The following is a 50376-nucleotide window of genomic DNA, read 5'->3' as shown; positions in this document are numbered from 1 at the left end:
ACCGGTGGACCACCTCGGTGGGGCAGAGCAGCCTTGCCGTGAGAGTGTGACCGAATACTCTTCAAACAACCGAGCGCATATTTCAAACAATGTCTGATCATTGCGCCTGCGCAGTTCATCAAGGATCAGCAACCGCGTATCGTCGCCCAAGGCGCGAAACACGCGGCTGAGTTGTGGATCAAATGGAATGCCCATCCTTTGTATATGCAACAACAATGTTGCATGTAAAGTGCGGCGACATCAATCTCTACTGCGCGTTTGAGTTTCGCTCAAGAACTGCGGGCCACCAGCGTCCGTTTAGGGCGTTTTATGGCGCTCGCCTATGTCAGCTTTGGGTCAACCGCTGCCATCAGCCCAGAGCCAAACGAAATAGCGTTTCTTGAGTCCGTCCGCCGGAGCGCTTGACCACCAATCGTAACGTCCAGACAGACGCCCCTGCGAACTCACCGGCATTTATGGTGGCCAGAACAGTCTTGCTCACCGTGGTGCGACCTTGTGCGACCTGCTTCCAACGTTCGGGGGCCTCGCCTTCACCGATCTCAACGATGTAGCTTTCCAGTTCGTCTGACTCTGCAGTGCCAATGATTTCGGCGGCTGGTCCGTTCGCGCCCTGCACAACACGTACGCCGGATATGTCGGCGACAATCGAGGCGTTGGGGTCTGCGCCCAACGCCGCTCCAACATCGAGCGCCCCATAACCTGTGAACTGATCAATGCCCGCAGCCCCTATATCCTGTGCTGACTGAAGTAAAAGCTGACGCACCTGCTGGGCGCTGAGGGAAGGGTCTCGCGACCAGAGCAATGACGCGGCGCCTGTGACGAGCGGCGCAGCAAAGGATGTTCCCGTCGCTTGGTAGTAGCGTTTATCCGGACCAACGATCGCTGATCCGCGCTGATAGGCGACCGTCAGGTTCAGAAGAGTGTCAGTCCCGCGCGCTCTAAGCGACAGAATGTCTTCGCCGGGGGCCGCGATCGAGATTTGCGGTCCCCAATTGGAAAAAGGGGCGCGTTCGCCATTCTCGCCGATCGCAGCGACTGTGATCACGGCAGGGTGATTGACGAAAGCATAATCTGCCAGTTCCTGTCCTTCGTTGCCAGCAGCGACGACGATCAGGACATTCTTCTCTGCGGCATATTCGAGCGCCACGGTCTCCAGTTCGGGTGCAGCGGGGCCTCCCAAACTGAGATTGATTACGCGTGCGCCATTATCAACCGCATAGCGAATCGCCTCAGTGACGTAAGCTGTTCGGGTTCGCCCGAAATTATTGACCGCTTTTAGTACCATGATGCGTGCATAGGGGTTCATCCCCGTCATCCCGATGCCATTGTTCACCTCAGCCGCGATCAGACCGCTTGTAAAAGTACCATGACCATCATAGTCCCAAGGCTGGTTCGTACTGGCCATGAAGTCCCAGCCAATTTGATCATCAACATAGCCATTGCCATCATCGTCTATGCCGTTGCCGATGACTTCGTCTTCATTGACCCAGAGGCTTCCCCACGACAAATCGAGATGGTTCCAGTCGATCCCGGTGTCGATCATCGCGACAATTACCGGACTCGGTGTTTCACCGAGCGCGTCCCAGACCCCGTTCGGATCCCCCATCCCGATTGCCTCAAAAGCCCATTGGTCACGGAAAGCCTGTCCCCATGATCCGGATGAATGGAAATAGGGATCCCCAATTCGCGGCGTGTTATCCTGCCCTGCGGCAGTGAGACCAAGACCTCTTGCAAGTAGAATTAGGACGAGAAGACGCCAGGTCATTGAGCCGCCGCCTTCTTCTCCAGGCACGGCCCTAATGCCTGCCAGTTTGGATCGTACTGCTCATAGGCTCCCCCGCCGCTCAGGCTCAGCGAGAATTTAGGGGTCATGCTGAGCGATGTCCCAATTTGCCAGTTCAGCTCGGCTCGACCATCCGTCCCGAGTTTGGTCTGCGGCGCGTCCGCAGCTGCGGCATCCTGCGTCATAAGGCCAAATAAAAGAGGTGAGAGACCTAGAAACTCGGAGCCCTGCAGCCAGCTCTCCAACTGTGCTTCCCGCCAGAGTTCCGCCAATCGGTTTCTGCCGCGCTGACCGGCGACCTCACGCGCTTGGTTCAGCGCTCCCACCCGGTCGGGCTGGTTGGCAAGGTTCTGGAAATAATCGTCCCAGTGCTGAGCAGCAGCTTGCCCGGCTTCGGAACGGAAGGCCTGACGTCCTTGCGCTCCCGCGCGCTCCAGAGCCCAATAGGCATCCATAGCTTCATCACCGCCCGCCCGTATCACATCGTCAGCAGCGCCGACGGTTCCATTGAAAACATCGTCAGAGAATTTGTACCAAAGCTGTAGCCATTCTCTGCTCGCTGTTCCCAGTCCGGTCGGTGCTTCGATCCCTGCGGCCATTCTTGCGGCTTCAAACGCCTGCCAAGCTTCATCCATGCTCTGAGCTCCAAAACGGTGACCGTGCTCTGCCGCGGCCTGCGCCGTGTTGAAAACACCTGTTGCGGCTTCAGAAGATCCTCCTAATGCCGCTTCGCTCCCCTCGCGGATTGTCGCGCTTGTGGCGGAACTGGTCGCGGCCCCCGTTGTGCCCGCAGCTGCGCTCGTCGTTGCGCGTCCGGTTGCCTGCTTGGTGAGTTGTACGACCCCTGTATCGAGCGCGATTGCCGTGCGTTCTGCAGCCTGAGTGCCTAGTACGCGGGAGGTGCCACCAACAATCATTTTTCGACCGGCATTTATCAGGACGCCGCCGCTGGCATAAAGGCCGATATCGACAACGAACCCGGCCTTGGTAATGTTGTCGAGCGAGTCCAGGTGTTGCTGCGCGGAATCGCGCTGCGCTTCGAATTGACCTTTCTTGCGATTGAGCACGGTTTCTCTAAAGGATCCGGGGTCGACATCTTCCAAGAGTCCATCAACAATATTGAGCTTCTCCTCGGCCGAAATCAGCGAGAATTCGGACATGCGGACCAATCTGTCATTGTCATAGGACAAGCCACTCCCCACCGACATCCAGCGCGTCACCCAGGTCGTCCACTGTTTAGCGTCCTGGACACTGGTGTCGAACCCGTAGCGCGTTGCGATAGTGTCCCAGGCGGCCTGATTGATCTCGTCCGTTATGCTCGAGAGTTCTTGTGCCTGGGCTTCCTGCTGAGGCCGATCGAGAGCATTCAGCTGTTCAGCGATTGGAGTTGTTTGCGCGTGAATCCCGGCTTGCAAGTCGGTTATCTCATTGAGGAAGCCCCTGATTTGCGTGACGCGCTTGTCGTCGCTATTCTCGATTGCTGTCGCTAACTGTTCCTCAAAGCCAACGCGCGAAGCATTGAGACGGTTTTGTCGCTCGACCAAAGCGTCATATTGAGATTGCAGCTGCGCTCTGGTTTTGGCACGTGCGGCAGCCGTATCTGTGGTGGCATTCTGAGGCGCTGCTGAGTTCCGCGGAACTACTGAGCCATTCTTCAGCATGGGCACTTGATCACCGAATTCCAGCGCCATCTGGTTGAGAAAGTCCTCGACAACCAACTCCTGATACAGATCTCCGCCTGTCAGCATACTCTCAATCAGTTTTGCGAGGTCCTGATTGAGTTCATCAATGGCGCCAATTGCCTGTTCGGGGCCGCCCTGCCCTAAATCAAACATTGGTCCCGTCCCAGGGCCTGCGCCGCAAACCGGAGGCACGCCCTTATAGTCTTCCAGCAGAGCGTAATCCTGCCAGATCGGTCTCCAAGCTAAATACGGATAGAATATCTCGTCGATCATCGTCGACGTGATCGAGTTTTGTGGATCATCATATGTGCCCGAATACTGGTCGAGCACCCAACCATAATAGAATAGCTCTGAAAGGGCAGCAGCGGCGGCCAGATCTGGCGAGGTCTGCCCTGGTAAGGCGGGTGGCACAGGCTGGACTTGGACGTCAGAACCGGGATTGCCTGCGATGGCGACCTCCACTGGAGCGGCTGGAGCGGCTGCTTGAGGATGTTCCTCCTCCAGACCACAAGGCTTTACAACCAACTCAATTGACCGAGCCGCTTTCTTCTTCTCATTCGTGGCGGTTTCGACAACGTCGAAGCGAATGGTGTATTGCCCAGGCTTGTCTGGCGCGAGCGTGACGAGGGTGTAGGTGCTCGACCCCGGATTCAGCGTCATTTCTTCAGGTGAACCGCCCGGCAATATCGTGGCCGTGACTTTGACCTTGTCGTTCTCGCGGTCGTGGATTTGCGCCCCGACTGTGATGAGACCACGCGGGCATACCTCTTTCAGGATCACGAGTTCCGTTCCGGTCATGTAGCCGATCGCCCCGACCGTCGGAGGATCATTGCCAATCTTGATCTCCGTCTCGAACCTGACTGTGTTCGGCGCGCTGCTGTTCGGTCCAGGTCCGTCCTCAGCGCGTCCGCTGATCTTGTGCGTCCCACTGTTGCGTGTGTGCGCAAACGTTTCTGGATTGATCCGAAAACTGAAACCTTGATCGTCGCTGCTGGTTTTCCGGATTGAGCCGTTTGACAGACGATAGACCTGTCCACCAGCAGCACGTGCATCAATCTCGATTGTTACAACATCATCAGCGCCGTTGCGATCGCGGATCGTACCCACAAGACCGACCGGCAAATTGTCATCAGAGTGAAAGGCGTCGCGAGGCGTCGGTCTCAGGAATGCTTCTGGAGCGACATTTTCAACCGTGATCTCGACCGGTTGGGTCGTCGTTAACTGAGGGGTTCCAGTGTCGGTCACCTGGATGTTTGGCGCAAATACGCCGTGTGGGTGAGGTGTTTCAATTATGCCCTCGCGTTTCACCTTGAAGACATATTCGCCTTTGCTCGGGTCAAAGCTCGTCTGTGACTTTGATGACCAGCGGTTAAAGGCGTTTCGAGGGCTTGTTTTCAGGTCAGTCGGGTGATCCGAAAGGCGTACGCGATTGCGATCAATCTCATTGCCATTATTGGTGTCGGCGTTCCGGTCGACAATCGTGATCTCGCCATCGATGGAAACGGTATCTCCAGGCTCAACGCTGAACGAAAATGCGGTACTGGTGATCTCGGGCGCAACATTTTTGATTGAGACAGCGGCATTCTGGCGACCCGTCGTAAAGCCGGGACCGGGCACGCCAACCGGACGCCCTTCCACATCGACGCGGATATTATAACTGCGGTCGGCACGGATCTTTGCAACGGCAATGCGTATGTTTCCCGCAGCGGTATTGATGCCATTGACTGTGTATGCGGGTGTCACACCAGGCTCGGCGATTGCTCCGGCGCCTGTAACCGTGATCTTCGTGATTGTGACAGCTTTGCCGCTCAGTGTTGTCGCTGAGACTGGAATATTCAGGACCGCCCCCGGTTCCACGGCGCCGGGAGGCGTGACGGTGACGGATGCGATCGGATCGGCGGCCGGGTCACAATCCTGGTCGGGAGGAGGCGCGCGGCCAAGGTCACGTTGCAATTGTCGGACGCCATCGCGGATCCCGTCGAGGTTCCCCTCCACACGTTTAATGTCATCCGGTGCGACGGTCGTGTCCCGCCGTGTAAGGTCGACCCCAGCTTCAAGGTTTCCCGTGTCCTTGTCAGAGTCAAGAAACCCGAACTTGATCTGGCGTCCGATCTGACCTTCGCCGGAACGGCCGTATTGCTCATTCTTGGTCTTGATGACCCGCATACGCATACGCAGCCTGAGATGTCGCGTGGCGAAGCCCGAGAGTTTTACACCATCTTGCTCCTTATTGGGGGTGGCGGGCGGGCACTGGTAGTTCGACTGGAGGGAAAAGCCCGCAACTTCGCCAAGCAGATCGCTGACATCATTATCGAGTGCACTGAACAGGCGCTGTAATTCCTTGGCTTCAGATTCCGCGTTAGCTGCAAGGCTCGCGATTGCGAAGGCCGCAGTCAAACAGATCAATCTAAGCGCAAATCTCATGAATGGAGTCCCGTTCCCAGCCCCAATAAGTGGACAGATGAGACGGCGCCCGCTCGCGACACGCCGCCTCAAACCGGGGTCTAAAAGCTCTTGACGATCCCGACCCTGAACACGGTCTCGTCAAAATCGCCATCATCGGTGACCATGGCCGGGCGATTATCCACGAACAGATCATCACCTGAGCTCGGAATGAAGATATTCAAGCCATCGCCGCGCGTCCGATAGCCCGCGTCGCCATAGAGCATAACGTCTGGTGTGCCGGTCCTGTTGGTATCAAACATGAAAGCCGCCCCTGCACCGATGCCAGCATACCAGGTAAACAGATCATCTTCCGAATTCACCTCCAATTGAAAGTCTCCACCCGTACCGCAAGGAATACAGACAAAATCCTGGCGGGCATTGAGCTCCAGATTTGCGTGCTGGGCGCCAATTTCGACGCGCGGCCACCATTTGAAATTCTCGTTCAGATAGAACGGGCGGAAAAGATCAACTCCGAGATCGAGATAGTCTCCCTCAATTGAAACGCTACGCGTATCGGAGATATCTCCAGAGAAGGCAGTCGGTGAAGAAACGCCCCATGATGTTTGCTCAAGATGAGTGAACTCCACCTTTGGGGTCCACTTTATGCCTCCCGCGAGATCCCATTTGCTAGTCGGAAAGTAAGTGCCGCCAATGCGCCAGAATTCGACTTCATTGCGCACCTGAACATCGAGACCCGACGCGCCATACAGGATTCCGGTCGTGTTATCATTCGGATTGAAATCGAGATTGACGTTGCCTGTTACGTCCGTGCCCGTGGCAACACTTCCGCTAAACTCGCTATCATCCTCTCCGTACTCGAAACTGAGTGAAAAACCCCCGACATTCGGGTCATTATAGAAGAAGCCGCCCGTGAGGGTCTCCAGCTCTGCTTCCGGCTCTGTCACCAAAACAAAGGATTCCAGCCCACCACGCAGCACCAGCCCGAATCCGACTTCTGGTGTATCGACCTCTCGTATACCGGCCCCCAAATGCAGCCCCCAACTCGGTTGCCCGATCAGAGGATCATTAAACCCCGACACCGACGGCGTGCCGGAAATTGTGGTTGTTCCAGCACCAACATCGATGCTCAGCGATTCGCCATCCAAAAGGGCTGGCGTGCTGATGACATTGGCTTCCTCGCCTTCGCCGACCGTCAGCGCGCCTTCCATCGTGGCATCATCTGACATGGTAATGATGAGGAACACTCGGTCATCATTCTCGTCTTCGGGTTCAACAACTTCAATACTCTCGACAGTTCCGGTCGCTGGTGCGAAACTGATTGTTTGTGTGGGGACTTCTTCTGCCCCTTCACCCGTCAATGTTACGGTCTGAACATAAGCTGCCCAGGCCGACATCGACCAGAACGCAGCGAATGCCACGAGCACGAGTGCTTTGGCGAGTATGGAAGCTGACAGAATTCGACCCATTTTTGTCCCCTATTTCAGGCAAATCTCTAACCTGCAGAGTAAGCGACTCAATCGAAAGCACATGATCCAAATGGGCTATGAAAGTGCCAGGTCACGCGGTGCCCACGCGGTCTGCCTTACGAAGATTTTCGCAAAATTGCGTTTTGCTGCTATGATCACAACAAACTGCACAGAGTGACCGGTTTGCGTGAACAGCTTCTAGACACGATTTATGACGCACCTTTGGTCGACAGAGGGTGGCAGCAAGCATTGTTGCAAATCGCAGATGCATTCGGCGCGACCGATGCGGCATTGTATGCCAGTGATGACGAAGGGCGGTTTCTCACGAAGGCGGTTTCAGGGCGCCTCAGTCAGGAGATCCACCAGCAATACTTTGACACTTTCGTTACTCTCGACACCCAAATTGTGCGATTGCTGCAGCTGCCGCAAGACCGAGACATTACTGGACTTGATTTGATCGACGATGAAGCTGATGAGCCTTGCCCCGTTCATCATGAATATCTCATTCCGAATGGAATAGGGTCCCAAATTGTATGGTTGCTCAATGGCCCAGGTCGACGAAAATATACTTTCGTCCTCATGCGCGACGACCGATTTGGCGCCTTCGACAGGTCTGTTCGGCACCAGTTCGGGGTGATCGCGAGGCACGTAAAGCGTGGCCTGCATATCGATAATGGCTTGCGAAAGGCACGCGAAAGAGTGCTTCGAGATGATGTGGTTCTCGCGCAAAACGGAATTGGGTTGATTGCGGCCACCCTAAGTGGCGAGTTGCAGGCTCAGAACAGGCACGCGGATCGTCTGTTAGCGACATCACCGGAACTCCGAGACCAGATTTCCATGTCCCTAAAGTTGGCGACCGAGAGATTTTGGCAGGCAAGCGAGACTCCTGTCTTTCAGAAACAAGTGGTTGTGCCTCAGTATCGGTGCGCAATCGAGATCACCATCCATAGGCCGCCGCATGCGAAACGCCAGGCGTTCAGCGAGGCCCGACAGGGCAAAACCATCTGCATGATCAGGCAAATACAGCCCAGTCAGAAACAACTCCTCTCTCTTCTCAGGGAGCGCTATTCGCTTACCGTCACAGAAAGCCATCTAGCGGGTCACTTGCTTGATGGTGGATCAGTCAGAGAATTCGCCTCGCAGCACGGCAAGAGCATTCACACTGCACGAAATCAGATGAAGTCCTTGTTGGCGAAGACCGAGACCCAACGCCAAGCCCAGCTCGTCGCCGAATTGACAAAGTTGGTTTAAGCGACCGCCGGCGCGAGAGCCAACGCTGCACTCGAACGTGAATTGGGGCTCGAGGGGGCCGCTACTGCTGATTGACGAAGTGTTCGGAAATCTTCGAAACACCTAAAACGTATGTTCGATGGCAAGTTTCGTGATGGACGGTCTGTTCGAAATAAGCCCTAGCAAGTGAAAATTCGCTCTCGACCAAAAGCCTACGTCAGGCAGTATTCCACCTATGTCTGCTGTTCAGGTGCAAGCAAACCCAAAGTGATCGCTTGACTAATGTCTGCTTTGACACCGAAAGCGGACATTAGCCCAGCGGCTTAAATTCGCCCCAGAACAGCCGCTCGTAACGTCCGCTCTTGGGATATTTGAGCTATAAGATTTGCGGCGCGTACGGAACGACTTCGCACAGAAGACTGAATGCCAATCCCAAGACTTGATCATGATGCAAATGGACGACATTGTGCCCAGGGGTCGCATGGCCCGAGTCCTAGCTGGCCCAAAGCCCAGAACGGACCACCTTTCGGAGCGTTGATTTTGCTCGGGTTTATGGCGGTCCCTTCTTGGCGCTTAGGTGTCTCCTCTCACTGCCAAGTGAAGATACCGAGATCAAACGCGTGCTTTGATAATATGAAAGAATAGTCCAAGGAGGTATAAATGATCAAAGATATACTAACTGTTTCCGCGCTCGTGATTTTCGGAGCAGCCGCGTATGCAGGTGAGCCCATGACCCGCGACGCGGTTGTCGACGCGGCGAAAGATGGGGTCGAATTTGTTGGGAACACATATGTTCAGGAGCGAAAGACCGAAAATCCTGACCTGATATTGATCGATGTGCGAACCGAAGACGAATACGAACTTGGGCATATTCCGGATGCGATCTGGATCCCACGCGGCCGAGTCGAATTTGAAGTCGCCGAAAAAGTACGCGACGCGGAAGCCGAAATCATTGTTTACTGCAAGACCGGAAGTCGAGCAGCGCTCGTCAAAAAAGCGCTTGATGCGCAAGGATACCAAGGCGTTGTCGCTCATGAAGGGTTTGAGACCTGGGCGCAGGCCGGCCAGCCCTTGGAGAATGATCTGGGCGTGCTGCAGCTCATTGAAGGCAAAACCGAGGAATGATCGAGTGTCGCTGCGCCCTTCCGGCAAAAGCAGAAATCGCTGCAAATGCCCGTCACCCTAGCTAACGCGATCAATCAAGCCATTCGGGAACAAGCGTAAAATGACAGCCTTCTTCACTGTGTTTGTAACCGTTTTCTTGGCTGAGCTGGGAGACAAGACCCAGCTGGCGACGTTGCTATTTGCATCGGATGGCGATCGGAACAAATGGTTTGTGTTCTTTGCCGCCACTGCCGCATTGACCGCTTCTACGGCGATCGCCGTCATGTTAGGAGCGGCCGCAGAGCGCTGGCTAAGTATGCTGCCTTTGAAAATGATTGCAGGTTTGGGATTTGTCGCGATCGGCGCCTGGATGATCCTCGGTCACTTTCAGCGCGCCTGAAACTCAAAACCATAAGGGGCCCGGGTACTCGAACCCAGCGCCGGGCGCGGCGACATCTCTGCTAATAACCAATCAATGTCTTGACAATTGGGCAGTCTGGCTCATCACCTGCAGCACAATCGTTCGATATTGTTATCAGCGTGCGTTGCTGTAGCGGTTCAGCGACCGTGAGACACTTTGTTGGTTTTGCTTAAGGAGGATTTTTGGCTCATCGTAACTGACTCAAGGAGTGAAGATGAGCAAAAAATCCGAAAGTGCCGAACAGCACATAAAGTCGGTGAAGCGCCGCACCCGGCGCAAATATTCAGCTGAAGAGAAGATCCGCATTGTCCTGGAAGGCATGCGCGGTGAGCATTCGATTGCCGAGTTGTGCCGTCGGGAAGGCATTGCCCAGAGCCAGTATTATAGCTGGTCGAAAGACTTCATGGAGGCGGGAAAGAAACGCTTGGCTGGTGACACCCAACGCGAAGCCCGCAGCGATGAAGTCGTGGAGATGCGCCGTGAGATGCGCGACCTCAAGGAGGTCGTTGCGGACCTGACCCTGGAAAATCGCGTACTCAAAAAAAGCGTGATTGCGGATGGGGACGACGACATATGAGATACCCTGCATCTGAGAAGCTGGAGATCATTCACCTGGTCGAGCAATCGCATCAGCCGATCAAACGCACGCTGGAACAGATCGGTGTTTCGCGCGCGACTTTCTATCGCTGGTATGATGCCTGGCAGCAAGGCGGCATCGATGCCCTGGAAGACCGGCGCTGCGGCCCCAAATTGACCTGGAACCGTATCCCGGATGATATTCGCAACGCGGTCGTCAAAATGGCCTTGGACCGCACCGACCTCAGTCCACGTGAACTGGCTGTGACCTTAACCGATGAGAAGCGCTACTTCATCTCAGAAGCCAGCGTCTATCGCATCCTGAAGGCCAAAGACCTGATCCCCAGCCCAGCTTTCATCGTCATCAAGGCGGCCGATGAGTTCAAGGATAAGACGACGCGCCCAAATGAGATGTGGCAGACCGACTTCACCTATCTGAAAGTGATTGGTTGGGGCTGGTATTACCTCTCCACCGTTCTGGATGATTTCTCGCGTTATATCGTCAGCTGGAAGCTCTGCACCAACATGGCCTCCATCGATGCGCAGGAAACCCTGAACCTCGCTTTGCAAGCCTCAGGGCTTGATCAGATCAAAGTCAGACACCGGCCTCGTATCCTCTCGGACAATGGACCGTCTTACGTATCTGAACAATTTGCCGATTGGCTTGCCGAAGAAGGCTTCACCCACACGCGCGGAGCGCCTTACCATCCACAGACCCAGGGCAAGATCGAGCGCTGGCACCAGACGCTCAAAAACCGCATCCTATTGGAAAACTACTTCCTGCCCGGTGACCTCACCCATGAGATCGACGCCTTTGTCGATCACTACAATCATCGCCGCTATCATGAGAGCCTGAACAATCTCACGCCCGCAGATGTCTACTTCGGTCGAGGCGATGAAATCCTGCAGCAACGTGCCCAAACCAAATGGAGGACCATGAAACTACGCCGCTTGCATCACGCAAAATCTACTGATTAAACCAAACCAGATGAGCCAATCTCTCCTGATCCAAAAGCATCAGAATGTCTCAACCGTTTGAAAACGGACACTTCGCCAATAAGTCTTCCAAATGCCCTGCAAGCGAAACACGAGACGCCTTCATTCGAACGCCTGCGTCTTTTGTTGCGGAGTAGACTTGATATCCTTTTGCGCTGGCGACACGCACGCGCATTGAAGATGAAGTATCAGCGATACCGACCAGTTGCATGTCGTCTTGAACGCTCACGGCGTCGGCAACTCGTTTTCCGATGACGCCATAGCCTACGATGGCAACATGAGCTTTTTTTTGCATGTGAATAATCCTAGGCAGTATTTTGTTTCGAGTTGAAAACGAGATTTATTGGTGTGCCATGAACGAACGACTCTATGCTTTCTATCGTGGTGTCTGCGATTCTTTGCATTGCTTCGTGGGTGTAAAAGGCCGAATGCGGCGTCGCGACAACGTTTGGCATGTTGAGCAAAGTCCGCGCTCTCGAGCTGATTTCTAAGTCACGCCGGGCACAATCGACCCCACAGACCAACTCAGCTTCCTCAATAAGCAACGCCTCATCCTCTACCACATCCAACCCGGCTGCGAAAAGCTGGCCAGTGTTTAGCGCATGAATGAGCGCCTCATTGTCGACAAGGCCACCTCGCGCGGTGTTAATCAAAATTGCGCCATGCTTCATCCTTGCGAACACGTCGCTGGAAAAAAGGCCCTTGGATTGAGCCGTCAAAGGTAGATGCAGAGAAATGATATCCGCCTCGGCTAGCAGCTCATCAAATCCCATAATCGATGTCGGTTTACCACGTTCGGAATCGGGCGTTTCAGCGATGTCGTGGACGATCACCCGCATACTAAATCCATATGCAATTTCGATGACCCGGCGACCAATAGCGCCCGCACCGATAACACCTAGTGTCTTTCCTGCGAGGTCGAAACCGATAAGGTCTTCCGGCGAAAAATGGCCCGATTTCGTGCGTTTGGTAGCGGCAAGCATGCGGTGGCTGATCGTCAAAAGAAGAGCAAACACGTGTTCCGCTACAGAGTTTTCACCATATCCAGGAACATGACACACCGAGATATTGCGTTTTTCACAAGCTACCAGATCTATGTGCTCAAATCCGGTGGATCGAGTTGTGATCATCTTTAGCGACGGAAGTTTCTCTAAAACTGAATCATCGATGCGCGAGTTGATAAACACCGAAATAATTTCAGCCCAATGAAAGTCTTCGACATTTTGCTCAGACAGTCTCGCTTCAGTCGACCGCACCCAATGCCTAGACGCCAATCGTTCAAACGGCCTTTTATGCGGCTCGTCTATTTCAAAGATGGCGATTTTCATACCTCGCAAGCCCTTCTCTTATTTTGGTCCCGAAACGGCCCCTTTGTTCAAACAAGAGTTGTGATCGTGGCACCGAAACGAATGCCCAACCCCTAATTCGGTAGGCATATTAAGTACGCACGTGAAATTGATTCCACTCAACTTGCAGATTGGAGCGTTGAATCGTTCAATACGGTCCACCGCGTACCGCTTTAAGATTGCCCGATGACCAAGACTCAGTCTCCTGATTTCACCCCCGCCCTCGGCCCACGCGGCTCGATCGGACTTTACGATCGTGTCATCGCGCTGCTCACCCGGGAGAAGCAATGGCGCGCCAAACTTCTCGAGGCGCTTGCGCCTGAAAATGGCGAAACGATTGTCGATATCGGTGCCGGGACGGCAAGCATGGCAATCCTGATAAAGACCACACAGCCGGGCGCCCGTATGGTCGCGATTGATCCCGACCCGGACATCCGGCTGATCGCCGAAATGAAAGCGGCGAAGACAGGAACCGAATTAGAGTTCATAACGGCAATGGGAGACGCGGCGGTCGATAACAGGCTCCCGCCTGGAACGGTGGACAAGGTTCTGACCAGTCTTGTGCTTCACCAATGCCCAGTCCCAGTGAAGAAGAGCATCCTTCAGAACGCTTTTCGGCTCCTCAAACCAGGCGGCACGCTCTTGCTCGCCGATTATGGCCGGCAACGCTCCATTTCTATGAAACTCGCATTTAATCTCGTTCGTCTGACCGATGGATACAGCGATACCAGAGCCAATAAAGATGGCCGATTGCCCGACTTCATGGCGAACGCCGGTTTCTCAGATATTATGGAGCGCAGTGTGACGCTGACGCCGACGGGATCCATCTCGCTTTACACGGCGACCAAGAAGGAAACATGAGGCGAGACAAATCGTCGAGCGACGGTGCGCTCCAAAACTGCTATTTTAGCCATCATGTATAAACCCCGAACCGAGCTATCCACGCACGACGTCACCAATCAACCAAGGCAACCAGGCGATCTTGATCCGCTGCAGGACCCGGCCCTGGCTGAACCGCTCATGGCCGCCTTTGCAAGGTGCGATGCAAACCGCGATGAGCGAGACACAGCTACCCACCATATGACCCATCTCGCCACTTTCGCGAAAGAAGCCGGGGCGCACCATACCCGGGAGCTCGGGCGACAGGCTGACGAACACCCGCCGCGCCTGAAAGCCTTCAACGCCCAGGGCGAGCGCATCGACGAGGTCGAGTTTCATCCTGCCTATCATCAGCTGATGAAAATTGGCCTCCAGGGCGGAGTATCCTCGCGCGCCTGGACCGATCCAGCAGGCGGGCAGATCGCCCATGCGGCGCTCCTTTACATGATGAGCTGGGCCGATAGCGGCGTGACCTGCCCCATGTCTATGACCTATGCAGCCCAACCGATCCTGAGGCGAGCGGACTGGGCGAACGGTTGGGCCGAGAGCGCTCGCGCGCCAGACTATGACCCGAACGCCATGCCGATAGAACATAAATCGGCGGCGACCATCGGCATGGCGATGACCGAGAAACAAGGCGGATCCGACCTGCGCGCGAATACGACGCGCGCGCATGCGCTCTCAGATGACGAAGTCGAACTGGTCGGGCATAAATGGTTTTGCTCGGCGCCAATGTGCGATGCGTTTTTGACGCTGGCCTATGAAGAAGGTGGTTTGTCTTGCTTTCTGGCGCCGCGCTGGCGCCCAGACGGTTCACGCAACCAAATCGAGATACAACGCCTGAAAGACAAGATGGGCGATCGTTCCAATGCTTCATCTGAGATTGAGTATCGCAGCGCCTATGCAAGACGGATCGGCGCGCCTGGCCGCGGGATTGCAACCATTATCCAGATGGCGCACCACACGCGCTATGACTGCATGATAGGGTCGGCGGCCGGCATGCGTCAGGCTGTCTGCCGGGCGGCGTTTCATGTCAGTCAGCGAACAGCCTTTCAGAAGACCCTGATTGACCAACCCCTCATGCGCGGTGTGATCGCCGATCTCACACTCGAGAGTGAAGCGGCGATCGCGCTAACCCTGCGCGTTGGTGCGGGATTTGATCTCAGTGCCGACAATGAACGCGAAGCCGCATTGAGCCGGGCGTTGACGCCGCTTGCGAAGTTCTGGATATGTAAACGGCAGCCAGATGTTGTGAGCGAAGCTTTGGAGTGTTTTGGCGGGGTCGGATTCGTCGAAGAGACCGGCATGGCAAGGCTATTCAGGACCTCCCCGCTCAACGCGATTTGGGAGGGCTCTGGTAACATTATGGCGCTCGACTTGCAGCGCGCCTTGTCCGACGAGGCTGTACGAAAAGTCTTCAACGAAGAGCTCAAACGGATCGCCGCCGACATCCCAGAGACAGAAACGCTGGCCAGTAAACTTCGATCCGAGCGGCCAGACAATCTGCGCCTCTTCGCGCAGCAGGCCGCGCTCGTATTCTCAGCCGATGCACTCACCGACCCGTCTTTAAGGAAGATGTATGTGCAAACCCGTATCACCCATCCAACCCCAATCTGGGGCGCGTTTGGCGTTCAAGTCGATCTCGACAACCCGATCGTGCGGGCGACAAGCTGGATGTTGGGCTGATCCGTACACAGTCGATAGAGGCCAGAATAACAGACGGCATTGACAAGCCACCAGAAAAGAACAATACATGAACAAGCAACACGGATTCACAAAAGACGATGCGGCATGTTTTCCGCATTGTCCGGCTTTCACTTGTCGAAAGGCGAATATGCGTCAAGAACGGTCTTAAGAAAGCGCGTTAACGAGGGGAGGTGACGTCTTGTCCCTGGCACTCAAACCAAGAGATCTCGAGCCTGCTTTGCAGGCCGTTTCGCCGTTTCGGGAACTTGGCGCGTATGAAGCACTCTGGCTCGAAAAAGGTGCAAGCTTCAAATCACTTGCCGACAGATTTCGAGCTGATCGGCTTGCTCTGCCGTCAGATTTCGTAGACCCCAGGACTGCAGATGCGGCCGCCAGTAAAGTGCTCAAAAAGTTCAAAGACGCAGGCATTTCTCGCTTCGGTGTGCGGGTGAATAAGGCAGGCGATTACCCCAAACGTCTACGCGAGGCGCGCCACCCCATCGAACTGCTTTATTATCGCGGCACATGGGAACTGACAGAAACCCGCTCCGTCGCCATTGTCGGCAGCCGCAAGGCCTCCATAGAGGGCCAAAGGCGCGCAGCCCGGCTGGCGCGCCATCTCGTAGAGCGAGACATCACAGTCGTCTCAGGACTGGCTCAAGGGATCGACACGGCCGCACATATGGCGGCGCTTGAAGCAGGCGGAAAAACGATCACTGTGATCGGGACGCCATTGCACCATGTCTACCCCAAACATAACAAGGCGCTGCAGGAACGCATCGCAAATGATTTTCTGCTGATCAGTCAAGTGCCCGCCCTACGCTATGATGCCCAAGACTATCGCGCAAATCGCACCTTTTTTCCGGAACGAAATGTGACGATGAGCGCCCTCACCGAAGCAACGATTATTGTTGAAGCCAGTGAAACATCCGGAACGCTCACCCAAGCTCGCGCCGCAATTCATCAGGGCCGCAAACTGTTCATTTTGAACGCTTGCTTCGACCAGGGGTTAAAATGGCCGGAACGCTTCGCCGATCAAGGCGCAATTCGCGTACGCGATCCCGAAGACATCTGGGGCGCTCTTGGCTGACCTGCGACTAACTAAAATCGATGAGTCGCTTCGAGAGCTGCATTTTCACCTTTCCGAAGACGATAGCTGTTATTTCTTGTACGAGTATACGACCGGACAGGGCTTTCGCTATAGCGCAACTAATCAACTCATCGCCAATATTAAAAAAAGCCCGCTGACACGCGGAACGCGGCAATGGGCTTACAAGACGCGCGATATAGGTCGATGCTCTGATGATTTGACGCTCGCCTTGCCGGAAGACGTGATCGAACGGCTGACATTTGTACCTATTCCGCCTTCAAAGGCGCGCGACCATGCTGAATATGACGACCGCATGCGGCGGATTTGTGAAGGAATTGACGATGAGGTCGACGCCCGCGACCTTGTCTACCAGACGCAAAGCACCCGCGCCTCGCACGAAAATGATGATCGGGTCACCGTCGACGAGCTGATGGAGGTCTATGCCATCGACGAAGCACTCTGCGACCCACCGCCAACCGCAATCGCGATTGTAGATGACGTCATTACGGCAGGCACTCATTTTCGCGCCATGTCAGATACGCTGCGCGCGAGATTTCCGAATGCGCAAATTATTGGTCTGTTCATCGCACGTCGCGTCTTTCCCGATGAACCCGCCGCCGCAGCCTTCGGCTTTGCACCGGTTTAGCAGCAATCAATCCTTCAGCTCCAAGTTCTGACACGCGGGAAGCATATCGTGATGATCGAGACATTCGAACAGGGCTTCAATGCTGAGCACAGTCAAATATCCGCTGGAAGGGGCTTCACCCATTCTTCCAACTCTAAGCAGAGTCGTTTCAGAAGGCGACTTTACTCAGATTTCTGAGATGACCGGGCCGCGTTTTCAAGGGATGGAGCTGCCTCAGACGTACTGAACCATACCTGCAAATCGACCGGTGAGCATGAAAAGGTTTGGCCAGATCTCTTGCAACAATTGATAGCGGCGCGTCACCTGCTTCAACGCAGCATGCTGCATTGGCGGTTTTTGCAGCGATGCTATTGGCCTTCGCCTGGGTGAATTCACCGGCAGTTGAAATCTATGATCTGATCCACCACACGCCTTTGTCGTTGCAGGTTGGCGCTGTTGGATTGTCCAAGCCGTTGGTCGACTGGATCAATGAAGGCCTGATGGTCTTCTTCTTTTTTGCGATTGGGCTCGAAATCAAGCGCGAAGTCCTGGTCGGCGACCTCGCCTCGCCGCGCAAGATCGCCCTTCCCGCGATCGGCGCCCTGGGGGGCATGCTCGTCCCCGCCGCAGTCTATCTTTTGTTTAACGCGGGCAACCCGGAAACCCAGCATGGTTGGGCCGTACCAGTCGCCACCGATATTGTTCTCGCGCTCGCCGTCTTGTCTGTGCTTGGCACGCGTATCCCATCGACGCTCAAAGTGTTCCTAATGGCGCTCGCCGTGTTCGACGATTTTGGAACATTGGTGATTATCGCGCTCTTCTACACCGAAGGATTGAGTCTGGTTTCGCTTGCCTTGGCTGCAGCCGGACTGGTTGGCCTGATTGGGCTGAACCGCCTGAGGGTCACGCATATGACGCCTTACGTTTTGATTGGAATTTTCGTTTGGGTTGCAGTCCTTGAATCAGGCGTCCATGCCACAATTGCCGGTGTCCTCGTAGCGTGGACGATTCCGCTGTCGGTTAGAGGACGCCCAATGCTTTCAATCGTTGAAACCGGCATGAGACCGTGGGTCGCGTACGGTGTCGTACCGGTTTTTGCTTTTTTCAATTCAGGCATTCACCTGGCGGGCATGTCTTCTGCGGCCCTTATCGGTCCGGCGAGCCTCGGCGCGGGGTTCGGGCTTTTTATTGGCAAACCTCTCGGCGTATTTGGCGCGGCGGCCCTAGCGGTCGTTAGCGGCCTTGGAAAGCTCCCGCCGGCTATCACCTGGCTGCATTTGCTGGGCGCGTCTCTCCTCGCCGGAGTGGGCTTTACAATTAGCCTGTTTGTGGCGGCGCTCGCGTTCGACCATCCCGCCGCCTTGCAAGGGGTCACGCTAAGCGTGATCATCGCATCGACCCTCTCTGCCGTTACAGGATTGGGCGTGCTAACCTTGGCGGCTGAGAGCCCCCAGCCTGCCGAATCCGAAGAGAGGTCTCGCCGATGAAAATGTCCCCGCCGCCTTTGCCTTGGCTGATTGCTGCGTTCTTAGTCGGGGCCGTGCTTGCGATATCCTTCCGGGTAAAACTCGCAATTGATCAGCAGGCCGCATCCCCACTCCAGATTGCGGCCTCTTCGCCCGTAGAACGTGCAACATTGGAGGCGACCTTTGCCCGCATTGATGTCGAAGCGCGTTTGCGCGCCGCTTTGGCGGCGTCCTCCGTCAGCGAAGATCTCATCTCGGATAATCTGCTGACTGACGCTGAAATGCTGATCACATCTTTGCCTGCGAGCCTTTTAACTGATGACGACCGCGCCCGGCTCAATCAATGGGTCTACCAAGCGCAGATGGCCATTCTGACAAAGTCTGGCGTGGAGGCCGAATTCGAGGCAGCGATAAACGGCCTGCGTCAAATACCGCAGCATGAAGCTGGGTCTTCTGCGGAACCCTCGTCCATGGCTAGAGCCATCGCCGATCAAATCGAAAAAGCAAAGGATCGGTTTGTCGAAACGCGCGAAAGCGGTGACCGTAAAACCTATCTGATAGGGTATGGCCATTATAAAACTGCCGAAGCCCTCTTTCAAACGTATAATATCGATATCGAGCTTTACAAAATGACCGTCAGCGAGCGGATTGAAAAAAGCCTGCTCCTGCTGGCCGATGTCTATCCCAGTCCGCGCCTCGCTGATGCAGAGATGCCCTAAACCCCGCGACGCTTCTCCAACTTGTCCACAGCATGTGGTGTAATGGCCGCCTCGCCTTCGCGTCTATTCGTCCTGCACAACTATCAGCGCCAAATCAAAAGGCGCGCAAAGACGAGAACCGCAAGAAGGCCCCAGATGAATCACAATCCGAGCCACGAACGACAATCTGCCGAGCATGCCAGAACCAGAAAACCTACCAAACTCAGCGGTGCAACCTGCGTTCTATCGACCCTTGGGATTGGCCTTCTTGGCCTTGGCGTCGGCGCCATCACCGCACCCTATTTCAGAGCATCAGCGGCGCTGATTGCACTTCTGGGACTGACCGTTCATCTCATCGCGCTGATCCATACCGCTCGTGACCTGAGACCCGATTGGTCCCGCATTTGAATTGAGAGTCTCTGACAACGGAGACCCAAATGCGAAAGAGCAGATTTAGCGAAGAACAGATCATTTCGATCCTGGCCGAACAGGAGCGCGGCATGTCCACATCGGAGGTATGTCGCCGTCACGGGATGAGCTCAGCGACCTTCTACAAGTGGAAGGCGAAGTTTGGCGGGATGGATGTGTCCGACGCTAGGCGACTGAAGACCCTGGAAACGGAAAATGCGAGACTGAAGAAGCTGCTGGCCGATAGCATGCTCGACAACTCGATCCTGAAAGACCTGCTGGGAAAGAGCTGACGACGCCCCGGCTGAAACGGGAAGCGGCGCTCAAGGCGATGTCGAAATATGACATCTCGCAGCGCCGTGCCTGCAAGCTGGTCAGCGTCGATCCCAAGACGGTTCGCCGGGAGCGTGAGCCGGACAATCCGCACATCCGCAAGCGCATGCGGGAGATCGCTTCGCAGCGGCGTCGGTTTGGCTATCGCCGGATCGAGCTGATGCTGGCCCGCGAGGGTATCATCATGAACCAGAAGAAGCTGAGACGGCTCTACCGGGAAGAAGGCCTTGCCGTGAAGCGACGGCGAGGCCGCAAGCGTGCAACTGGCACCCGGACACCGATGCCGATCCCGGATGGTCCATGCATGCGCTGGAGCCTCGACTTTGTCGCCGATACGTTCGGGGCGGCCAGACGCTTCCGCATCCTGGCCGTGATCGATGACTTCACACGAGAGTGCCTGGCGCTTGTCGCTGACACATCGATCTCAGGACAGCGCGTTGCTCGCGAGCTGGATCGTCTGATGCGGCTCTATGGCAAGCCAGAGACCATTGTCAGTGACAATGGCAGCGAACTGACCAGTCGGGCGATCCTGGAATGGCAGAATGAGCGCGGGGTTGCCTGGCACTATATCGCTCCCGGCAAGCCGATGCAGAATGGCTTCGTCGAGAGCTTCAATGGCAAGCTTCGCGACGAGTGCCTCAACGAAGAAGTGTTTGATAGTCTGGCCCATGCCCGATCGATCCTCGGGCGCTGGCGCCACGACTACAATCATATCCGGCCTCACTCATCGCTGGGCGGGCTCACGCCCGCAGCGCGCCGGTCGCTCGAGCTTGATGGGAGCACCGCTCCCGACGCGCTCGCCAAGCCTCAAACTATGAACTATGGAAAGGCCAGACTCTCATTATGAGTGAGGGACCCAAGGGTCTCAGGTCACTCGGACCAAACATCCTGCATCATCTGCGGGCCGGTTGTGGCTGACAGCGATCTATGGGAGTTGCTGGATCATTCTGCTTGTTCTAACTTTTGCTCTGCTAAGGACGTGGCTTGTACACGCGTGATCAAACGGCCAAAGCCTCAAGGCGGTCTCGCGGCGACGCGATAATAACCGCCGGATCAACAGTCGCGATCGACTTGTCGGTGTCCGGGCACTCGATCGTCCTGATCATGTGGCCAAGCGTGTTCAGCCGGGCCATGCGTTTATCGTCGGTATGAACCGCATACCAGGGCGCAAATGCGTACTCTGTGCGGGTGAGCATCGCGTTGCGCGCGGCCGAATAGTCGTCCCATTTTTGCAGAGCGACCGCGTCAATCGGGCTTTTCTTCCACTGCTTCAAAGGATCTTGATCTCGGGCCGCAAGTCGCCGCTCCTGTTCGTCTCGGCTGATGTCGAGATAGTATTTGAGGATTTGCGTGCCATCGCGCACCAGCATTTGTTCAAATGCGCCAACATTGTCGTAAAATGCCTCGACTTCTTGATCGCTGGCAAAGCCCATAACCGGTTCAACGCCAGCCCGATTGTACCAGGATCGATTGAAGAGCGCGATTTCACCATCAGCTGGCAGATGCGGTGCGTAGCGTTGGAAGTACCAACTTCTCGTATCGCGGTCGGATGGCTTGCCAAGCGCCACAATGCGCGTCTCTCTGGGGCTGAGATGGTCAGCGATGCGCTTGATAACGCCGTCTTTGCCGGCGGCATCGCGTCCCTCGAAAATCACTAGAATCCGATGACCATGCGTGATCGCACGGCGCTGGATCTTGACCAGTTCTATCTGCAGCGCGCGCAGTCGGCGTTTGTATTCCTTCTTGGAAAGACCCGTGTCAGCGTGATCATCTTTTGGCATTCGCGCGAACCCTTTCATCATTGGCCGGCGAAACTTGTCTTATGGCCGGGCGGGCCAGTTCGGATGGGTATAGATAGTCCCGTGTCAGAGGGACCGCGTCTTGGCGTTTACCGAGCTGAAGTTGGAACACATTGTGAAAGCCATGGCGAAAAGACAGCTCACTTGTGACGAGATAAAAATCCCACATCCGCACAAACCTCGCATCATATAACTTTTCAGCATCATCCGCGCGGTTCAGAAATCGCTGCCTCCAGGCTTTTAGCGTTTCCGCATAGTGCAAGCGCAGGATCTCAATATCCAGAACCACCAGCCCGGCTTTCTCAATCACGGGCACAATTTCCGAGAGTGCTGGAATATAGCCCCCTGGAAAGATATGCCGGGCGATCCATGGATTGGTCGCCCCTGGTCCAGGCGACCGCCCAATCGTGTGAATGAGCGCCGTTCCATTCTCGCCGAGACGGGCCGCAATCTGGTCGAAATATTCGCGGTAATGCGGCACACCGACATGTTCAAACATACCAACCGAGACAATCTTGTCATACTCGCCGGTAAGGTTGCGATAATCTTGAATCTCAAAATCGACACGGTCGCTGAGCCCGGCGGTCTCAGCGCGCTCTTGAGCCAGACAGTGCTGCTCACAGGATAATGTCACACCGTGGACCCGAACATCTTCGCGCTCCGCCAGATGCATCGCAAGCCCGCCCCATCCGCACCCAATATCAAGCACATGGTCCCCGGGTTTCAAGCACAGCTTGCGCGCGATATGATCTTTCTTAAACCGCTGGGCATCGTCGAGCGATGTCTGCGGCTTCGGGAAATACGCGCAGGAATACTGCATGTCGTCATCAAGAAAGAGGCGGTAGAGATCGTTGCCGATATCATAATGGTGCGCCACGTTCCGAGCCGATCGCGCTTGCGGATTAAATTGCGCAACCGCACGAAACGTCTTTCGCAGGAAAGATGGGAGCGCCGCATGCGCGCTGCCCTTGGACAGAATATTGGTCCAGAGAAGATCCAGCAGATCGTATAGATCGCCGGTTTCCAGCACGAGGCCTTGTTCCATATAGGCCTCGCCAAGCTGCAATTCCGGATCGAGCACGATACGGCGAAGCCAGGCCTCTGATTTCACGGCGATACGAACTGGATCGTCGCAGTTCTGACCAAAAATAGCTGTCTTGCCATTTGGAAAGACGACTTCCAGACGGCCCTTGTGAATAGACTTTTCAAGCCGGTTTTTAGCGATTGTGCTCCAGAGACTCATCAGCGGCGTCCTTTTTGGTTTAGCGGCGACGCGCTCCGGCGTGCTCACTCTATGATCTGATACGGATAAGACGCCCCTGCCCCTGAACCATTACACTTTGCTGGTCTGCACTCTCTTTCTGAAAATCGTGAAAGCGTTACCGAGAAATGAGGGCGAACCATCTTTTCGATTTCTTACGATTGGTGTTATGCGTCGTGATCCACGCGCTATTTCCACGCGGTCTCTGACGCCGCCCGATATAGATCCTATTGCGCCATATTGGCAGCTCAGAAGTCATCGCGCCCCACGCCGCACAAAACTTTCAAAGCGTCCTCATTCGAAAAGCAAGCCTCATTCCATCAAGCGGCAATTCTGTTAACCGGCCTGATCTGAATTGAGGTCAGGACCGCACGCCCGTTTTAAACGCTGTGCGTCCTCACCAGAAAAACTTGGAAGAGAGTCGCATAAAGCTTTAAACTGGGCTCGCGTTCGCTTTTGGCCAGACCAGTATTCGTGTGGCACAGGCGGCATCGGATCATCGCATTCAGCGCAATGGGCCGCCACCACGGCAAACACTTCTACGGCTTTGGAATAGGCAAAATCGGATAATGCAACTCGCTCCGGACGTTCGGGCATTGGAAATCGGCAAACCGCCACAATCGGACCACTATCAACCGAAGGCATCATTTCATGGGCTGTGACCCCATATGTGTCCGCGCCTTCCCAGATAGCAAAACTATCAGCATGCGAGCCGGGAAATTCTGGCGGTGCCGGGTGGATATTGTATGGCGTCAGTTTTAGCTTGGACAGCAAAGTTCGCGGCACAATAATATCGGTTACAAATGAGATCAGTCTCGCATTCCCGCCTGTTTGCTCCACCGCGTTCGCCAAATCCTCTGCGTTATAGGCTGCCAGAATTTGCAACTCCCGATTCCGCTCCAACAAGAATTCCTCAAAGAAGGGAACTTCGCGTGCGCCGGTTAATAGAATTATTGATCTCGTCATCGTTCAAATCCGGTTTTTAAACCCTTCCCGGCGGGTCTTGTGATCAAATAGCGTGCGAGCTTTCGCGAGCGCTCAGCAGCCTATTTTGCAAAATTTGCTCTATTCCTCTTAATGAAGGGTTTAGTCTATGATTATCGCCCCAATAGATTGGCGCACAGCGCATTCGCCAATTAAGGCGTTGGACGTGTGTGAAGATGCGCCAATTCAAATATCCACTAATCCAAGATCCTCAGGTTCACCGCAATGCAGATCAACGCTGGCTTGCGTCAATACTACGAGGTTCGCATCTGGGGAACGCGCAGAAGGAACAAGCAGCGCTTCCCTCTCGTGAAATTCAGCAACCGCGGCGATTTCCTGAGTCCGCAAGTACTCAGTTCCACGGGACACATAATCTGATTTCCCCCAAGCGGAGAGATCCACTCCGAGCTTCTCTAAAAGACTTAGATCCAACAAATTGACGACTTCAACTTCTTTCACTGGAATGCGAAACATACGACGTTTCAAAAAGTCTGGCATAAATGGTTGCTGTTGAGACAAATGATACCGCACTTCGGCCAATGCGCCTTGCTCAGTGGTCGCAGTGTAAAGAACATCGAATGCTCCATCGTCCCACCTACCTTCCGGATGCCAACAGGTGGTGGGATCCCGACCATCTTGAATCAGTCGAAACACGTCGCCGGAAAATGATTCCGTCGGCAACGCTTCGACGTCATCAATTAATTCGATATCTCGCAGAGTACGGCGCATAAATACGGCTCAAACAAATGCGTCTGCATCCAGACGAGCGATAATTGTTAGCACTTCATCTGTTCTGTTTTGATGGATTAAATCAATCGCTCGCTCTCCTCCTAATTGAGGATGCCTTGAATGGAGCCAAAGACGAATATTCTTCGGCTTGTAATAGTCTCTAAGTTTTTGAACCACATAATTCAGGTCAGAAATGATGAGTTCGTTTTTTGGCTGAGGAGCAGCTTTTCCGGTTATCCAACGATGCACCGTCGCTTTCGAGACGTTTGTCAGCGTAGCGATGTCCTTGCCTTGAAGGCCGCCGTCTTTTTGCAAAGTGTTTAAAACTCGAGATACCGCTGCGTCGCTCATTGTGTTTCACCCATTTCGTCACTTTTTTTAGATTTGCCTAGATGCGGCAGCGTTTTCGATCCGGTGAGTCGGAGGCTTGAGTCACTTACTATTTTTTCCAAAGCTGATCCTGTTCTATCCAAAGATAAAGCATACTCTGACAACCGTCTTGTCAGACTCTCCGGAGACTTAACCTTGAGTTCTGCTGCTCGATTTCCATTAAGTTCCAATCTGGAAAGCTGCCGAGCTTTGCGCGCGCATTGCTCAATATGAGTCGTTTTGACATGATCCGGCCGTCTTGTATTTGGAACTTCACTAAGCCCCGCTATCGCCTCAACGGCCTCACGCAATGCGGTCTCTTTTGACTTTGATTTGAATTCCTCGAATGTCCCAATTCCCGTATTTGATGGGTCGAATAGCAAGCGTTTCCCTTTTGGCGCTTCAGACATCAACTGCAACTCCGCGTGACTGAAGTTTCGTCCAAGACCTGGCGCTCTTGCGAATTGCTGCCGACCAGAATCACCTACTGAGTTTTCGACTGACTTTGAGGGCTTTACCCAAGTTGAATCTGAAAATTGGTCGTTGGCTAAAGCGCCAAAAGAAAGACCGCTCGTAGTTCCCAGAGCAGCTAGCGACAATGGCTCCAGGCCCGCTGCATAATCCAATACAATAGGCAGACCGGATTCTTGTAAAAATTGAAGCCGTCGAGCGGTTTTCGTAATCCTTTGAGCGCTGGGGTCTCGCCGCATTCCAGATAGTCTCAACCACAAAGCTGAAGTGGGGGCATCTCGGTTCAAACTGACCATTCGTTTGGTCACGTCTTCCATGCCAAGCAAGGTCAGTCTTCCGATAAAACTGGATGCTATGGCGATGTGACTCCCACCGGCCCGGTCAAGTGCACTTCGGAGCACCATCATAAACTCATGGTCTTGTTCGAGTGTCTTTATCGCAGATGCGTCGGATACATATCGACTAGGTGCCAAGACAATGTGGAACTTATTCTCGACAGCGAGCTCTGCTATACTTGTTGCCATGCTCTCGTTGAAGTCGTTGGAACTCAGAGCACGATTGGGTTCGCTGGGAAGCCAGTCGGCCTTTCGGGATTGACCATTCCATTTGAAGGGACAGGCTAATTCCGCGGCTTTGGTATCCAATATTAACTCAAACCCAACTGCCCTTAGGTCGTTCAGCAAGTCTGCTTGTCTCTTTACGTTGTAGGCATCAATAACCGCGCGCTTACCCGGCAATAGGTTTTGCGACTGATAGTGGGCAAACTGTTGATTGAAGTCACCCACTCGCACGATGGTTGCCAACGGTGTCGTGTGCGATCGAAAGTTGTCAAGCTGAATAACGTTCATAAAACCCTATTACATATCAGTTTCAGAATAGTCAATTCTGAAACTGATATGTAATAGGGTTCTTTTGCTCCTTCAGAAAGGTCGAGCTGTGGCGTCGGATCTTTGGGGTCAATCAGCGGTTTCGTTATGTCCGGTTTTAGGAATAACCTGCCGATCTGCTGACGATCGGATTTTGCTGTCTGCAGTCCCAGCAGATCATCGCCCAGCAGGTTTTTCGCCAAAGTTCGCTGTGGCTTTGCTCCAATTGGAAATGTACCGGCAAGAAATTTCGCTTCGATTTTCTGCGCCTGGAACTTGCTTGGACCTTACTTGCTGAATTCACCCGCGACGGATCCGCTTATAAGCGTTTGCATTTTATTGATTTTTTGGGGCAGGCGAAGCGATCAAAGCGATCGCTCCGTAGAGCGATCTGAAACTCTGCTCGGATTTAAGGGAGACGAACTCTGTATGCGTATCATGGTTCACAAGTCCAACAGTCTAGAACGACATTCAATCATGACCTCCGACCCAAGCCCTTCGGAGCGCCGCAAGCGCGTCATTGAAGCTGCTCTCATCGAGTCGCATCAGGACATGTTTCGGTTTTTGAAGCGAAAATTGCGCAACGATGCGGATGCCAAGGATGTGCTGCAAGAATTCTATGTTAAGGCGCTGACCCGGTTTAATGATCTTAAAGATGAAGACCGGCTTCGAGGCTGGTTGTCTCAGATTCTTCGTTCGACAATCGCTGATCATTTTCGAGCAATGACGCGCTCAGACAAAGCGCTGGAAACCTATGCGGCAGAGGCTGCCCTCCTGTTCGATGATGATGAGATCGACTTTGTTATTTGCGCATGCCTATACAAAATGTTGCCGACACTGAATCCCGACTACGCGGATCTGATCTGGCGGGCTGACCTTATCGGTGAAGATCGCTCTGTGATTGCTCATGATCTCGGCCTGTCTGAGAATGCGCTTCGAGTGAAACTTCACCGCGCACGCCGGGCCATGCGCCAGCGCCTGGAACAAACCTGCCTGACCTGTATCGAACACGGCTATTTTCAATGCGCCTGTCCGGGCGCTGAAGACTTGCGAAAACGCGTTGAAGCGACCGCCTTGTCCATACCTCCGGGCCAGGTTGTTCCTTGATACGTTTTCGCAGCGGCGGGGTGTAACGCCGCTCCGGTTCGCGCGTCTTTGTTTTCAGGTCCGCAATAGGCGGTTTTTGCTTGTGCTCGCCGAGCCAGGACGAAATTGAAGAGAAGGAGATCGCCATGAACCGTGTCAAGAAAAGCGCCGTCCAAACGCCCAAAGCCAAAGTCAAACCGCCCGTCAAAAAGGGCTGTTGTTGCGCAGGCGGCTCGAAGCCGGGCCGAGGCAAGGAAAAATCGATGCCAGCGCTAAAAAGCGCTGGTGACGCAGCCTGACCCTTTCGTTCTCAATCGCCCCCTTACCGCGAAAGGCTCAAGCCATGCCAGATGATCAAAGTATGACAGCTAAAAAACCCCGCAAAGCCAAACGCTCTGATCCCAAAAAGAAAGCGTCCAAGAGCGCCCGCCGGGCGCAATCAAGGCCGGAGTCCGCAAAGCCCATTCAAGCCTCGTCCCGGCCCAGCCTGCCAGACGCCGCTGCTTATGGGGTTGATCTCATGCAGAGACAAACTCTGTTCTTTGACGCGTTGCGCCAGCGCGCCAACACAATGCTCGCCCATGAGCGAGACGGCATGCCACCTGTCTTGAAGTTCAAGTATGAGCTCGTGGCGGACGCAGCGACATTTGAACCTGCGTGCAATTATCAACTTCTAAAAATACTCGAGATTGGCGATATCTGCCTCGACGATTGTCTTGATCCAGACAAACCACCCGTGATCATTATCGATCCCCGCGCGGGTCATGGCCCCGGCATTGGCGGATTCAAAGACGATTCTGAAGTCGGCATCGCTCTACATGAAGGCTACCCCGTATACTTCGTCGTGTTCACGCCTGACCCTGTTTCCGGTCAAACGCTAGCCGATGTGTTGGCGGGCCTGCGCCAGTTTGTAGAACTCGTGGCCGAGCGACATGATGGCGAGGCGCCAGTGCTCTATGGCAATTGCCAAGGCGGATGGGCGGCGGCACTTCTGGCGGCTGATTGCGAAGGCCTTGCCGGACCGATTGTGATGAACGGGTCACCGCTCTCCTATTGGGCCGGTGAACCCGGTGCCAATCCGATGCGGCTTGCGGCAGGATTCCTCGGAGGGGCCTGGATCAATCACTTCTTGTCTGATCTCGGAAATGGCCGGTTCGATGGCGCCTGGCTGGTCCAGAATTTCGAAACCCTCAAACCTGAAGGGGCAATCTTCCGGAAATATGCCGATCTGTTTGAAAACGTCGATACAGCCGCCGACAGGTTCCTGGATTTCGAGCGTTGGTGGGGCGGCTTCTACCGCCTGAGCCGCGAAGAGATTCTTGCGATTGTGGAAAACCTCTTTATCGGCAACCGGCTTGAAAAAGGTCTGGTGAAACTCGGGGCCCATTGTGAGATTGATTTAAAACAGATCCGCAATCCCCTCGTCATCTTCGCCTCACATGGCGACAATATCACCCCGCCGCATCAGGCACTTGGTTGGATCCCAGCGGTTTATGAGACGACCGAGGCACTCATCGCAGCCGATCAACGCATTGTCTATCTGATCAATCAACATGCCGGGCATCTCGGCATCTTTGTATCTGCGAGTGTCGCGCGCCTCGAACATCGCGCGATGCTGGAAAACCTTTCCGATATCGAAGCGCTGGAGCCTGGGCTCTATGAAATGAGGATCGATAATCCGACCGGCGATCCTGATTGCGACCACGACCAGTACATTGTGCGGTTTGAACCCCGCCGGGTTGAGGACCTGGTATTCGAAACCCAGCCTGAGGCATTTGAGCGTGTCGGGCGTCTGTCGGCGCAATTGGAGACGGCTTATTCGAACTTCGCCAGCCCGTGGGTGCGCGCCTGGTCTAATCCGGTCACAGCAGAGCTTATGAAATGGTCTCATCCGATGCGGGTGACACGCTACATGTTCTCAGAACGGTTCAATCCAGCCATGGCGATGACCGCCGCGTTTGCGCCCATGGTTCGCGCCAATCGAAAGGCTGTCAATGAGGACAATCGCTTTCGCACAGCTGAAAAGATGGGCGTCGACTGGATCGAGACTGGCCTGACCCGCATGCGCGAGTCTCGCGATGCCGCATCCGAACTGGCCTTCAGCTGGCTCTATGACTGGCCCAGATTGCCTGAACCTATAAAGGACGAGGCGGCAAAGAAATGAGCGCCCTCGACACCCCCCAGCGCGAAAACCATCGCGTCCTCACCGTCAATAGTGGGTCTTCAAGCCTGAAAATCGCGCTCTTCCGGGTCGGAAACGACGTGGTCAAGACAATGTCGGGCGCCGTCACTGGCATTGGCGCATCAGAGGCGAGAATGTCAGCTGAGACCGCTTATGGCGACACACTTTGGGACCAGCGCACCTGCTGCATCAACCACCCCGTTGCGCTGGAAACCTTCTTTCATGAGATGGCCGTTCATGTCGATCTCGGCGGAATTTCTGCTGTCGGACACCGGGTTGTGCATGGCGGCCCGCATTATACCAGCGCCCAGCGCCTGACGCCCAAGGTTGAGGCCGATCTCCGCAAACTGATCCCATTGGCGCCGCTGCACATGCCTGCCAATCTTGACGGTATTGTCGCCGCGCGCCTGCGTCTACCGAATGCGTTGCACTATGCCTGTTTCGATACGAGCTTTCATTCAGACATGCCGATCGCGGCCCAGCGCACGGGATTGCCGCCCGAGATGGAAGACCCATTCATCCGTCGTTTCGGCTTTCACGGTCTCTCTTATGCATACATCGTCGACGATCTCGCCGCGCGCGCTGGTCAGGCGGTGTCCCGGCAGCGCCTGCTCGTAGCCCATCTCGGTGCCGGCGCAAGTATGGCCGCAATCGAGAATCGCCAAACCATAGACACGAGCATGGGGTTCTCGGCGCTTGCCGGACTGCCCATGGCGACCCGTAGCGGTGACGTCGATCCCGGATTGCTCTTACACCTCATCATCGAGAAAGGCTGGGCGCCATCTGTCTTGCGCGACCAATTGTATCTTGGGGCGGGTTTGCTGGGGCTTTCAGGTCTCAGCGGTGATGTGAAAACTCTGCTCAAATCACAAGACCCAAATGCAAGCGAAGCACTTGCGCAGTTTGCCTATCAAGCGCGCAAGCAGGCCGGCGCCCTGATCGCGGCTATGGGCGGCGTTGACCGGATCATCTTTACCGGCGGGGTTGGCGAACACGCCCCGTCGATCCGGGCCGCGATATGCCAGCCGCTTAGCGATCTCTACAGAATCAAATTTGACGCGGCCGCAAATGATCGCGGCGAAGCGTGCATTTCAAAGCCGGATAGCGGCGTGATTGTCGAAACGGTTCACACGGATGAAGCCATGATGATTGCCCGTTATGGGCGCGAAATGTTTGAAGCCGCGCCGGCGCAGATGAAGCGGCGAGCCTCATGACGGGTTTTCGAGACTTCGCCGCCCTGCAAACCGCTGCCGACGCCGGCCCGCCGGTCAAGGTCGCCATTGTCTGTGCGGCGCAACGTGAGGTTTTAATCGCCGCCGATACGGCGTTCAAGCGCGGCTGGATCCATCCCATTCTCATCGGCGATCCTGATGCCATAAAGGCTGAAGCCGAGGCGGCAAATCTCTCATTCCATCCCGATCAAGTCTTGCCGGCCTGGAGTGAGACAGAGGCGGCCCAGCGCGCCGCCAGCTTGCTTCGATCAGGCAGCACGCATGCCGCCATGAAAGGTCTTATCCATACTGACATCTTGTTGAAGGCATTGCTCAATGCCAGCGCTGGCCTACGTCAGCCGGGCACGCGGGTCAGCCATGTCTTTCTGGCGGACATTCCAGCCTATCCGAAACTGCTTGCGATTAGCGACGCGGCGGTCAATATCGCCCCGGATCTCAGCGCGAAGGCCGCTATCCTGCAGCACGCGATCGATCTTATGGCGTCTATTGGCGTCGATCTGCCGAAAGCCGCCATTCTGTCTGCGGTTGAGACCGTCAACCCGCTGATCAGCTCCAGCCTCGATGCCGCGGCGCTCTCGGTCATGTCACATCGCGGTCAGGTTCGCGGCGCGCTGGTTGACGGACCTCTTGCCTTCGACAATGCTATTTCGCTTAAAGCCGCAGAGGTCAAAGGCATTGCCTCGCCTGTGGCTGGGGATGCCGACATCCTGCTCGTGCCAGATCTCGTTTCTGGCAACATTCTGGCTAAGAATCTGGAATACATGGCTGACGCCACGCTGGCCGGTCTCGTCCTCGGGCTGAACGCCCCCATCGTCTTGCCATCGCGCGCCGATCCAGTGGACGCACGGCTCGCAGGCCTGGCGCTGGCGCGCCTTAGCCTGGCCGCCAAGGCGCGCAAATCCGCGCCGCAAGACAAAGCGCCTGTGTGGCCGGTACATGCAACGCGCAGCTCTCCGATGCCAGAAGTCGATTGCTGCCCGCCCAGCGATTCCACGCCAACCTCCCCCACATCACTCAATGGAGGCGCTCATGCCGAGCCCTGATCCTGTTATCTGCGCGCCCGTGCGCACCGCCATCGGCGCCTTTGGCGGCAGCCTGAAAAACGTCCCGGCGTCCGATCTTGGCGCGATCGCGATCAAGGCCGTTCTGGAACGGGCAGGACTTGCACCGGATCGGATCGATACCGTTATTATGGGCCAGGTTCTGCAAGCCGGCGCCGGAATGAACCCGGCGCGTCAGGCAGCGATAGGTGCGGGTCTTCCTGTCAACGTCCCCGCGATGACGGTCAACCGGGTCTGCGGATCCGGCGCGCAAGCGGTCATAACCGCCGCGCAAGACGTCATGCTTGGCCACGCGGCGTGCGCCGTCGCCGGCGGCATGGAGAATATGGACCAAGCCCCATTTCTGCTTGGCAAAGCGCGCTATGGCTATCGCCTTGGCGACGGAGCGCTGATTGACAGCCTCCTAAATGACGGGCTGAACGATGCTTTTTCCGGCGAGCATTCCGGCTGGCATACCGAAGACTTAGCCGAACAGAACCAAATCAGCCGCGCAGCGCAGGATGCCTGGGCGCTGCGTTCGCAAAGCCGGTTCTCGAAAGCTCAGAGCGAAGGTCTTTTCGACGCCGAGATTGTGCCCATTGAGATGAAAACTCGTAAAGGGATTTCGGCATTCGATCGGGACGAGCACAATCGCCCGGATACGACGCTAGACACGCTTGCGCATCTAAAGCCGGCCTTCCGAGAGGCGGGGACGATCACCGCCGGAAATGCTCCCGGATTGAATGCGGGCGCTGCTGCAATGATCGTTGCTGACCGGGCCTGGGCAGAGACAAACCAGTTGCAGCCTGCTGTCCGGATTGCCGGCATGGGCGTCGGCGCCGTCGAACCCGGACTGTTCGGCCTTGGTCCTGTGCCCGCTGTGAAACAGGCATTGGAGCAGGCCGCCTGGCCGCTTGCATCTGTGGAACGGGTCGAAATTAACGAGGCTTTTGCGGCCATTGCCGTCGCTTTGGTCGGCGAGTTGGGGTTCCCAGAGGACATCGTCAATGTCGAAGGCGGCGCCATTGCACATGGCCATCCAATCGGCGCAACGGGCGCTATTCTGACCGTACGGCTGATCCACGCCATGCAACGAGACAATCTTAAGCGCGGCATCGTTACCCTCTGCATTGGCGGCGGACAGGGCGTCGCGCTCGCGCTCGAACGTATCCCATCCTGACCCGGCGCATCTCCCCCCAACTGCCCCGACGCCGGTTAACAGGGAACGCCGTCTCTCACGATTGCCTCCGTGAGGGACGGCGGCTTTGGCTGCGTATTATTCTGCAAGGAGCTGGATGTGAGCACACCCGATTGTGATCTTAGCGGAAAAACCGCACTGATTGTCGGCATTGCGAATAGCGATAGTCTGGCCTGGGCGGCGGCCACGTCCCTTCGCGATGCAGGCGCGCGTCTGGCGATCACCTATTTGAACGAGAAGGCTCGCCCGCATGTTGAACCTTTAGCGAAAAAGGCAGATGCAGATCTCATTCTCGAATGCGATGTCACCAAACCTGGATCGTTGGACGCTGTCTTCGACGCGGTCGAAGCAAAATGGGATCGGCTTGATCTTGTCTTTCACGGGATTGCAAGTGCGCCAAAATCTGATCTTAAGGGGCGTTTGACAGACTGTTCGGCCGACGGTTTCGCCGCCGCCATGACGGTGTCTTGCTATTCGCTCCTTCATATGGAGCGGCGGGCTGAACCATTAATGCGACGCGGCGGCTCTCTGATCACGCTCAGTTTCTATGGCTCAGAAAAAGTCGTTGATCACTATAATGTCATGGGCCCGGTCAAAGCTGCGCTTGAAAGCGCTGTACGCTACCTCGCCCATGAGCTCGGACCCTCGGGCATCCGCGTCAATGCCATTTCCGCCGGACCCGTTGCGACAAGAGCCGCGTCTGGCCTCACCCATTTCGAAGAATTGCTAAACGAGGCCGCAACCAAATCACCGCTGCGACGAACAATCGATGCCAGCGAAGTCGGAAAAGCAGCATTGTTTTTGGCCAGCGATCTGTCCAGCGGCGTGACCGGTGAAATCGTTCATGTCGATGCCGGGTTCCATGTCGATGGCATGATTTTTCACTGACAAGAGAAACGATGATGACCGTAGAAGACCCTGTTTGCCGCAACACGATGCCCCTCGAAAACGCTCACGCGTCGCAGGAATATGGTGGATGGGCCTATTTCTTTTGCTCAACCCATTGCCACACAGCCTTCAAACTAAATCCCGAACGCTATGCAGACGCGCGCATTCCCGCCGCCTTCAGCGCGCCGGGCGACGCCTCTCACCCATCCCGCAAAGCATGACTTAGCAGACAAAGACCCTCCACCATGGATCACTCCACCCACGCGCCCCCATCTCGCCACGCACCTCATGGCGGTCACGGACAGAAAAAAACGGACCCGCATGGCGGCCACGACCACGAAGGCATGATTGCCGATTATCGCCGGCGGTTTTGGGTCGTGCTGGCAGCGACGATCCCCATCCTCGCTTTGGCACCGATGATCCAAGGCTGGCTTGGCCTCGAAGACGCCTTGCGGTTTCCGGGCGACCGCTACGTGCTGGCGGGGCTTTCAAGTCTTGTTTTCTTCTATGGCGGCTGGCCGTTCCTGAAAGGGTTTTTACGAGAGATCACTGCCCGCGACATCGGTATGATGACGCTGATCTCGGTCGCGATCACCGCTGCTTACGCCTATTCCATCGGCATGGTCGCAATCGGCAGTGATGAGACCTTTTTTTGGGAACTCGCAACCCTGATTGCAGTTATGTTGCTCGGGCACTGGATCGAGATGAAATCGGTGCTTGGCGCTGGGCGCGCCTTGGAAAAACTCGCAAGCCTGATGCCGGATGAAGCCCACCTCGTGGCTGATGATGGCAGTGTAATCGATGTGCCCGTTTCGACACTGAAAGGCGGCGAACATCTTCTCATCAAGCCAGGCGAGAAAGTCCCAGCTGACGGGATCATTGTCAGAGGCGAGTCGTCTCTCAATGAATCCATGCTCACCGGAGAGTCCAAGCCGATTTTCAAGACCGTGGATACCGAAGTGATCGGCGGATCGATCAATGGCGAAGGTTCGCTAACAATCCGGGTCGACAAGACCGGTGATGAAACCTTCCTGTCGAGCGTCATCAAGCTCGTTAAGGAAGCCCAAGCCAGCAAATCCAAAACCCAGGATCTCGCCAACACGGCGGCCAAATGGCTGACTTTCATCGCACTTGGCGGAGGCTTATCGACCGTTTTGTTCTGGACCCTGTTCACCGATCAGGGATTTGGGTTTGCTATGGCGCGCGCCGTTACCGTGATGGTCATCGCCTGCCCGCACGCGCTTGGTTTGGCTGTGCCGCTTGTGGTTGCGCGCTCGACCGCGATCGCGGCCACCAATGGATTGCTCATTCGGGATCGGACGGCATTCGAAGAAGCGCGCAACATCAATGCCATCATTTTCGACAAAACCGGCACGCTGACCAAGGGCGAGTTTGGGATCACCGATACGCTTGTTTTTGATACGACATTCACCGAGAGCGATATCGTCGCTTATGCGGCGTCGATTGAAGCTCATTCTGAACACCCAATCGCCCAGGGGATCGTTCGCGATGCGCCAGAAGCATGGGGTGTCGACAAGTTCAAGGCGATCCCTGGCAAAGGTGCAGAAGGCCTCGTTAAAGACCGCGACGTGAAAGTCGTCAGCCCCGGCTATTTGCGCGACCAAGGTCTTGAAATGGATGATCCCCGGTTCGAAACCCTGAGCGCGCAGGGCAAGACAGTCGTTTTCGTGCTCATTGATGACAAGCTCGCTGGCGCAATCGCGCTGGCCGATATCATTCGTGAGGAATCGGCGAAAGCCATCCTGATGCTTCAGGCCATGGGCATTCAGTGCATCATGCTGACCGGCGACAATCAACAGGTGGCGGAATGGGTCGGCCAGGAAATCGGCCTGGACGAAGTGATTGCCGAAGTCCTGCCAGAAGAAAAAGCCGCTAAAGTCCGCGAAGTTCAGTCCCGCGGTCTGATCGTCGCGATGACCGGCGATGGCGTGAACGATGCGCCGGCGCTGGCTCAGGCGAATGTCGGGATCGCAATCGGTGCAGGCACGGATGTCGCGATCGAAACCGCCGACATTATTCTTGTCCGGTCCAGCCCGTCTGATGTCGTGGCGATCATTGAGCTGGCGCGCGCGACCTATAATAAGATGATGCAAAACCTCGCTTGGGCGACCGGCTATAACACGTTCGCCATTCCAGCGGCAGCCGGCGTGTTTTTCCCCTGGGGCGTCATTCTCACACCCGCGCTTGGCGCCGTGTTCATGTCGGCAAGCACCGTGATCTGCGCCATCAACGCCCAACTCCTCAAACTGTCTCGATCCCGGGTGTCGACATGACAGTGCGAGGTTTTGTTCCGGGTTTCGGATTTTTGACGCTCTGCCTCAGAGCGCTCAGCATCGGAGCCCTCCTGCTCCTGGTCCTGGTCCTGGTCCTGGTCCTGGATCATGCCGGGCATTTGAGCTGGCAAGACTGGCTGCTGATCGTTTTTATTTTTGCGGCGCAACTAACCGGTTTGAGGCCTTCAGGCCGGAGCCGCGTAACAAACCCATCATCGTCAACCCGCGGATCCCGTCCGTTCTGATCCCGCCATAGGAGCAATCGCCGTGCACAACCATTCTGATCATGACGACCATCAGCCAAAAGGCAGCCGGTTTTGGCTGCCGCTTTTGGTCTTCGCCGGAGCGATCGGGTTTCTTTTATTCTATGAACACCGCGCTCACATTCCCGCTGATGCGGTCTTCCTTGTTGGCTTCCTGCTTCTTTGCGGCGTGATGCACCTCTTCATGCACAGCTCAATGGGCGGACATGGAGGCCATGGCGGCCATGGCAATCACGAAGGCCAGAGCCCGTCCCAACTGGATGAGGATGATGACTGGAGGACACGGCGATGAGTGAGAGCATGGCCCATTCTGAATATGGTCTCTGGTTCCTGGTGATCCTGAACTCGGCCATCTTCATCATTTTCGCGTTTAGTTTCGCAAAGCCATCCAAGTCAAAAGACTGGACGTCATTTGGCGCCTTTAGCGGTTTTGTCATCGCCCTTTTTACCGAGATGTATGGTTTCCCACTTTCGATCTACTTTCTCTCGCCATGGCTAGAATCGCAGTTTCCCGACATCAATTGGTTCGCCCATGATTCCGGGCATTTCTGGGAGATGATTTTCGGCTGGCAGGGCAATCCACACTTTGGCCCATTCCACTTTGCAAGCCTCGGCTTCATTTTGCTGGGTTTTAGCGTTTTGTCATGGGGCTGGCCGATCCTGCACGGGGCGCTACGCAGCGGCAAGCTCGCCAAGACCGGCATTTATGCCCGCATGCGCCACCCGCAATATGCTGGATTTGTGTTGATCATGTTTGGCTTCTTGCTGCAATGGCCGACCATCCTGACCCTGATCATGTTCCCGGTTCTTGTCTTCATGTATGTCCGTCTCGCTCTGAAAGAGGAGAAGGACGCCGAAGCCGCATTCGGCGACGAGTATCGCGCCTACGCCGCGGTCACTCCGCGCTTCTGGCCGCGTTGGGGACGCTTAGAGACCCTCACGCAATCCCGCCCGAATGATTTGCCTTCCTAGCCCTTCTCATTCTTGCGATCCGCCGGACCAGGCGGATCGCGGAACTGAGGGATACCTAAACATTCAAGTTTACACTGCTACAGGCTCATCCAGCTTGAAGGAGGCAATATGCAGCACAAGAGCTTTGGCCTCGTTCTAGCCGGCGGCGGTGCGCGCGGGATGGCGCATGTTGGAGCCCTCAGAGCGCTCAACCATCTTGGATATTATCCAAGAGTTGTTGCTGGAGTTTCGATCGGCGCGCTCGTCGCTGCCACCTATTCGCTCAATCCGAACTGGTACCAGGACTTGAGAGAGATGGATGTATCGGGCTTCCCTCGCCTGCCAGCGTTCAAAACGCACGGCCTAAAGGAAAAGCTCAAAAGTTTCGTATTGGCTGGGCGTGATCTTAAGTCTCTAACCTTTGGCTGGGGTATTGGAGCGCACACCGTCGATTGGGGACGTTCGGTGATCGAAGATTTAACCCTTGGCAAAGACCTGCAGCAAGGCCGTGTGAAAACCCTGATTACGGCAACGGATATTCTGAGCGGTGAAAGGATCATTAAAACAAAGGGGCATGCCGTCGATGCGGTTTATGCCAGCTCGGCGATCGCCGGCATCTTACCACCTTTTGAAGACGGCAAGCATCTCCTGGTTGATGGCGGCTACTCTGATAGCTCACCCGTGGACATTGTGAGAAATGCAGGCGTGGATCATGTTATCACGCTCGATCCGGGTCAACGCATTAGCGATCATCCACCTCAAAATGGGCTGGATGTCTTCCTGCGCTCGATCGAAATCACTCATAAAGCCTTTTCGAGATCACGCTACGAACACGCTGATCTGGTGTTGACCCCGCATTACGACGCTCAGATCGGGTTGTTCGACTTTCAACACACTGGTCGCTGCATCGCTGCTGGAGCCAAAGCCGTTAAAAGCGCCGCACCTCAATTAAGGGAGCTTCTGGCGCCCGCTCAATCCGACGCCGAGATGTTATCCGCAGAATGAGCATCCCTTTATCCATCCCGCTCCTACCTGCGCCAGGGCAGCCAAGAAAGATCAGCTCATGACATATCTGGCCACACCTCAGAGCGCTGCGTCATCGCATCCCCCTGCCAGAGATTGGGTAAAGATATTAGCCGGCTATCGAGAGCCCTCGATGGTTCGAAGCCTGTTCGAACTGACTATTACAATGGTCCCTATTTTAATTCTTGCGGGCGCTGCGGTCTGGTCAACCAGCATTAATTATTGGCTTACCGTTTTGTTCAGCGCCGCAGCATCAGGATTTCTGGTTCGATTGTTCATGATCCAGCATGACTGCTCACATGGTGCATTTTTCAAATCGAAACGCGCCAATGATTGGACCGGGCGCGTCATCGGCGTTTTAACCCTGACGCCTTTCGACCTCTGGAAGCGATCGCATAATGTACATCACAGTTCGCAGGGAAACCTCGACCGGCGCGGCATTGGCGACATCATGACCCTGACCGTCGAAGAATACAATTCCCGCTCGTTTTCAGGCCGTCTCGCTTATCGGCTCTATCGCAATCCATTCGTCTTGTTTGGGGTCGGGCCAATTTTCATTTTCCTGTTTCACCATCGCCTCCCGATAGGCTTCTTGCGCGCTGGCATGAAGTATTGGCTCAGCGTGATGGGCACCAATATTGCAGTTGCTGCGCTTCTCATTGGAGGCATCGCCGCGGTCGGCTGGCTCCCCTTCCTGGTGGTATATCTACTGATTACAATGCTTGCCGCAATCATCGGTGTTTGGCTGTTCTATGTGCAGCACCAGTTTGAACAGACCGTCTGGGACGGCAATGACACCTGGCAACTCCATGAAGCTGCCCTCCATGGCAGCTCTTTCTATGATTTGCCTCAACCTTTGCGATGGTTGACGGCGAATATTGGCATCCATCATGTCCACCATCTCAATAGCCGTGTGCCGTTCTATCGTTTGCAGCAAGTCCTGCGCGACCACCCTCCTCTCGCAAGGATCGGCCGGATGACCCTTTTAGACAGCTTTAAAACCACACGGCTGAAACTCTGGGACACCAGCACTCGAAGGCTGGTCTCGTTCAAAACCGCGCGGGCCTTGTGCGGTGAGAAAGAGACGTTGCCAATGATACAATAGAATGACGACGAAGACCGACATCACGATTGTTGGCGCCGGCCCCTCGGGCCTTGTGTGCGCGACGGTTCTGGCGCGAGCCGGTCGCAAAGTGATCGTGCGCGAGTGGCATCGTGATGTCGGACACCGCTTTCATGGTGATTTTCAAGGTCTGGAAAACTGGACCGATCCACAAGACGTGCTCGAAGAGCTTGTCTCAGCCGGGATCAATATAAATTTTGAACACCGCGGCGTAAAGACAGGCATTGTCTTCGACAGCCAGGCCAAGTCTCATCGCGTGTATGGCGCGCGTCCATTATTCTACTTGCTGAGGCGAGGCCGCGCAGACGGCAGTTTGGACCGCGGACTTCTCGAACAGGCCGTCGCGGCTGGCGTGGAGGTTCGCTTCAATGACCGCGTAGCGCAAACATCAGGCGAGATGGTGCTTGCCGGCGGCCCTCGGCGCGCGGACATCATTGCTGTCGGAAAGATCTTCGATACAGAGATGGCCGATGGTGCCTGGCTCGCCCTGGACCCTGCGCTGGCGCCAAAAGGCTACGCCTATCTGCTTGTGCATCAGGGACGAGGCACTGTGGCAAGCTGCATGTTTACCGGCTTTCGCGACCAGGCATTACACCTTTCCGAGACGGTAGCGTTTTTCGAGCGTCATGCCGGACTGCGCATGCAGAACCCCCGGGCATTTGGCGGTTTCGGTAATACCCGCTTACCGCGAACAGCGCTGCAAGGCGGTTATCCCGTGATCGGTGAGCATGCCGGCTTCCAGGATGCGCTGGCCGGCTTCGGATTGCGCTATGCTATGCGCTCGGGTCGGTTGGCCGCTGAAAGCATAATTGGAGAAGCCAGCTATCGTCAGGCTTGGCGAAAAACGCTCCAGCCAACGCTTAGAACTGGCGTGGTCAATCGCTTCTTATTCAATATGGCTGGGCGTCGCGGAATTGATTTCATGGTTGGACATCTTGCCCGCACCGACACAGGCGAGGCCCTCCGGCGGGCATACCGCCCATCAGTTGTAAAACGTCTTCTATTTCCTCTGGCGCGGCGCCGTTTTCGAGCGCCGCTCGCAGACCCCAGCTGCACTCATGAAGATTGTAGCTGCATTTGGTGCGAGCATGGCGTCCACAATTAATCACCTAACGCTTGAGCGCAATTTTTATGGCACGCTGCCGACTGGGCCTGCACGATCGAATCAAGGTCTGCATATCTCACGAATGGCGACGCATTGAGCTGCTGTGTTATTTCGTCGAGCGTTGGACGTGGTATCCTATCATCCGTACGAGGGTCGTAAATCAGCAGCGCCTCACCAGAATATGCGACACGGTCCAGCGCCAGTCCGCGAAACGCTGGCTTGTCCCGCGCCCAAACGCCGAATGCCTGAACAGCGCGCTCGCGCTGCGGGCGGTAGAGCGCAAGAATTTCAGCTAATCCCTCATCCGCATTGAACTTCACGATGAACACGTAAGATTTGCCGGGATGAAGTTCAGCGCCGTCGGCAGGTCCGGCCACCAGATCAGCGCGTTGCAGCTCGCCTTGAGACTTGTTGGTCCCGCCACCCGCCGCTCCTAAAAGACTCAAGCCCGCAAGGGCAAACAGGCAAAGTACAAGAAAGACGATCAGGTGTGCGTTTTCAAATTGGTGTTTCATTGTCTGTCGCTCTTGGTGACAAGCGCTCCAAATCGGTTTTTCAAATCGAGATCGTCACTAAATCATTGGTCAGATAGACATAGTCTGGGACAGGCAGATTCAGCGGCGCCGGTCCTTTTCTGATCCGCCCAGAAATATCATAATGCGATCCGTGGCAGGGACAGTACCAGCCGCCATAGTCTCCGACCGCGCCCTGATTTGGACCAACCGGCACACAGCCAAGATGGGTACAGACGCCCGATGTAATCAATATAGCGGGGTTGAGCGTGCCATCGGGGCGGGGTCTTAAGCGGGCTTCATCCGTCTCGGGGTCCGGTAATCGCTCAATATTCACGCTATTGGCAGCGGCGATCTCCGCTTCGGTGCGGCGGCGAATAAAAAACGGCTTGCTGCCGATCAGAACCCGGATTTCACCGCCAACCGGTATTTTCGAAACGTCTACATCGAGCGAACTTGACGCACGTGTGTCGCTGGCGGGGTTCATCTGATCAACAAGCGGCCAGGCCGCTAAGCCTGCTCCAGCGGCAGCTGCGGCAGTCGTCGCAATAAAGATAAAATCACGTCGCTCTGGATCTGCGGGAACGGTGTCTGACATGAAATATACTCCCTGAAGCCTTCATCACTGGAACAGACGCTGGGCACACCTTTTTCATTACAGGACTTATTGCAGCCTGCTGTCCTTCATTGAAAATCTTGCCGCGCCCCATGATGGCTTTGGAGGGCATATGGGACGCGGCAAGTTCAGAACGAGATCGCACGAGAAGGGGGGGGGAGGGCATGATCGCGTTCTGGTTCATTGTTCGTCGCAGCGAACAATTTCTGGTCCGGGCCTTCGCAATGTAAGGGGGGGGGACGCACTGCGAGGGCCCGGGACCAAGGCGGCGGCGCTGAACAACAACGCCCGAAAACGCCTTATTCTGTGGCAGCCTCCTCCTTATCGCCCGTCATCATTGGGCAGTGCTCAGCTGGATCATGGCCCATGGCTTCATGCTTGGCCTGACAGTCTTCCGGAGACATTGGATGCTCGCCTGATGCGTCATGCATTTTATGGCCATCCGCGCCATGTTCCGTCATTTTGTCCATGTCCATCGCCATGCCGCCCTCGCCCATCATGGGTTTGTCGCTATCCATCATGTGATCGCCGCCATGGTCCATCATATGACCTTCAGCCATCTTATCTTCCATGTTGGCCATACAGCCCTCCATGCCCTCCATGCCTTCATGACCCGCCATGCAGGTTTTGGCCTCGGCGGCGTCTGCCTCTGCTTCAACGGCAGGTGTTTCGCTGTGATCGTGCGTCTTGTGGCCGTCTTGAGCCAAGGCCGTGGGCGACAAGGCAAAAATAGCGGCGGCGGTGATCAAGATTGGTTTCATGAGGGGCATCCTTTATATAATTATTCGAGCCCAAGGGTATTGGGCACTTGCAACGTATTACGCAGCACACAGGCGGCGCCCTCATAATCGGCTCCACTCTTTCAAGTGTTTCACCGGAGCCCTGGTTTGATTGTCAGCCCCCGCATTCTCGCAGCGCTCGTCATGGTCTTATGGGCCTCCTGCTATCCGCTCATCACGCTGGGGCTCGACTATGCGCCTCACCTGACCTTTGCAGCGCTACGCGCCATTCTGGCTGGTAGTATTTTAATAGGCGTCGCCGCTCTGCGCCGAGCCGCGTGGCCTCGCGGGTGGAGCGTTTGGGGCTGGATCACGCTTGCTGGCCTCGGAATGACCGGCATTGGCTACTTTGGCATGTTTCACGCCGCCGAGTTTGTGTCTCCCGGTCTTGCCACCGTGATCGAAAGCCTCCAGCCGCTGATCGCCGCTGTGCTTGCCGTCGTGTTTCTGCGCGAACGCCTTGGACCGATTGGCTGGTTTGGGCTTTGCCTCGGCGTCGGCGGCGTGGCGCTCATTGCGATACCGCGCGTCCTGGCCTCGGGCGGGGGATCAACAGCTTTCGGTCTGGTCCTGGTGATTACGGCGACCAGCGGCGTGGCGGTCGGCAATATCGCCATCAAGTCCTTAGCGACACGCATCGATGCGGCGATGGCGATGGGGTTGCAGCTTTTGATTGGAGCGATCCCGATCTCAATTTTAGCTTTCACGACCGAATCCCCAACAGCTATAGACTGGTCGCCGCAATTCATAATTTCACTTCTTAGCCTCGCCCTGCCCGGGACGGCGCTGGCCTATTGGTTATGGCAGGTGACGCTGCAGTCGCTGGATGTATCCAAGGCGGCTGCATTCAGTTTTCTCGTTCCGATCATTGGTGTTTCAGTTGGCGCGCTATTCTTCTCAGAGCCAATGACGATGAATGTTTTTGGCGGCGGCGCGCTCGCCGCCATCGGGGTCTATCTCGCATCGCGCCCAAGGTCGGAAACGTCGCCGCTAATGTCTGCCGAAAAAGAAGCCTAATCGAGCTTTTCGACCTGTTCCTGCAAGATTTTCCGGGCGCGATAAACCCGTGTTTCCACAGCCTTGATGGAGACACCAAGGATTTCGGCCACCTCACTTTGGGGCATGTCTTGTAGAACCTGCAGCGTAAAGGCCTGCCTCAGCTTATCTGGCAGCGCGTCCACCATTTTCGAGACACGGCTCAGCTCATCACGGTGTTCATAATCAGCTTGAACATTTTGCGAGTGGTCGGCGATATCCGGCCGATCCGGGCTCTCCAGAGGTGCCGCTTGAAAGAAAAAGCTTCGCACGGCGCGTTTGCGGCCATGATCACGAACTTTGTTGAGCGCAATGTGGTAGATCCAGGTCGAGAACTTCCGCGACGGGTCATATCGGTCAATCGAACGCCAGGCTGCGGTAAAGGCTTCCTGCAGCACATCATAGGCGTCTTCGTTGCCACGCATCGAGCGATGAACATAGCGGTAGAGCGGTTCCTTGTAACGGCGCATGAGCTCGGTGAAGGCGCGTTCCTCGCCCCCTGCTGCGGCTACAGCAAGCTCTGCATCTGTTCGCTCTGTGTTGTGCACGTGTATATGTCTAAAGCTCCGTCAGTGATCGAACGACTTCCGCGTCAAAGACGATCGCTTGTTCCTCAGTAAGGATCTCGCGCACCTCAAACACATGCTCGATAGTGACTTTTTGCAGCTCCCCCATGGCTGTGTGGAAATCATCGATCGCCGCCTGAACAGCGGGCGAATAGGATTTGTCGGCCTCCATAGCGCCAGCGAGTGCGAGGTTGGCCGCGCGAAGTTTTTGTTCCAGCTCAGCTTTTTTAGCCGCGAAACGGTGTTCGATTAGCTCGAGTTCTGCCCCCTGATCCGCTGAGAGATCCAAGTCGTGATGGACCAGCTCATGCAAACCGGAAGCGGTTTCAACCGGATGCGTCGCGGCCCAGTTTCCAGCGACAAACACGCCGGTCATGCCCGCGCACAGGGCTAGGAAAACGACAATAATCCAGTGTTCGAGTTTCATTACCCGTCTTACCTCAGAATCCCAGACGGGGCATATGGCGCATCAACAGAGAAGACCGAAAAATCACTCGATGATGACTGGCTGGGCGCCCCGAACAATCCGACCACAAGGCCGATTGCAACCGCAAGCGCAACCGCTGCGGTTCGGCTTACGGCCGGTGTCGCAAAAAGGCGTCCGTCTGTGGTAATTGCTGCGGGCGAAGCTGGGTGTCCGGCCGGGTTGCGCGCGTCAATTCGCTCCCAAACCTCGACTTCGAGATTGTGAAGGTCGCGATCAAGGGGCGCCGCCTTTAAATCTTTGATGAGCGCGTCTATGTCATTTTTCATGGCGCTCTCCTTTCGAGAAGCAAATTTAGGGAGGATTACGTATTGACTTATACGCAGCGGCTCTCGCGCTCCCTCAAAAAAACATTGATTAAAGTCAATATGCACCGATCGCGCGCCTGACAATGCCGATCTGCATGTGAGGGATGTTACCTGTCGACACGTAGAAATTGGCAACCTGATCGCATTTTCGCAAGAGACGCCAATGACGCAAGAACTGGACATCCCAAAACCAACCATCGCTCCAATCTGGCGGTTGGTACAGTTCCTGTTCGCCTACAGTCTGATTATCGCGGCCGCAAATCTGATTTGGGAAATCGCCCACGCGCCGCTTTACACGATCTGGATTGATGGAACACGTGCCGAGATCGCCTTCGCCATTGCTCACTGCACATTTGGCGATGTCCTAATCGCCGGGTCTTCGCTGTCGATCGCCTGGCTCATCGCGGGGCGCCGTGGATGGCCAGATAGACACTATTGGCGTGTTGCAGGTTTAAGCCTCCTGATTGGACTGACCTATACGGTGTTCAGCGAATGGCTGAATATTTCGATCCGCGAAAGCTGGGCCTATCGCGAAACAATGCCGACGATCGGACCGCTCAACACTGGGCTGTCGCCGCTCTTGCAGTGGCTAATCATCCCAAGTCTGACCTTTGCCTGGCTGAAAAGCGCGATGCGGCGGTGACGGGTCGCTAAAGTGTCGCACTCCATACCCCAAGGGGGCATAAGGGGTGACTGGTCTGGCCGCGTAACCATCCGACAAGGACGCCCATTCCTCCCCCAATATTCCAACGGCGTCCAACGCAAGAAGGAGAACATCATGCGTTTCAAACTCGCCGGACTGCTCATCGCGACAAGCAGCTTGATCGCGCCTGCCGCACTCGCAGACGTCTATAATCTGGAGATCGACCAATTTGAACGGACGGTCGATGGCAAGACGCTGACTGGCGTCAGCATTAACGGGACGAGCCCTGGCCCTCTATTGCGACTGCGTGAAGGCGAAGACGTCACCATCAATGTCACCAATACACTCGACGTAGATACCTCGCTTCACTGGCATGGGATTATCCTGGACGCTGGTATGGATGGCGTTCCGGGGATCAGTTTTGACGGCATCGCGCCGGGCGAGACCTACACTTATAACTTCACCGCCAATCAGTCAGGCACCTACTGGTACCATGGACACTCTGCCCTGCAGGAACAGGAGGGCGTCTTCGCGCCCATCATAATCGAACCGGCAAAGCCCGACCCCTTCGAGTATGATCGCGAGCATGTGATCATACTCGCCGATTGGCTAAATGACAGTCCCTACAAGGCGCTCGCCAATCTCAAGAAGCGCTCGAACTATTACAATTACAATCGCCGAACCGTTTTTGACCTCTGGCGCGACTGGAGAAATGCTGATCGCGGCGAAAAGACAGACGTCATCCAGGAGCGATTGGCGTGGGGCCGGATGCGCATGGATCCAACCGATATTGTCGACATTACCGGTTACTCGTTTCTGGTGAACGGTGAAACACCTGAAGATAATTGGAGCGGTCTTTTTGAAGCGGGCGAGAAAGTCCGTCTCCGGTTCATCAATGCTGCCGCGATGACCTATTTCGACGTCAAAATTCCGGGACTTAAAATGACAGTGGTCCAGGCCGATGGTCAGAACATCGAGCCAGTCTCGGTTGATGAGTTCCCGATCGCTATCGCTGAAACCTTCGACGTTATCGTCGAGCCTGAGGCAGGACAATCATATACGATCTTCGCCGCTGCAAAGGACCGCTCAGGATATGCCCGCGGCACACTCAGCGAGACACCCGGCGCCGAAGCGGCGATCCCGGAACTTGGGCCCCGGCCAGAGCTGACAATGGCAGCGATGGGAGAAGGCCATGCCAGCCACGGCGCGATGGCTGAAAGTGAAGCTGGCGGCATGGATGAGATGACCATGGATATGAGTGGAGACGCCCATCGCGGACATGGCGAAATGCTTGCGATGGAGCATGGACCGAAAGTTCTCTCCTATGACGATCTTCGCGCGCTTACCCCATATACGGACCGGCGCGCGCCAGACCGCGAGGTCGAGCTACGTCTCACCGGCAACATGGAACGATATTTCTGGTCGATTAATGACGTGAAGTTCGGTGACGCTGGCCCGCTCGAATTTAACTACGGCGAACGCGTTCGTATCACATTCAAGAACGAAACCATGATGGAGCACCCGATGCACCTGCATGGATTGTGGATGGATCTGGTGAATGGCGAGGGCGACATGGCACCCCGCAAGCACACGATCACCATCCGGCCAGGTGAAACCATCTCCGCCGATGTAACCGTCGATGCCACCGGATCCTGGGCCTTTCACTGCCACATTCTCCAGCACGCCGCGACCGGCATGTTCCGGCAAGTCAATGTCATTGGCGGCGTTCAATAACAAACACCCATAAGGATAAAACAGATGAAACCCAAAATCCTGATAGCGGGTGCGCTCGCTATGGCGACCGCCCTGCCCGCCCTCGCAGCTGAAGGTGATCCGGTCTACAATTACACGCTGATCGAAGCCGATATTGCTGAGATTGATGATGAAACCGTCGGCGCCTTTGATGCCCAAGGCTGGGTTGGCGGCGATTATAATCGCTTCTGGTGGAAGGCCGAAGGTGAATTTGCCGATGGCGACTTCGAGGACGCCGAGGTCCAGGCGCTGTATTCACGATACATTTCAAAATTCTGGGATGCCCAGATTGGTGTGCGCTACGACCTTGAGCCTAAAGGCGAGACCTATGGCGTTATAGGGCTGCAAGGACTTGCGCCCTATTTCTTCGAAGTTGATGCAGCTGCCTTTGTTTCTTCGAGCGGCGATGTCAGCGCCCGCTTTGAAGCGACTGGGGAACTTTTGTTCACGCAACGCCTGATCCTCGAACCCGGCATTGCGCTAGATTTCTATGCCGAAGACGATCCGTCCCGGCAGATTGGTTCGGGATTAGCGACGGCGGAATATAGCGCTCAATTGCGCTATGAATTCACCCGTGAATTCGCACCTTATGTCGAGCTTGCCTATGAAGAAGCCTATGGCGACACCGCTGACTTTCAACGATTGGAAACCGGCAGCGCGGATGACACCGTTTTTAAAGTCGGCTTGCGAACCATGTTCTAGCGATTCTTAGGAGGCAGCGTTTCTATTGGCGACTCCGGACCGGCAATCAATCAGCAGACGGAAGCTAAGGCCCGCATCGAAGGATGCGGGCCTTGACCTGAGCCCTTCGGCTCCCTCGTTTATTTCGAGAGTCTGACCCTTTCATAGTCCAAGGTTTGATGTCTGGCGAGCGCGCCGGGAGTGGAGCCCCCGACAAGCTCGAGCGACCGGCGCGCTGCGGGCGTCAGCCCGCCCAGCGATGAGTGAGGCCGGTGATGATTGTAATCGTGCCGCCAGCGCCCCAGTACCTTTCTGGCGTGGGAGAGACTGTCGAAGACTTCCTCGTTGAGGCATTCGTCACGGAGCTTGCCATTGAAGCTCTCGACGAAGCCGTTCTGCTGCGGCTTGCCCGGCGCGATGTAGTGCCAGGCGATGCCGGTCTCGTTCTGCCATTCCAGGATGGCGCGCGAGGTCAGCTCGGTCCCATAGCACATTGGGAACCGGCGTTTCGGAGGTCGTGACCGCCTGCTTGGCTTCGTCCATGCAGGCAGGCGGTCACGACCGGGCCTTCAGGTCTCTTACAGTGGTTTTGCCGACCACGACTGAAGAGAGGAGCCCAGCCATGACCAAGTCTGATACTACGCCAGTTCATCCCATTCTCGTAGCCATCGATATCGCCAAGCATCGCAACGAGGTGCTGATCGCCGAGCCGGGGCGCAAGCGCCGGCGGCGGATCACCGTTCGCAACATCAAGGAAGATCACGAGCGCCTCGTAGAGACGCTCACTGCTTACAATGCGCCCGTGGTCGTCGGCTTTGAGCCGACCGGCGACTATCACCGCCCGATCGCTTGGCGACTTCAGGAAGCGGGCTTTTCACTCAAGCTGATCTCGTCCTTGTCACTCGCCCGAACACGCGAAGCGATGCACAACTCCTGGGACAAGAACGATCCGAAGGACGCTCAGGTCATGCTGCATATGATGCAGACCGGACTGACCCAGACCTGGCACGATCCTTTGGTCCACGGCCTCAACGACCTGCAGGAGCTGTCGAAGACGCACGCCGTCATCTCACAGACCAAAACCGAGTTCTGGCATCGCCTCCGAACGCATTACCTGCCGCTCTATTTTCCGGAGGCTGAACGGTTCGCAGGCAACTCCCGCAGCGACTGGTTCCTCGCTTTCCTCGAGCAGTTTCCAACACCGGGATCGATCACCTGCATGCCTGAAGACACCTTTGCCGAAGCGGCCTGGGATGTGGTGGGCAGGAAGGTCTCGAAGCGTCGCTTGATCTCTGACATCTACGCGACAGCTGCAGATTCCATTGGGCTTCCGGTATCTATCGACTCACCTGCGATCGCCATGTTTCGGCTGGTCCTCGCTGAAGGGCGCAGTCTCGTGGCGCAACGCGACCAAATCGAACAACAAGCTGAAGACCTTCTCGGCGAGCATGAGGACTTCATCCGTTTAAAGACGATCCCTGGCGTTGGCCCGATCAACGCGTTGACCATTCTGGCCGAAGCGGGCGATCTGCGCCGGTTTCGGCACCACCGCCAGTTCCTGAAGTTCTGCGGGTTCAACCTGTCGACCCAGCAGTCGGGCGTCTTCCGCGGCCAGACGAAATTGTCGAAGTATGGCAACGCCAGGCTCAGGCGCACATTCTGGATGGCTGGCCAGGTCGCCATCCGGCAGCGCGAGAATGGCTTCCGCGACAAGTACGAACGCTACATCGCTCGCGATCACGCCGATCCCCATCTCAAGCGCAAGGCGTTCACCGCGATCGCCGCCAAGATGGCGCGCACCGCCCATGCCGTGATCAAGACCGAGACAGACTACCGCCCCTTCTTCGAAGGACGCGGTCCCAGGCGGAAGGACCCCGCTCTGCAAGTGCCGTTGAGGCGCGCCCACAGCGCGACCTCGTAGATAATGTTCGGGTCTTCTGC

Annotated in this window: 47 protein-coding genes and 3 pseudogenes; 30 read left to right on the top strand and 20 right to left on the bottom strand. The window is 55.7% G+C overall.

What is annotated here, in order from left to right:
* The 4 genes and pseudogenes from HY36_RS18640 to HY36_RS07340 all read right to left on the bottom strand — a co-directional run.
* Positions 1-195 (bottom strand): annotated as a pseudogene (locus HY36_RS18640) (hypothetical protein); the annotation flags it as partial.
* 154 nt (positions 196-349) lie between these two features.
* Positions 350-1765 (bottom strand): S8 family peptidase, encoded by a 1416-nt coding sequence (locus tag HY36_RS07350; protein WP_081806090.1) that lies wholly within the window; start codon positions 1763-1765, stop codon positions 350-352.
* Positions 1762-5889, bottom strand: coding sequence for a hypothetical protein (locus tag HY36_RS07345; RefSeq protein WP_035550602.1), 4128 nt, complete (start codon positions 5887-5889; stop codon positions 1762-1764). Before HY36_RS07345 ends, HY36_RS07350 begins: the two co-directional genes overlap by 4 nt.
* Before the next feature lie 80 nt (positions 5890-5969).
* Positions 5970-7337 carry a hypothetical protein gene (locus HY36_RS07340; protein ID WP_035550600.1) on the bottom strand — a complete coding sequence of 456 codons (1368 nt, stop codon included), beginning with the start codon at positions 7335-7337 and terminating at the stop codon, positions 5970-5972.
* Between the two features lie 174 nt (positions 7338-7511).
* Here HY36_RS07340 and HY36_RS07335 point away from each other — a divergent pair, with 174 nt between their 5' ends.
* The 4 genes from HY36_RS07335 to HY36_RS07315 all read left to right on the top strand — a co-directional run bounded on the left by HY36_RS07335 (position 7512) and on the right by HY36_RS07315 (position 11646).
* Complete coding sequence (locus HY36_RS07335) at positions 7512-8588, top strand: helix-turn-helix transcriptional regulator (protein WP_155841778.1); 1077 nt, start codon at positions 7512-7514, stop codon at positions 8586-8588.
* A gap of 639 nt (positions 8589-9227) precedes the next feature.
* On the top strand, positions 9228-9692 hold the full coding sequence (locus HY36_RS07330; protein WP_051602602.1) for a rhodanese-like domain-containing protein: 465 nt from the start codon (positions 9228-9230) through the stop codon (positions 9690-9692).
* A gap of 100 nt (positions 9693-9792) precedes the next feature.
* The gene (locus HY36_RS07325) at positions 9793-10071 is read left to right on the top strand and encodes a TMEM165/GDT1 family protein (protein WP_035550595.1); all 279 of its coding nucleotides are present in this window, start codon (positions 9793-9795) and stop codon (positions 10069-10071) included.
* 235 nt (positions 10072-10306) lie between these two features.
* Positions 10307-11646, top strand: a protein-coding gene (locus HY36_RS07315) for an IS3 family transposase (protein WP_155841776.1) whose coding sequence is annotated in 2 segments (ribosomal slippage) — positions 10307-10631 and positions 10631-11646 — 1341 coding nt in all. Because the reading frame shifts where the segments join, the coding sequence is not laid out codon by codon here.
* 49 nt (positions 11647-11695) lie between these two features.
* Here the strand turns inward: HY36_RS07315 and HY36_RS07310 are convergent.
* Together HY36_RS07310 and HY36_RS07305 are read right to left on the bottom strand one after the other, a co-directional pair.
* Positions 11696-11959 carry a hypothetical protein gene (locus HY36_RS07310; protein WP_035550589.1) on the bottom strand — a complete coding sequence of 88 codons (264 nt, stop codon included), beginning with the start codon at positions 11957-11959 and terminating at the stop codon, positions 11696-11698.
* A gap of 10 nt (positions 11960-11969) precedes the next feature.
* Positions 11970-12992, bottom strand: a complete 1023-nt coding sequence (locus HY36_RS07305; protein ID WP_035550586.1) for an NAD(P)-dependent oxidoreductase — start codon at positions 12990-12992, stop codon at positions 11970-11972.
* A gap of 204 nt (positions 12993-13196) precedes the next feature.
* On the opposite strand from HY36_RS07305, the gene HY36_RS07300 reads away from it, so the two are divergent.
* From HY36_RS07300 to HY36_RS07260, 8 genes are all read left to right on the top strand, one after another.
* Positions 13197-13871 (top strand): class I SAM-dependent methyltransferase, encoded by a 675-nt coding sequence (locus tag HY36_RS07300; RefSeq protein WP_035550583.1) that lies wholly within the window; start codon positions 13197-13199, stop codon positions 13869-13871.
* A gap of 54 nt (positions 13872-13925) precedes the next feature.
* Positions 13926-15575, top strand: a complete 1650-nt coding sequence (locus HY36_RS07295; protein ID WP_035550579.1) for an acyl-CoA dehydrogenase family protein — start codon at positions 13926-13928, stop codon at positions 15573-15575.
* A 199-nt stretch (positions 15576-15774) separates the two neighbouring features.
* Positions 15775-16665, top strand: coding sequence for a DNA-processing protein DprA (locus HY36_RS07290; RefSeq protein ID WP_035550576.1), 891 nt, complete (start codon positions 15775-15777; stop codon positions 16663-16665).
* On the top strand, positions 16658-17311 hold the full coding sequence (locus tag HY36_RS07285) for a hypothetical protein (RefSeq protein ID WP_206741165.1): 654 nt from the start codon (positions 16658-16660) through the stop codon (positions 17309-17311). Before HY36_RS07290 ends, HY36_RS07285 begins: the two co-directional genes overlap by 8 nt.
* 263 nt (positions 17312-17574) lie before the next feature.
* The gene (nhaA, locus tag HY36_RS07280; RefSeq protein ID WP_276325154.1) at positions 17575-18777 is read left to right on the top strand and encodes a Na+/H+ antiporter NhaA; all 1203 of its coding nucleotides are present in this window, start codon (positions 17575-17577) and stop codon (positions 18775-18777) included.
* Positions 18778-18926: 149 nt separating this feature from the next.
* On the top strand, positions 18927-19475 hold the full coding sequence (locus HY36_RS07275) for a hypothetical protein (protein ID WP_155841774.1): 549 nt from the start codon (positions 18927-18929) through the stop codon (positions 19473-19475).
* A gap of 135 nt (positions 19476-19610) precedes the next feature.
* Positions 19611-19862, top strand: a complete 252-nt coding sequence (locus HY36_RS07270) for a hypothetical protein (RefSeq protein WP_035550571.1) — start codon at positions 19611-19613, stop codon at positions 19860-19862.
* Positions 19863-19891: 29 nt separating this feature from the next.
* Positions 19892-21042 (top strand): IS3 family transposase gene (locus HY36_RS07260; protein WP_155841772.1). Its coding sequence is split into 2 segments (ribosomal slippage): positions 19892-20150 and positions 20150-21042, totalling 1152 coding nucleotides; the frame shifts between segments, so codons are not numbered across the junction.
* A 151-nt stretch (positions 21043-21193) separates the two neighbouring features.
* Here the strand turns inward: HY36_RS07260 and ppk2 are convergent.
* The 7 genes from ppk2 to HY36_RS07225 all read right to left on the bottom strand — a co-directional run bounded on the left by ppk2 (position 21194) and on the right by HY36_RS07225 (position 26877).
* Positions 21194-21976 carry a polyphosphate kinase 2 gene (gene ppk2 / locus HY36_RS07255; protein ID WP_051602598.1) on the bottom strand — a complete coding sequence of 261 codons (783 nt, stop codon included), beginning with the start codon at positions 21974-21976 and terminating at the stop codon, positions 21194-21196.
* Positions 21963-23237, bottom strand: a complete 1275-nt coding sequence (locus HY36_RS07250; RefSeq protein ID WP_035550563.1) for an SAM-dependent methyltransferase — start codon at positions 23235-23237, stop codon at positions 21963-21965. Before HY36_RS07250 ends, ppk2 begins: the two co-directional genes overlap by 14 nt.
* Positions 23238-23591: 354 nt before the next feature.
* Positions 23592-24140, bottom strand: coding sequence for a formyltransferase family protein (locus tag HY36_RS07245; RefSeq protein WP_162175963.1), 549 nt, complete (start codon positions 24138-24140; stop codon positions 23592-23594).
* Between the two features lie 285 nt (positions 24141-24425).
* Positions 24426-24968, bottom strand: a complete 543-nt coding sequence (locus HY36_RS07240; RefSeq protein WP_051602597.1) for an RES family NAD+ phosphorylase — start codon at positions 24966-24968, stop codon at positions 24426-24428.
* Between the two features lie 9 nt (positions 24969-24977).
* Positions 24978-25319: a winged helix-turn-helix transcriptional regulator gene (locus HY36_RS18105; RefSeq protein WP_081806089.1), complete on the bottom strand. Its 342-nt coding sequence runs from the start codon at positions 25317-25319 to the stop codon at positions 24978-24980.
* Positions 25316-26656 carry a hypothetical protein gene (locus HY36_RS07230; protein WP_035550555.1) on the bottom strand — a complete coding sequence of 447 codons (1341 nt, stop codon included), beginning with the start codon at positions 26654-26656 and terminating at the stop codon, positions 25316-25318. Before HY36_RS07230 ends, HY36_RS18105 begins: the two co-directional genes overlap by 4 nt.
* Positions 26653-26877 (bottom strand): hypothetical protein, encoded by a 225-nt coding sequence (locus HY36_RS07225; RefSeq protein ID WP_035550553.1) that lies wholly within the window; start codon positions 26875-26877, stop codon positions 26653-26655. Before HY36_RS07225 ends, HY36_RS07230 begins: the two co-directional genes overlap by 4 nt.
* Positions 26878-27151: 274 nt before the next feature.
* On the opposite strand from HY36_RS07225, the gene HY36_RS07220 reads away from it, so the two are divergent.
* The 13 genes from HY36_RS07220 to HY36_RS07155 all read left to right on the top strand — a co-directional run bounded on the left by HY36_RS07220 (position 27152) and on the right by HY36_RS07155 (position 41059).
* Positions 27152-27781, top strand: coding sequence for an RNA polymerase sigma factor (locus HY36_RS07220; protein ID WP_162175962.1), 630 nt, complete (start codon positions 27152-27154; stop codon positions 27779-27781).
* A gap of 499 nt (positions 27782-28280) precedes the next feature.
* Entirely contained in the window at positions 28281-29924 is a 1644-nt protein-coding gene (locus HY36_RS07210) for a DUF3141 domain-containing protein (RefSeq protein ID WP_051602606.1), read from the top strand.
* Positions 29921-31156, top strand: a complete 1236-nt coding sequence (locus HY36_RS07205) for an acetate/propionate family kinase (protein WP_051602595.1) — start codon at positions 29921-29923, stop codon at positions 31154-31156. Before HY36_RS07210 ends, HY36_RS07205 begins: the two co-directional genes overlap by 4 nt.
* Complete coding sequence (locus tag HY36_RS07200; RefSeq protein WP_081806088.1) at positions 31153-32217, top strand: bifunctional enoyl-CoA hydratase/phosphate acetyltransferase; 1065 nt, start codon at positions 31153-31155, stop codon at positions 32215-32217. Before HY36_RS07205 ends, HY36_RS07200 begins: the two co-directional genes overlap by 4 nt.
* A complete protein-coding gene (locus HY36_RS07195; RefSeq protein WP_035550547.1) occupies positions 32204-33394 on the top strand; it encodes a thiolase family protein in 1191 nt (396 codons plus the stop codon). Before HY36_RS07200 ends, HY36_RS07195 begins: the two co-directional genes overlap by 14 nt.
* Positions 33395-33511: 117 nt before the next feature.
* Positions 33512-34300, top strand: coding sequence for an enoyl-ACP reductase FabI (gene fabI, locus HY36_RS07190; RefSeq protein WP_035550615.1), 789 nt, complete (start codon positions 33512-33514; stop codon positions 34298-34300).
* 14 nt (positions 34301-34314) lie between these two features.
* Positions 34315-34521 carry a YHS domain-containing protein gene (locus HY36_RS07185; RefSeq protein ID WP_081806091.1) on the top strand — a complete coding sequence of 69 codons (207 nt, stop codon included), beginning with the start codon at positions 34315-34317 and terminating at the stop codon, positions 34519-34521.
* Between the two features lie 24 nt (positions 34522-34545).
* A complete protein-coding gene (locus HY36_RS07180) occupies positions 34546-36594 on the top strand; it encodes a copper-translocating P-type ATPase (protein ID WP_035550541.1) in 2049 nt (682 codons plus the stop codon).
* 267 nt (positions 36595-36861) lie between these two features.
* Positions 36862-37149 (top strand): DUF2933 domain-containing protein, encoded by a 288-nt coding sequence (locus tag HY36_RS07175; RefSeq protein WP_051602594.1) that lies wholly within the window; start codon positions 36862-36864, stop codon positions 37147-37149.
* A complete protein-coding gene (locus HY36_RS07170) occupies positions 37146-37829 on the top strand; it encodes a methyltransferase family protein (RefSeq protein ID WP_035550538.1) in 684 nt (227 codons plus the stop codon). Before HY36_RS07175 ends, HY36_RS07170 begins: the two co-directional genes overlap by 4 nt.
* Positions 37830-37937: 108 nt before the next feature.
* On the top strand, positions 37938-38813 hold the full coding sequence (locus HY36_RS07165; RefSeq protein WP_035550535.1) for a patatin-like phospholipase family protein: 876 nt from the start codon (positions 37938-37940) through the stop codon (positions 38811-38813).
* A 58-nt stretch (positions 38814-38871) separates the two neighbouring features.
* Positions 38872-39936 (top strand): fatty acid desaturase, encoded by a 1065-nt coding sequence (locus HY36_RS07160; RefSeq protein ID WP_081806087.1) that lies wholly within the window; start codon positions 38872-38874, stop codon positions 39934-39936.
* Between the two features lies 1 nt (position 39937).
* Positions 39938-41059, top strand: a complete 1122-nt coding sequence (locus HY36_RS07155) for an NAD(P)/FAD-dependent oxidoreductase (RefSeq protein WP_035550533.1) — start codon at positions 39938-39940, stop codon at positions 41057-41059.
* Here HY36_RS07155 and HY36_RS07150 read toward each other — a convergent pair.
* From HY36_RS07150 to HY36_RS07140, 3 genes are all read right to left on the bottom strand, one after another.
* Positions 41056-41574, bottom strand: coding sequence for a hypothetical protein (locus tag HY36_RS07150; protein ID WP_035550530.1), 519 nt, complete (start codon positions 41572-41574; stop codon positions 41056-41058). The two genes, HY36_RS07155 and HY36_RS07150, sit on opposite strands and share 4 nt — an antisense overlap.
* Positions 41575-41614: 40 nt before the next feature.
* Positions 41615-42169, bottom strand: a complete 555-nt coding sequence (gene petA / locus HY36_RS07145) for a ubiquinol-cytochrome c reductase iron-sulfur subunit (protein ID WP_035550527.1) — start codon at positions 42167-42169, stop codon at positions 41615-41617.
* Between the two features lie 317 nt (positions 42170-42486).
* On the bottom strand, positions 42487-42948 hold the full coding sequence (locus HY36_RS07140) for a hypothetical protein (protein WP_035550524.1): 462 nt from the start codon (positions 42946-42948) through the stop codon (positions 42487-42489).
* 105 nt (positions 42949-43053) lie between these two features.
* Here HY36_RS07140 and HY36_RS07135 point away from each other — a divergent pair, with 105 nt between their 5' ends.
* A complete protein-coding gene (locus HY36_RS07135) occupies positions 43054-43983 on the top strand; it encodes a DMT family transporter (RefSeq protein ID WP_276325152.1) in 930 nt (309 codons plus the stop codon).
* Here the strand turns inward: HY36_RS07135 and HY36_RS07130 are convergent.
* From HY36_RS07130 to HY36_RS07120, 3 genes are read right to left on the bottom strand one after another with little or no spacing between them, the layout of a single operon-like run.
* Positions 43980-44549, bottom strand: a complete 570-nt coding sequence (locus HY36_RS07130) for an RNA polymerase sigma factor (protein ID WP_035550522.1) — start codon at positions 44547-44549, stop codon at positions 43980-43982. The genes HY36_RS07135 and HY36_RS07130 overlap by 4 nt on opposite strands.
* Before the next feature lie 10 nt (positions 44550-44559).
* Positions 44560-44994: a Spy/CpxP family protein refolding chaperone gene (locus HY36_RS07125; protein WP_035550520.1), complete on the bottom strand. Its 435-nt coding sequence runs from the start codon at positions 44992-44994 to the stop codon at positions 44560-44562.
* 8 nt (positions 44995-45002) lie between these two features.
* Positions 45003-45320, bottom strand: a complete 318-nt coding sequence (locus HY36_RS07120; protein ID WP_035550516.1) for a hypothetical protein — start codon at positions 45318-45320, stop codon at positions 45003-45005.
* A gap of 202 nt (positions 45321-45522) precedes the next feature.
* Between HY36_RS07120 and HY36_RS07115 the strand changes: the two genes are divergently transcribed.
* The 3 genes from HY36_RS07115 to HY36_RS07105 all read left to right on the top strand — a co-directional run bounded on the left by HY36_RS07115 (position 45523) and on the right by HY36_RS07105 (position 48456).
* Positions 45523-46002, top strand: coding sequence for a hypothetical protein (locus tag HY36_RS07115; RefSeq protein ID WP_035550514.1), 480 nt, complete (start codon positions 45523-45525; stop codon positions 46000-46002).
* A gap of 135 nt (positions 46003-46137) precedes the next feature.
* Positions 46138-47736 (top strand): copper resistance system multicopper oxidase, encoded by a 1599-nt coding sequence (locus tag HY36_RS07110; RefSeq protein WP_035550511.1) that lies wholly within the window; start codon positions 46138-46140, stop codon positions 47734-47736.
* A gap of 24 nt (positions 47737-47760) precedes the next feature.
* On the top strand, positions 47761-48456 hold the full coding sequence (locus HY36_RS07105; RefSeq protein WP_051602592.1) for a copper resistance protein B: 696 nt from the start codon (positions 47761-47763) through the stop codon (positions 48454-48456).
* A 119-nt stretch (positions 48457-48575) separates the two neighbouring features.
* Here the strand turns inward: HY36_RS07105 and HY36_RS07100 are convergent.
* Positions 48576-48920 (bottom strand): annotated as a pseudogene (locus HY36_RS07100) (integrase core domain-containing protein); the annotation flags it as partial.
* A gap of 137 nt (positions 48921-49057) precedes the next feature.
* Here HY36_RS07100 and HY36_RS07095 point away from each other — a divergent pair.
* Positions 49058-50330, top strand: a pseudogene (locus HY36_RS07095) (IS110 family transposase).
* Positions 50331-50376: the final 46 nt, after the last annotated feature.

The sequence above is a fragment of the Hyphomonas atlantica corrig. genome, assembly GCF_000682715.1.
Classification (GTDB): domain Bacteria; phylum Pseudomonadota; class Alphaproteobacteria; order Caulobacterales; family Hyphomonadaceae; genus Hyphomonas; species Hyphomonas atlantica.
This window is presented reverse-complemented; position numbering and strand designations above follow the sequence as displayed.

Excerpts from the sequence above, each read along its gene's own strand:
- HY36_RS07350 (WP_081806090.1), bottom strand. The coding sequence starts at position 1,765 with ATGACCTGGCGTCTTCTCGTCCTAATTCTACTTGCAAGAGGTCTTGGT.
- HY36_RS07345 (WP_035550602.1), bottom strand. The coding sequence starts at position 5,889 with ATGAGATTTGCGCTTAGATTGATCTGTTTGACTGCGGCCTTCGCAATC.
- HY36_RS07340 (WP_035550600.1), bottom strand. The coding sequence starts at position 7,337 with ATGGGTCGAATTCTGTCAGCTTCCATACTCGCCAAAGCACTCGTGCTC.
- HY36_RS07330 (WP_051602602.1), top strand. The coding sequence starts at position 9,228 with ATGATCAAAGATATACTAACTGTTTCCGCGCTCGTGATTTTCGGAGCA.
- HY36_RS07325 (WP_035550595.1), top strand. The coding sequence starts at position 9,793 with ATGACAGCCTTCTTCACTGTGTTTGTAACCGTTTTCTTGGCTGAGCTG.
- HY36_RS07310 (WP_035550589.1), bottom strand. The coding sequence starts at position 11,959 with ATGCAAAAAAAAGCTCATGTTGCCATCGTAGGCTATGGCGTCATCGGA.
- HY36_RS07305 (WP_035550586.1), bottom strand. The coding sequence starts at position 12,992 with ATGAAAATCGCCATCTTTGAAATAGACGAGCCGCATAAAAGGCCGTTT.
- HY36_RS07300 (WP_035550583.1), top strand. The coding sequence starts at position 13,197 with ATGACCAAGACTCAGTCTCCTGATTTCACCCCCGCCCTCGGCCCACGC.
- HY36_RS07295 (WP_035550579.1), top strand. The coding sequence starts at position 13,926 with ATGTATAAACCCCGAACCGAGCTATCCACGCACGACGTCACCAATCAA.
- HY36_RS07270 (WP_035550571.1), top strand. The coding sequence starts at position 19,611 with ATGAATCACAATCCGAGCCACGAACGACAATCTGCCGAGCATGCCAGA.
- ppk2 (WP_051602598.1), bottom strand. The coding sequence starts at position 21,976 with ATGCCAAAAGATGATCACGCTGACACGGGTCTTTCCAAGAAGGAATAC.
- HY36_RS07250 (WP_035550563.1), bottom strand. The coding sequence starts at position 23,237 with ATGAGTCTCTGGAGCACAATCGCTAAAAACCGGCTTGAAAAGTCTATT.
- HY36_RS07240 (WP_051602597.1), bottom strand. The coding sequence starts at position 24,968 with ATGCGCCGTACTCTGCGAGATATCGAATTAATTGATGACGTCGAAGCG.
- HY36_RS18105 (WP_081806089.1), bottom strand. The coding sequence starts at position 25,319 with ATGAGCGACGCAGCGGTATCTCGAGTTTTAAACACTTTGCAAAAAGAC.
- HY36_RS07230 (WP_035550555.1), bottom strand. The coding sequence starts at position 26,656 with ATGAACGTTATTCAGCTTGACAACTTTCGATCGCACACGACACCGTTG.
- HY36_RS07220 (WP_162175962.1), top strand. The coding sequence starts at position 27,152 with ATGACCTCCGACCCAAGCCCTTCGGAGCGCCGCAAGCGCGTCATTGAA.
- HY36_RS07210 (WP_051602606.1), top strand. The coding sequence starts at position 28,281 with ATGCAGAGACAAACTCTGTTCTTTGACGCGTTGCGCCAGCGCGCCAAC.
- HY36_RS07205 (WP_051602595.1), top strand. The coding sequence starts at position 29,921 with ATGAGCGCCCTCGACACCCCCCAGCGCGAAAACCATCGCGTCCTCACC.
- HY36_RS07200 (WP_081806088.1), top strand. The coding sequence starts at position 31,153 with ATGACGGGTTTTCGAGACTTCGCCGCCCTGCAAACCGCTGCCGACGCC.
- HY36_RS07195 (WP_035550547.1), top strand. The coding sequence starts at position 32,204 with ATGCCGAGCCCTGATCCTGTTATCTGCGCGCCCGTGCGCACCGCCATC.
- HY36_RS07185 (WP_081806091.1), top strand. The coding sequence starts at position 34,315 with ATGACCGTAGAAGACCCTGTTTGCCGCAACACGATGCCCCTCGAAAAC.
- HY36_RS07180 (WP_035550541.1), top strand. The coding sequence starts at position 34,546 with ATGGATCACTCCACCCACGCGCCCCCATCTCGCCACGCACCTCATGGC.
- HY36_RS07170 (WP_035550538.1), top strand. The coding sequence starts at position 37,146 with ATGAGTGAGAGCATGGCCCATTCTGAATATGGTCTCTGGTTCCTGGTG.
- HY36_RS07165 (WP_035550535.1), top strand. The coding sequence starts at position 37,938 with ATGCAGCACAAGAGCTTTGGCCTCGTTCTAGCCGGCGGCGGTGCGCGC.
- HY36_RS07160 (WP_081806087.1), top strand. The coding sequence starts at position 38,872 with ATGACATATCTGGCCACACCTCAGAGCGCTGCGTCATCGCATCCCCCT.
- HY36_RS07155 (WP_035550533.1), top strand. The coding sequence starts at position 39,938 with ATGACGACGAAGACCGACATCACGATTGTTGGCGCCGGCCCCTCGGGC.
- HY36_RS07150 (WP_035550530.1), bottom strand. The coding sequence starts at position 41,574 with ATGAAACACCAATTTGAAAACGCACACCTGATCGTCTTTCTTGTACTT.
- petA (WP_035550527.1), bottom strand. The coding sequence starts at position 42,169 with ATGTCAGACACCGTTCCCGCAGATCCAGAGCGACGTGATTTTATCTTT.
- HY36_RS07140 (WP_035550524.1), bottom strand. The coding sequence starts at position 42,948 with ATGAAACCAATCTTGATCACCGCCGCCGCTATTTTTGCCTTGTCGCCC.
- HY36_RS07125 (WP_035550520.1), bottom strand. The coding sequence starts at position 44,994 with ATGAAACTCGAACACTGGATTATTGTCGTTTTCCTAGCCCTGTGCGCG.
- HY36_RS07120 (WP_035550516.1), bottom strand. The coding sequence starts at position 45,320 with ATGAAAAATGACATAGACGCGCTCATCAAAGATTTAAAGGCGGCGCCC.
- HY36_RS07115 (WP_035550514.1), top strand. The coding sequence starts at position 45,523 with ATGACGCAAGAACTGGACATCCCAAAACCAACCATCGCTCCAATCTGG.
- HY36_RS07110 (WP_035550511.1), top strand. The coding sequence starts at position 46,138 with ATGCGTTTCAAACTCGCCGGACTGCTCATCGCGACAAGCAGCTTGATC.
- HY36_RS07105 (WP_051602592.1), top strand. The coding sequence starts at position 47,761 with ATGAAACCCAAAATCCTGATAGCGGGTGCGCTCGCTATGGCGACCGCC.